This window comes from Arenimonas malthae CC-JY-1, from assembly GCF_000747075.1.
Classification (GTDB): Bacteria; Pseudomonadota; Gammaproteobacteria; order Xanthomonadales; family Xanthomonadaceae; genus Arenimonas; species Arenimonas malthae.
Genome location: NZ_AVCH01000161.1, coordinates 1 through 55,222 on the forward strand (window position 1 = coordinate 1; position 55,222 = coordinate 55,222).

The 55,222-nt window shown below is 71.2% G+C and carries 56 protein-coding genes (1 of these 56 cut by a window edge); 30 read left to right on the plus strand and 26 right to left on the minus strand.

The window, feature by feature from the left end; genetic code table 11:
* On the minus strand, positions 1–460 hold a 460-nt coding region (locus tag N790_RS08565), incomplete at its 3' end, for a hypothetical protein (RefSeq protein ID WP_043803261.1).
* A 118-nt stretch (positions 461–578) separates the two neighbouring features.
* Between N790_RS08565 and N790_RS08570 the strand changes: the two genes are divergently transcribed.
* The 13 genes from N790_RS08570 (at position 579) to N790_RS08630 (ending at position 11,166) form a co-directional block, all read left to right on the plus strand.
* A complete protein-coding gene (locus N790_RS08570; protein ID WP_043803263.1) occupies positions 579–1,094 on the plus strand; it encodes a YceD family protein in 516 nt (171 codons plus the stop codon).
* Positions 1,095–1,107: 13 nt separating this feature from the next.
* Positions 1,108–1,302: a 50S ribosomal protein L32 gene (rpmF, locus tag N790_RS08575; protein WP_043803267.1), complete on the plus strand. Its 195-nt coding sequence runs from the start codon at positions 1,108–1,110 to the stop codon at positions 1,300–1,302.
* A 127-nt stretch (positions 1,303–1,429) separates the two neighbouring features.
* Complete coding sequence (locus N790_RS08580; RefSeq protein ID WP_425388030.1) at positions 1,430–2,404, plus strand: beta-ketoacyl-ACP synthase III; 975 nt, start codon at positions 1,430–1,432, stop codon at positions 2,402–2,404.
* 97 nt (positions 2,405–2,501) lie between these two features.
* Positions 2,502–3,443 (plus strand): ACP S-malonyltransferase, encoded by a 942-nt coding sequence (gene fabD, locus N790_RS08585; protein ID WP_043803273.1) that lies wholly within the window; start codon positions 2,502–2,504, stop codon positions 3,441–3,443.
* Positions 3,444–3,466: 23 nt separating this feature from the next.
* Positions 3,467–4,210, plus strand: a complete 744-nt coding sequence (gene fabG, locus N790_RS08590) for a 3-oxoacyl-ACP reductase FabG (protein WP_043803276.1) — start codon at positions 3,467–3,469, stop codon at positions 4,208–4,210.
* A gap of 130 nt (positions 4,211–4,340) precedes the next feature.
* Positions 4,341–4,580, plus strand: coding sequence for an acyl carrier protein (gene acpP / locus N790_RS08595; RefSeq protein WP_034210536.1), 240 nt, complete (start codon positions 4,341–4,343; stop codon positions 4,578–4,580).
* A gap of 135 nt (positions 4,581–4,715) precedes the next feature.
* Positions 4,716–5,954 carry a beta-ketoacyl-ACP synthase II gene (gene fabF / locus N790_RS08600; protein ID WP_084062791.1) on the plus strand — a complete coding sequence of 413 codons (1,239 nt, stop codon included), beginning with the start codon at positions 4,716–4,718 and terminating at the stop codon, positions 5,952–5,954.
* 23 nt (positions 5,955–5,977) lie between these two features.
* On the plus strand, positions 5,978–7,330 hold the full coding sequence (locus tag N790_RS08605; RefSeq protein ID WP_043803282.1) for an aminodeoxychorismate synthase component I: 1,353 nt from the start codon (positions 5,978–5,980) through the stop codon (positions 7,328–7,330).
* On the plus strand, positions 7,327–8,142 hold the full coding sequence (gene pabC / locus N790_RS08610) for an aminodeoxychorismate lyase (protein WP_043803285.1): 816 nt from the start codon (positions 7,327–7,329) through the stop codon (positions 8,140–8,142). The genes N790_RS08605 and pabC overlap by 4 nt, the downstream gene beginning before the upstream one ends.
* 12 nt (positions 8,143–8,154) lie before the next feature.
* On the plus strand, positions 8,155–9,186 hold the full coding sequence (mltG, locus tag N790_RS08615; RefSeq protein WP_052385812.1) for an endolytic transglycosylase MltG: 1,032 nt from the start codon (positions 8,155–8,157) through the stop codon (positions 9,184–9,186).
* Positions 9,183–9,815, plus strand: coding sequence for a dTMP kinase (gene tmk, locus N790_RS08620; RefSeq protein ID WP_043803398.1), 633 nt, complete (start codon positions 9,183–9,185; stop codon positions 9,813–9,815). Before mltG ends, tmk begins: the two co-directional genes overlap by 4 nt.
* On the plus strand, positions 9,812–10,810 hold the full coding sequence (locus tag N790_RS08625; RefSeq protein WP_043803286.1) for a DNA polymerase III subunit delta': 999 nt from the start codon (positions 9,812–9,814) through the stop codon (positions 10,808–10,810). The genes tmk and N790_RS08625 overlap by 4 nt, the downstream gene beginning before the upstream one ends.
* Positions 10,807–11,166: a PilZ domain-containing protein gene (locus tag N790_RS08630; protein ID WP_043803289.1), complete on the plus strand. Its 360-nt coding sequence runs from the start codon at positions 10,807–10,809 to the stop codon at positions 11,164–11,166. The genes N790_RS08625 and N790_RS08630 overlap by 4 nt, the downstream gene beginning before the upstream one ends.
* 67 nt (positions 11,167–11,233) lie before the next feature.
* Here the strand turns inward: N790_RS08630 and N790_RS08635 are convergent, their stop codons facing one another.
* The 6 genes from N790_RS08635 to N790_RS08660 all read right to left on the minus strand — a co-directional run bounded on the left by N790_RS08635 (position 11,234) and on the right by N790_RS08660 (position 15,732).
* Positions 11,234–12,376: a sigma-70 family RNA polymerase sigma factor gene (locus N790_RS08635; RefSeq protein WP_043803291.1), complete on the minus strand. Its 1,143-nt coding sequence runs from the start codon at positions 12,374–12,376 to the stop codon at positions 11,234–11,236.
* A gap of 59 nt (positions 12,377–12,435) precedes the next feature.
* Positions 12,436–13,146 carry a hypothetical protein gene (locus tag N790_RS08640; protein WP_043803293.1) on the minus strand — a complete coding sequence of 237 codons (711 nt, stop codon included), beginning with the start codon at positions 13,144–13,146 and terminating at the stop codon, positions 12,436–12,438.
* Entirely contained in the window at positions 13,143–13,733 is a 591-nt protein-coding gene (locus N790_RS08645; protein ID WP_043803296.1) for a hypothetical protein, read from the minus strand. The genes N790_RS08640 and N790_RS08645 overlap by 4 nt, the downstream gene beginning before the upstream one ends.
* A gap of 90 nt (positions 13,734–13,823) precedes the next feature.
* Positions 13,824–14,219 (minus strand): hypothetical protein, encoded by a 396-nt coding sequence (locus tag N790_RS16045; RefSeq protein ID WP_052385813.1) that lies wholly within the window; start codon positions 14,217–14,219, stop codon positions 13,824–13,826.
* On the minus strand, positions 14,219–15,100 hold the full coding sequence (gene tesB, locus N790_RS08655) for an acyl-CoA thioesterase II (RefSeq protein ID WP_043803299.1): 882 nt from the start codon (positions 15,098–15,100) through the stop codon (positions 14,219–14,221). The genes N790_RS16045 and tesB overlap by 1 nt, the downstream gene beginning before the upstream one ends.
* 56 nt (positions 15,101–15,156) lie before the next feature.
* The gene (locus tag N790_RS08660; protein WP_043803303.1) at positions 15,157–15,732 is read right to left on the minus strand and encodes an N-acetylmuramoyl-L-alanine amidase; all 576 of its coding nucleotides are present in this window, start codon (positions 15,730–15,732) and stop codon (positions 15,157–15,159) included.
* A gap of 38 nt (positions 15,733–15,770) precedes the next feature.
* Here N790_RS08660 and N790_RS08665 point away from each other — a divergent pair, with 38 nt between their 5' ends.
* The 3 genes from N790_RS08665 to rlmKL are packed head-to-tail and all read left to right on the plus strand — an operon-like array spanning position 15,771 to position 18,921.
* Positions 15,771–16,271, plus strand: coding sequence for an MOSC domain-containing protein (locus N790_RS08665; RefSeq protein WP_043803306.1), 501 nt, complete (start codon positions 15,771–15,773; stop codon positions 16,269–16,271).
* Positions 16,268–16,789: an alpha/beta hydrolase gene (locus tag N790_RS08670; protein WP_043803308.1), complete on the plus strand. Its 522-nt coding sequence runs from the start codon at positions 16,268–16,270 to the stop codon at positions 16,787–16,789. The genes N790_RS08665 and N790_RS08670 overlap by 4 nt, the downstream gene beginning before the upstream one ends.
* Positions 16,786–18,921 (plus strand): bifunctional 23S rRNA (guanine(2069)-N(7))-methyltransferase RlmK/23S rRNA (guanine(2445)-N(2))-methyltransferase RlmL, encoded by a 2,136-nt coding sequence (rlmKL, locus tag N790_RS08675; RefSeq protein ID WP_043803311.1) that lies wholly within the window; start codon positions 16,786–16,788, stop codon positions 18,919–18,921. The genes N790_RS08670 and rlmKL overlap by 4 nt, the downstream gene beginning before the upstream one ends.
* 9 nt (positions 18,922–18,930) lie before the next feature.
* On the opposite strand, the gene N790_RS08680 is transcribed toward rlmKL, so the two are convergent.
* Positions 18,931–19,371, minus strand: coding sequence for a DUF6491 family protein (locus tag N790_RS08680; RefSeq protein WP_043803313.1), 441 nt, complete (start codon positions 19,369–19,371; stop codon positions 18,931–18,933).
* 89 nt (positions 19,372–19,460) lie between these two features.
* Between N790_RS08680 and N790_RS08685 the strand changes: the two genes are divergently transcribed.
* The gene (locus N790_RS08685) at positions 19,461–20,090 is read left to right on the plus strand and encodes a class I SAM-dependent methyltransferase (RefSeq protein WP_043803316.1); all 630 of its coding nucleotides are present in this window, start codon (positions 19,461–19,463) and stop codon (positions 20,088–20,090) included.
* A gap of 42 nt (positions 20,091–20,132) precedes the next feature.
* Here N790_RS08685 and N790_RS08690 read toward each other — a convergent pair whose 3' ends face one another.
* Together N790_RS08690 and N790_RS08695 are read right to left on the minus strand one after the other, a co-directional pair.
* Positions 20,133–21,275, minus strand: coding sequence for a polyamine ABC transporter substrate-binding protein (locus N790_RS08690; RefSeq protein ID WP_043803318.1), 1,143 nt, complete (start codon positions 21,273–21,275; stop codon positions 20,133–20,135).
* An 83-nt stretch (positions 21,276–21,358) separates the two neighbouring features.
* On the minus strand, positions 21,359–21,976 hold the full coding sequence (locus N790_RS08695; protein WP_084062794.1) for a GNAT family N-acetyltransferase: 618 nt from the start codon (positions 21,974–21,976) through the stop codon (positions 21,359–21,361).
* A gap of 167 nt (positions 21,977–22,143) precedes the next feature.
* Here N790_RS08695 and N790_RS08700 point away from each other — a divergent pair, with 167 nt between their 5' ends.
* Positions 22,144–22,992, plus strand: a complete 849-nt coding sequence (locus N790_RS08700) for a pirin family protein (RefSeq protein WP_043803321.1) — start codon at positions 22,144–22,146, stop codon at positions 22,990–22,992.
* 7 nt (positions 22,993–22,999) lie between these two features.
* Here N790_RS08700 and N790_RS08705 read toward each other — a convergent pair whose 3' ends face one another.
* The 4 genes from N790_RS08705 to N790_RS08720 all read right to left on the minus strand — a co-directional run bounded on the left by N790_RS08705 (position 23,000) and on the right by N790_RS08720 (position 28,556).
* A complete protein-coding gene (locus tag N790_RS08705; protein WP_043803324.1) occupies positions 23,000–23,863 on the minus strand; it encodes a pirin family protein in 864 nt (287 codons plus the stop codon).
* An 11-nt stretch (positions 23,864–23,874) separates the two neighbouring features.
* A complete protein-coding gene (locus N790_RS08710) occupies positions 23,875–24,393 on the minus strand; it encodes a SixA phosphatase family protein (protein ID WP_043803328.1) in 519 nt (172 codons plus the stop codon).
* Between the two features lie 65 nt (positions 24,394–24,458).
* Positions 24,459–27,923, minus strand: a complete 3,465-nt coding sequence (mfd, locus tag N790_RS08715; protein WP_043803330.1) for a transcription-repair coupling factor — start codon at positions 27,921–27,923, stop codon at positions 24,459–24,461.
* Positions 27,924–27,962: 39 nt separating this feature from the next.
* The gene (locus N790_RS08720) at positions 27,963–28,556 is read right to left on the minus strand and encodes a GNAT family N-acetyltransferase (protein WP_043803333.1); all 594 of its coding nucleotides are present in this window, start codon (positions 28,554–28,556) and stop codon (positions 27,963–27,965) included.
* A gap of 132 nt (positions 28,557–28,688) precedes the next feature.
* On the opposite strand from N790_RS08720, the gene N790_RS15250 reads away from it, so the two are divergent.
* A complete protein-coding gene (locus N790_RS15250) occupies positions 28,689–31,262 on the plus strand; it encodes a diguanylate cyclase domain-containing protein (RefSeq protein ID WP_052385814.1) in 2,574 nt (857 codons plus the stop codon).
* 9 nt (positions 31,263–31,271) lie between these two features.
* On the opposite strand, the gene N790_RS08730 is transcribed toward N790_RS15250, so the two are convergent.
* Entirely contained in the window at positions 31,272–31,667 is a 396-nt protein-coding gene (locus N790_RS08730; protein WP_043803334.1) for a VOC family protein, read from the minus strand.
* A gap of 97 nt (positions 31,668–31,764) precedes the next feature.
* Between N790_RS08730 and N790_RS08735 the strand changes: the two genes are divergently transcribed.
* The 9 genes from N790_RS08735 to N790_RS08775 all read left to right on the plus strand — a co-directional run bounded on the left by N790_RS08735 (position 31,765) and on the right by N790_RS08775 (position 40,575).
* Positions 31,765–33,423: an isovaleryl-CoA dehydrogenase gene (locus N790_RS08735; RefSeq protein ID WP_043803336.1), complete on the plus strand. Its 1,659-nt coding sequence runs from the start codon at positions 31,765–31,767 to the stop codon at positions 33,421–33,423.
* A gap of 102 nt (positions 33,424–33,525) precedes the next feature.
* A complete protein-coding gene (locus N790_RS08740; RefSeq protein WP_043803338.1) occupies positions 33,526–34,314 on the plus strand; it encodes a sterol desaturase family protein in 789 nt (262 codons plus the stop codon).
* 37 nt (positions 34,315–34,351) lie between these two features.
* Positions 34,352–35,053 (plus strand): DUF481 domain-containing protein, encoded by a 702-nt coding sequence (locus tag N790_RS08745; RefSeq protein WP_043803340.1) that lies wholly within the window; start codon positions 34,352–34,354, stop codon positions 35,051–35,053.
* Between the two features lie 87 nt (positions 35,054–35,140).
* A complete protein-coding gene (locus N790_RS08750; RefSeq protein WP_052385815.1) occupies positions 35,141–35,680 on the plus strand; it encodes a MarR family winged helix-turn-helix transcriptional regulator in 540 nt (179 codons plus the stop codon).
* Between the two features lie 35 nt (positions 35,681–35,715).
* Complete coding sequence (locus N790_RS08755; RefSeq protein WP_043803341.1) at positions 35,716–36,258, plus strand: arsinothricin resistance N-acetyltransferase ArsN1 family A; 543 nt, start codon at positions 35,716–35,718, stop codon at positions 36,256–36,258.
* Complete coding sequence (locus tag N790_RS08760) at positions 36,258–37,718, plus strand: NAD(P)-binding domain-containing protein (protein ID WP_043803343.1); 1,461 nt, start codon at positions 36,258–36,260, stop codon at positions 37,716–37,718. Before N790_RS08755 ends, N790_RS08760 begins: the two co-directional genes overlap by 1 nt.
* A 4-nt stretch (positions 37,719–37,722) precedes the next feature.
* On the plus strand, positions 37,723–38,889 hold the full coding sequence (locus tag N790_RS08765) for an MFS transporter (protein ID WP_156970013.1): 1,167 nt from the start codon (positions 37,723–37,725) through the stop codon (positions 38,887–38,889).
* A gap of 45 nt (positions 38,890–38,934) precedes the next feature.
* Entirely contained in the window at positions 38,935–40,215 is a 1,281-nt protein-coding gene (locus N790_RS08770; protein ID WP_043803347.1) for a tetratricopeptide repeat protein, read from the plus strand.
* Between the two features lie 114 nt (positions 40,216–40,329).
* Positions 40,330–40,575, plus strand: coding sequence for a hypothetical protein (locus N790_RS08775; protein ID WP_043803349.1), 246 nt, complete (start codon positions 40,330–40,332; stop codon positions 40,573–40,575).
* Between the two features lie 3 nt (positions 40,576–40,578).
* Here the strand turns inward: N790_RS08775 and N790_RS08780 are convergent, their stop codons facing one another.
* From N790_RS08780 to N790_RS08795, 4 genes are all read right to left on the minus strand, one after another.
* Positions 40,579–41,241, minus strand: coding sequence for a phosphoribosyltransferase (locus N790_RS08780; RefSeq protein ID WP_245593763.1), 663 nt, complete (start codon positions 41,239–41,241; stop codon positions 40,579–40,581).
* Positions 41,242–41,308: 67 nt separating this feature from the next.
* Positions 41,309–44,485, minus strand: coding sequence for an efflux RND transporter permease subunit (locus N790_RS08785; RefSeq protein WP_043803351.1), 3,177 nt, complete (start codon positions 44,483–44,485; stop codon positions 41,309–41,311).
* A 47-nt stretch (positions 44,486–44,532) separates the two neighbouring features.
* Complete coding sequence (locus tag N790_RS08790; RefSeq protein WP_043803352.1) at positions 44,533–45,708, minus strand: efflux RND transporter periplasmic adaptor subunit; 1,176 nt, start codon at positions 45,706–45,708, stop codon at positions 44,533–44,535.
* A gap of 31 nt (positions 45,709–45,739) precedes the next feature.
* Positions 45,740–46,411: an SDR family oxidoreductase gene (locus N790_RS08795; protein ID WP_052385816.1), complete on the minus strand. Its 672-nt coding sequence runs from the start codon at positions 46,409–46,411 to the stop codon at positions 45,740–45,742.
* Positions 46,412–46,659: 248 nt separating this feature from the next.
* Between N790_RS08795 and N790_RS08800 the strand changes: the two genes are divergently transcribed.
* Positions 46,660–47,667, plus strand: coding sequence for a LysR family transcriptional regulator (locus tag N790_RS08800; protein WP_043803355.1), 1,008 nt, complete (start codon positions 46,660–46,662; stop codon positions 47,665–47,667).
* Positions 47,668–47,911: 244 nt separating this feature from the next.
* Here the strand turns inward: N790_RS08800 and N790_RS08805 are convergent, their stop codons facing one another.
* Positions 47,912–48,502 carry a tetratricopeptide repeat protein gene (locus tag N790_RS08805; protein WP_052385817.1) on the minus strand — a complete coding sequence of 197 codons (591 nt, stop codon included), beginning with the start codon at positions 48,500–48,502 and terminating at the stop codon, positions 47,912–47,914.
* A gap of 327 nt (positions 48,503–48,829) precedes the next feature.
* Here N790_RS08805 and N790_RS08810 point away from each other — a divergent pair, with 327 nt between their 5' ends.
* Positions 48,830–49,444, plus strand: coding sequence for a Crp/Fnr family transcriptional regulator (locus N790_RS08810; RefSeq protein ID WP_043803356.1), 615 nt, complete (start codon positions 48,830–48,832; stop codon positions 49,442–49,444).
* A 269-nt stretch (positions 49,445–49,713) separates the two neighbouring features.
* On the opposite strand, the gene N790_RS16050 is transcribed toward N790_RS08810, so the two are convergent.
* The 6 genes from N790_RS16050 to N790_RS08835 all read right to left on the minus strand — a co-directional run.
* Positions 49,714–50,145, minus strand: a complete 432-nt coding sequence (locus N790_RS16050; protein WP_156970014.1) for a hypothetical protein — start codon at positions 50,143–50,145, stop codon at positions 49,714–49,716.
* Entirely contained in the window at positions 50,142–51,791 is a 1,650-nt protein-coding gene (locus N790_RS16055; RefSeq protein ID WP_169742166.1) for a hypothetical protein, read from the minus strand. Before N790_RS16055 ends, N790_RS16050 begins: the two co-directional genes overlap by 4 nt.
* 186 nt (positions 51,792–51,977) lie before the next feature.
* Positions 51,978–52,442 (minus strand): LysM peptidoglycan-binding domain-containing protein, encoded by a 465-nt coding sequence (locus tag N790_RS15255; RefSeq protein ID WP_245593764.1) that lies wholly within the window; start codon positions 52,440–52,442, stop codon positions 51,978–51,980.
* A 152-nt stretch (positions 52,443–52,594) separates the two neighbouring features.
* Positions 52,595–54,175, minus strand: coding sequence for a serine hydrolase (locus N790_RS08825; RefSeq protein WP_043803361.1), 1,581 nt, complete (start codon positions 54,173–54,175; stop codon positions 52,595–52,597).
* Between the two features lie 56 nt (positions 54,176–54,231).
* Entirely contained in the window at positions 54,232–54,939 is a 708-nt protein-coding gene (locus tag N790_RS08830; RefSeq protein ID WP_043803363.1) for a pirin family protein, read from the minus strand.
* Positions 54,936–55,222 carry the 3' portion of a DoxX family protein gene (locus N790_RS08835; protein ID WP_043803366.1) on the minus strand. The gene runs 124 nt beyond the window's last position, so only the last 287 of its 411 coding nucleotides appear in the window; its start codon lies beyond the right edge, outside the window — the gene reads right to left on this strand; it ends in the stop codon at positions 54,936–54,938. Before N790_RS08835 ends, N790_RS08830 begins: the two co-directional genes overlap by 4 nt.

The window sequence follows — 55,222 nt, forward strand, 5'->3', positions numbered from 1 at the left end:
GGCCGGGCGGTTCGCGCAGGGCGGCCTGCTCGCTGGCCTCGGTGGCCTCGGCCAGTTCGGCCCCGGCGCGCTCGAGGTCGGCCAGTTCGGCGGCCAGGCGGTCGCGGGCCCGGGCCAGGGCGGCGCAGGCGGCATCAAGCTCGGACTGCCGGGCGGCCTGGCCGTGGTGCTTGATCCAGAGGCGGTGCTGGAGCAGGTCGCGCTTGGCCTCGCGCACGGGCAGGGCGCCGTCCAGTGAAGCCTGGGCCACGGCGCCGATGTCGGCCGGGACCCGGCCCACCACGGCCTGCAGGGCCTGCATGCGCTCCTGGCTGCGGTCGAGCAGGCGCTCCATCTCGTCGGCCAGGTCCAGCAGGCGGGCAAGGCTGCGGTCGCGGCGCCGGCCGCGCAGGATCCACCGCAGCAGGGGGGCGGCCAGGGCCAGGCTGGCCAGGCCAAGGATGAGTATCGCGGTGGGCATGCGGGCTTCCGGGCGTCAGCGGGCAGTCTGCACCAGCCCCGGCGGGGGCGGCAAACCCTTGCGGGCGCAACGGCTTAGGTTTGACATGCGGCCGCCACGGTCCTATCATTTCGCGCTTATGTCCGCTCCCTTGCCCCCTGTGCTCGACGCCTGGCGCATGGTTGCGGCCAAGCGGTTGTTCGAAGGCCGCCTGCCGCTGTCCGGGATGACCCGGCTGTTGCCGGCCCTGGCGGACGCCGATGGAGAATGCCGGTTCGAGATGGAGTTCGGCCGTGACGCGATGGACCTGCGTTACGTCGAATTGCGCATCGAGGCCAAACTGCCGCTGCAGTGCCAGCGGACGCTGGAACGGTTCCTGTACCCGGTGCGCGTCACGCAGCGCCTGGGCCTGATCACCGACGAAGCGGATGAGGCGGCGCTGCCGGAGGGAATCGAACCCCTCCTGCTGGACGCCAGCGGCGAGCTGGACCCCGCCGGGCTGGTCGAGGACGAACTGATCCTCGCCGTCCCGGTGGTACCGATCGACCCCAACTCGACGGAGGTGACGGCCAATTGGCCCGCCGACGCCGGGGAGGAAGAAGAAAAACCGAATCCTTTCGCCGCGCTTGCCGCGTTGAAGGCACACAAGAAGTAGTTGGAGACAAGCCATGGCCGTCCAGAAGTCCCGAGTTTCCCCGTCCCGCCGCGGCCAGCGCCGTGCGCACGACGCCCTCACTGCCAAGCAGCTGGCCACCGACCCGACCACGGGCGAGACCCACCTGCGCCACCACGTCACCAAGGACGGCTACTACCGTGGCCGCAAGGTCGTGGACGTGAAGTCCGCGGTCGTCGCGGAAGACTGAGGCCGCGTTCCGTCCCCCGGGGCGGAGCCATAGCAAGCCGAGCGCGGCGGGCCTTGTCCCGCCGCGCGCGTTTTCGACGGTGGGTGGCCGCGCGCCGGCCGGCCGCCAGCGTACAGAGGAAGTGACGATGGCCGTGTTCTCGCGTATCGCCGGTACCGGCAGCGCCTTGCCGCAGAAGGTGCTGACCAACAAGGACCTCGAGCAGTTCGTCGAAACCAGCGACGAATGGATCGCGAGCCGCACCGGCATCCGCCAGCGCCACGTCGTTTCCGAAGGCGAAACCACGGCCGACCTGGCCGAGCGCGCCGCCCGCGCCGCCATGGAAGCGGCCGGCGTGCAGGCGTCCGAGCTCGACATGATCGTGCTCGGCACCACCACCCCGAACCTGATCTTCCCGTCCACCGCCTGCCTCGTGCAGCACCGGCTGGGCGCCAACGGCTGCGCGGCGTTCGACGTCAACGCGGCCTGCTCGGGCTTCATCTTCGCGCTCAGCATCGCTGACCAGTTCATCCGCGCCGGCACCTGCAAGACCATCCTGGTGATCGGCGCCGAGACGCTGACGCGCATGCTCGACTGGTCCGACCGCAACACCTGCGTGCTGTTCGGCGACGGCGCCGGCGCGGTGGTGCTCAAGGCCGACGCCGAGGCCGGCATCCTGTCCACGCACCTGCACGCGGACGGCGGCAAGAAGGAACTGCTCTACAACCCGGTGGGCGTGTCCGAAGGCTTCAAGCCCGAGGAAAAGAACGCCGGCGTGCGCGTGCTGATGACCGGCAACGAAGTCTTCAAGCATGCGGTCAAGGCGCTCGACGCCGTGGTGGACGAAACCCTGGCCGCGAACGGCCTGGACAAGTCCGCGCTCGACTGGCTGATCCCGCACCAGGCCAACCTGCGCATCATCGAAGCCACCGCCAAGCGCCTCGAGATGCCGATGGACCGCGTCATCATCACCGTGGACAAGCACGGCAACACCTCGGCCGGTTCGGTGCCGCTGGCGCTGGACGAAGCGGTGCGCTCGGGCAAGGTGCAGCGCGGCCAGTTGCTGCTGCTCGAGGCCTTCGGCGGCGGCTTCACCTGGGGCTCGGCGCTCATCCGCTACTGAGGCGGGCGAGGGGTCGCGGGGCGACCCTACGCGCCGGTACAGACGGAACGGCAGGTCCCTCGCTTATGATTCGCGGATTGAGTCGCGCGGATCATCCATGAGCCAGTCCATCGCCTTCGTTTTCCCCGGCCAGGGTTCCCAGTCCCTGGGCATGCTGGCCGAGCTCGCCGCGGCGCACCCGCAGGTGCAGGCCACCTTCGACGAAGCGTCCGAAGGCGCCGGCGTCGACCTGTGGGCCTTGTCCCAGCAGGGGCCGGAGGAACAGCTCAACCAGACCGAATTCACCCAGCCGGCGCTGCTGGCCGCGGGCGTCGCCGTGTGGCGCGCCTGGCAGGCCCGGGGCGGCGCGGTGCCGTCGCTGCTGGCGGGCCACAGCCTGGGCGAATATGCGGCGCTGGTGGCCGCCGGCGCGATCACGCTGGCCGACGGCGCCCGCCTGGTGCGCGAACGCGGCCGCCTGATGCAGCTCGCCGTGCCCGCCGGCACCGGCGCCATGGCCGCCGTGCTGGGCACCGAGGATGCGCTGGTGGCCGAGGTTTGCGAGGCCGTTTCGGGCGACGACGTGGTGGTGCCCGCGAACTACAACTCGCCGGGCCAGGTCGTCATCGGCGGCAGCGCCGCCGCGGTGGATCGTGCGCTCGCCGAACTCGCGGCGCGCGGCGTGCGCAAGGCCGTCAAGCTCGCGGTGTCGGTGCCATCGCACACGCCGCTCATGCGCGAAGCCGCCAACCGCCTTTCCGAAGTCATGGCCGGCCTGTCCTGGAACGAGCCCGCGATCCCGGTGGTGCAGAATGTCGACGGCGAAGTGCACGCCGGCGTGCAGGCCATCCGCGACGCCCTGGTGCGCCAGCTCTACCTGCCGGTGCGCTGGACCGACTGCGTGCAGGCCCTGGCCGCGCGCGGCGCCACCCACGTCGTCGAATGCGGCCCGGGCAAGGTCCTCACGGGCCTGGTGAAGCGCATCGACAAGTCCCTCGACGCCCGCGCCATCGGCACCCCCGCCGACTTCGACGCCGCGCTGGCCGAGTGGAAAAGCTGAAACCTGAGTCTGGAGAATCGAGAATGTCTGGTGTGCTGAAGGGTGAAGTGGCGCTGGTGACGGGCGCGAGCCGTGGCATCGGCGCGGCGATCGCCGCCGAGCTGGCCGCGATGGGTGCGACGGTGATCGGCACCGCCACCACCGAGGCCGGCGCCGCCGCCATCGGCGAGCGGCTGGCCGCCAGCGGTGGCGCGGGCCGCAAGCTCGACGTGGCCAGCAGCGAGGAGGTCGAGGCGGTCATCGAGGAAATCGGCAAGACCTTCGGCCCCGTCTCCATCCTGGTCAACAACGCCGGCATCACCCGCGACAACCTGCTGATGCGCATGAAGGACGAGGACTGGCAGGCCATCCTCGACACCAACCTCAGCTCCGTCTTCCGCACCTGCAAGGCCGTGATGCGCGGCATGATGAAGGCGCGCAAGGGCCGCATCATCAACATCGCCTCGGTCATCGGCGTCACCGGCAACGCGGGCCAGGCGAACTACGCCGCCGCCAAGGCCGGCATCATCGCCTTCAGCAAGTCGCTGGCGAAGGAAATCGGCAGCCGCGGCGTCACCGTGAACGTGGTCGCGCCGGGTTTCATCCAGACCGACATGACCAAGGACCTGCCGGAGGCCTCGCGCGAGGCACTGGTAGGCCAGATCGCCCTCGGCCGCCTCGGCGAGCCGGCCGACATCGCCCATGCCGTGGCCTTCCTGGCCAGCCCGGCGGCGGCTTACGTCACCGGCGAAACCCTGCACGTCAACGGCGGCATGTACATGCCCTAAGTCCTTGCCTGGGCAGGATTTGCGATAGAATCCCCCGCCCGAACCCAGGCCGCGGCGCGTCCGGCGCCCGCCGCGGCCGGCATTTGATTACAATGCGCCCGAAAACACCCCTCCGGGAGGAGACCGATCCATGAGCAGCATCGAAGAACGCGTCAAGAAAATCGTCATCGAGCAGTTGGGCGTCAAGGAAGAGGAAGTCACCGTGAACGCCTCGTTCGTGGACGACCTCGGCGCCGACTCCCTGGACACCGTCGAGCTGGTCATGGCCCTCGAGGAAGAGTTCGAGTGCGAGATCCCGGACGAAGAGGCCGAGAAGATCACCTCGGTCCAGCAGGCCATCGACTACATCAAGGCCCACGTCAAGGCCTGATCGCCTGGCGGTTCCAACGGCGGGGCCGCGCTTGCGCGGCCCTGCGCGTTTGCGGCACCCGGCCCAAGCCCTGGCTAGTGCGCCGGCGCATGCGTGGCTTTGCCACGCACCCTGAATCCATAGCGGAGTTTCGCCATGAGTCATCGTCGCGTCGTCGTCACCGGCATGGGCATCGTCTCGCCCATCGGCAACACCCTCGCCGCCGCCTGGGACAGCATCCAGGCCGGCCGCAGCGGCATCGGCCCGATCACCCATTTCGACCCCGCCGCGTATGCCACCCGCATCGCCGGCGAGGTGCGTGACTTCGACGCCAAGTCCTTCCTGCCGCCGAAGGACGTGAAGAAGATGGACACCTTCATCCACTACGGCCTCGCCGCCTGCTTCCAGGCGATCGACGACGCCGGGCTGGAGATCACCGAGGCCAACGCCGAGCGCATCGGCGCGCTGGTCGGCTCGGGCATCGGCGGCGTGCGCGGCATCGAGGACACCGCCATCGCGCTGCATGAAGGCGGCCCGCGCAAGGTGTCGCCGTTCTACGTGCCCAGCACCATCATCAACATGCTGCCGGGCCAGCTGACGATCATGAAGGGCATCAAGGGCCCGAACTTCTCGGCGGTCTCGGCCTGCGCCACCTCGAACCACTCGATCGGCATGGCCATGCGCATGATCCAGTACGGCGACGCCGACATCATGGTCGCGGGCGGCGCCGAACACGGCTGCACGCCCACCTCGGTCGGCGGCTTCTGCTCGATGAAGGCCATGTCCACCCGCAACGACGAGCCCACCCGCGCCTCCCGCCCCTGGGACAAGGACCGCGACGGCTTCGTGCTGGGCGATGGCGCCGGCATCCTGATCCTCGAGGAATACGAACACGCCAAGGCGCGCGGCGCGCGGATCTACTGCGAGCTGGCCGGCTTCGGCGCCAGTTCCGACGCCTTCCACATGACCGCGCCGAGCGAAAACGGCGAGGGCGCCGCGCGCTGCATGCGCATGGCCATGAAGGACGCCGGCATCAACGCCGAGCAGGTCGGCTACCTCAATGCGCACGGCACCTCCACGCCGCTGGGCGACGTGGGCGAGACGATGGCGATCAAGGCCGCGTTCGGCGACCACGCCCGCGACCTGATGGTCAGCTCCACCAAGTCCATGACCGGCCACCTGCTGGGCGCCGCCGGCGGCGTCGAGGCGGTGTTCTCGGTGATGGCCCTGCACACCGGCGTCATCCCGCCGACCATCAACCTCGAGAACCCGGGCGAGGGCTGCGACCTCGACTACGTGCCGAACGTGGCGCGCCAGGCCAAGGTGGAGGTCGCCGTCTCGAACGGCTTCGGCTTTGGCGGCACCAACGGCACGCTGGTGTTCCGGAAGCTCTGAGCCCGGCCCGCCCGGCCAACGCGATGCTGACGCGCGCGCTGCCGCCGGGCACCGACCTGCTGCGACTGCAGTCGGCCGACCCCGCGCGTTTCCCGCTGCTGCTCGAAAGCGTCGCCGGGGGCAACGCGCTTTCGCGCTGGGACCTGCTGCTGGCCACCGACGGCACCGGCCTGCGCTTCGATGCCGGCGATCGCGTTCGGCGCCTGCCCGACGGCGCCGATGCCGGTGCGGATTTCCTGGCGGCGCTGGATGCCGACTGGAAAGCCGCGCAGCTGCCGCAGGGTGACCCAAGCTTGCCCTTCCGCGGCGGCTGGGCCCTGTTCCTGGCCTACGAACTGGCGGCGCAGGTGGAACCCAGCCTCGAACTCCCCGCGGCGCCCGGCCCGCTGCCCGTGGCGCTGGCGATGCGTTGCCCGGCGGCCGTGTTGCGCGACCGCGCCAGCGGCGAATGCCTGGCCGTCGCCGAGCCCGGTGCCGACGCCTGGCTCGACGCCTGGCTCGACGCGCTCGCCGCTGCGCCCATGGCCCCCGCGCCGCCGCCGTTCGCGCCGCCCGTGCTGGCCGAAGACGCGCCGGCGCGTTTCACCGACGGCGTGCAACGCATCCACGACTACCTGCGCGCCGGCGACGTGTTCCAGGTGAACCTCTCGCGCGCCTGGCGCGCGCGTTTCGCGCAGGCGCCCGATCCCGCGGCGGTGTACGCCCGCCTGCGCGAGGCCAACCCGGCGCCCTTCGCCGGCCTGCTGCGGGTGGGCGACGCGGCGCTGCTGAGCTCGTCGCCCGAACGCCTGGTGTCCGTGCGCGGTCGCCGCGCCGAAACGCGGCCCATCGCCGGCACCCGTCCGCGCTTCCCGGGCGACGACGATGCCGCCCGCATCCGCGACCTGGTGGGAAACCCCAAGGAGCGCGCCGAACACGTGATGCTGATCGACCTCGAGCGCAACGACCTGGGCCGCGTCTGCGCGCCGGGCAGCGTGAAGGTGGACGAGCTGATGGTGGTGGAAAGCTACGCGCACGTGCACCACATCGTCTCGAACGTGTCCGGCCAGCTGCGCGCCGATGCCACGCCGGGCGAGGTCATCCGCGCCGTGTTTCCCGGCGGCACCATCACCGGCGCGCCGAAGGTGCGCTGCATGCAGATCATCGCCGAGCTCGAGGGCGAAGGCCGCGGCCCCTACACCGGCGCCTTCGGCTACCTGGGCCGCGACGGCGACCTCGACCTCAACATCCTGATCCGCAGCGCATGGCTCGCCGGCGACGAACTGCAGTTCCGCACCGGCGCCGGCATCGTGGTGGACTCCGACGCCGGCCGCGAACTCGACGAAACCCGCGCCAAGGCCCGCGGCCTGCTGCGCGCGCTGGGAGCCGCCGGATGAGCGCGCTGGCCACGGCCATCTACCGCGGCCAGGAGCGCATGCCGGCGCCGGACCCGGCCGACCGCGGCCTGGCCTACGGCGACGGCCTGTTCGAAACGATGCGCGTGTCGGGCGCCGTCGTGCCCTGGTGGGATGCGCACCTCGCGCGGCTGGCGAACGGCGCGCGGCGGCTCGGAATTCCCGCGCCGGACGCCGACTGGCTCGCCGGCGAAGCCGCGGCCCTGTTGGCCGCGGCGCCGGCCGAGGCGGTGCTGAAGCTGGTGCTCACGCGGGGTGCCGGCGGCCGCGGATATTCGCCGCCCGAAGTGACGGTGCCCACCGTGGTGCTGTCCGTGCACCCGCTGCCGGCTCCCTTCGACGGTCCGCTCACGCTCCGCTGGTGCGAGGTACGGCTCGCGCTGCAGCCGCGGCTCGCCGGCCTCAAGCACCTCAACCGGCTCGAGCAGGTGCTGGCGCGCGCCGAGTGGAACGACCCCGCCATCCACGAGGGCCTGATGCTCGACGCCGCCGGCCGCGTCACCTGCGCGACCGCGGCGAACGTGTTCGCGCTCGTCGGCGGCCGCTGGCTCACGCCCGCGCTGCAGGAGGCCGGCGTGGCCGGCATCGCCCGCGGCTGGGTTCTGGCGAACGCGCCCGGCGCGCAGGAGGCCGAGCTGCGGCCTGCCGACATCGAATCGGCGGAGGCGCTTTTCCTGTGCAACGCCGTGCGGGGTATCCTGCCGGTCGGCCGCCTGGGGCAACGTGCCTGGGCGCCGCATCCGGCGCTTGACGAGCTGCGCCGGCGGTTGCGCCGCGACGTGCCGGCGTTCTGACGGGAGTTGATTTTGGCGAAGAAGTCCTCGCACAAGCTGCTCAAGGCGACGCTCGCGCTGTTGCTGCTGCTGGCGGTCGCCGTCGGCGGCTGGCTCTGGCAGCGTTACGACGCCTTCGCCACCACCCCGCTTGCCGTCGCCGGCACCGAACGCATCCTCACGGTCGAACGCGGCGACGGCTTCCAGGACATCCTGGACAAGCTGCGCGGCCTGGGCGTAAGCGAGGGCCACGACCTGGAGTGGAAGGCGCTGGCGCACGAGATGCAGGTGATGTCGCGCCTGCAGGTCGGCGACTACACCATCCGCCACGGCATCACCCCGGCCCAGCTGCTGCGCAAGCTCGAGAGCGGGCAGGTGATCCAGCACCGCTTCACCCTGGTCGAAGGCTGGAACCTGCGCGACCTGCGCGCCGCCATGGCCAAGGACGAGGTGCTGGTGCAGACGCTGCCCGGGCTCGACGACGCCGCGCTGATGAAGGCGCTGGGCCGCGAGGGCGTGCATCCCGAGGGCCGCTTCCTGCCCGAGACCTACCACTTCACCCGCGGCATGAGCGACGTGGACCTGCTGCGCCGCGCCGCGCTGGCCATGGACAAGGCCCTGGCCGACGCCTGGGCCATGCGCGACCCCGGCTTGCCGCTGGAAACGCCCGACGAGCTGCTCACCCTGGCCTCGATCGTCGAGAAGGAGACCGGCAAGCCCGCCGAGCGCCCCGAGATCGCCGGCGTGTTCGTGCGGCGCCTGAAGCTGGGCATGCGCCTGCAGACCGACCCGACGGTCATCTACGGCATGGGCAGCGCCTACGACGGCAACATCCGCAAGCGCGACCTCACCACCGACACGCCCTACAACACCTACACCCGCGGTGGCCTGCCGCCCACGCCCATCGCCATGCCCGGCCGCGCCGCGCTGGTGGCCGCGGCCAAGCCGCAGCCGGGCGACACGCTGTACTTCGTGTCGCGCGGCGACGGCAGCCACGTGTTCTCGTCCTCGCTGGCCGAACATAACCGCGCCGTCGCCTGCCACCAGCTGGGGCGATGCCGATGAGCGCGCGCGGGGTGTTCGTCAGCATCGAAGGCGGCGAGGGCGCCGGCAAGTCCACCGTGATCGCCGCGCTGCACGCGGTGCTCGCCGAGGGCGGGCGCGAGGTGGTGGCCACGCGCGAACCGGGCGGCACGCCCGAAGGCGAGGCCATCCGCGAACTGCTGCTCAGCCCCGGCCAGCACCTGGTGCCCGAGGCCGAGCTGCTGCTGATGTTCGCCGCGCGCGCGCAGCTGGTGCGGCAGGTGATCCGCCCCGCGCTGGCGCGCGGCGCCGCGGTGCTGGCCGACCGGTTCACCGACGCCAGCTTCGCCTACCAGGGCGGCGGCCGCGGCCTGGACACCGGCCACATCGCCGAACTCGAGCGCTGGGCCGCGGGGCTGCGCCCGGACCTGACTTTCCTGCTCGACGTGGGCGTGGCCCAGGGCCTGGCGCGCGCGCGTTCGCGCGGTGGCGAGCCCGACCGCATCGAACGCGAGCGCGAGGACTTCTTCGAACGCGTGCGCGCGGCTTACCTGGCCCGCGCGAAGGCCGAACCCGGGCGCTTCCGCGTCATCGACGCCAGCCAGCCGGCCGACGCGGTGCGCGAGGCGGCCGTGGCGGCGCTGCGCGACTGGCTCCGGCAGCACCCATGAGTCCGCTGGCGCCCTGGCAGCAGCGCGTGCTCGACAAGGCCCTGGCCAGCCTGGCCGAAGGCCGCCTGGGCCACGCCCTGCTGCTGGTGGGCCCCGAGCGCCTGGGCAAGCAGGCCGTGGCCGAACTGCTCTCGAAGCGCCTGCTCTGCGCCAGTCCCGGCGCCGACGGCCTGGCCTGCGGTCGCTGCCGCGGCTGCCAGCTGTTCGCCGCCGGCACCCACCCCGATTTCCGCGGCGTGAGCTTCATCCCCAACGAGAAGGGCGACAAGCTGCGCAGCGAGATCGTCGTCGACCAGATGCGTGAGCTCGGCCAATGGTTCGCGCTGACGCCGCAGCTCGGCGGCGCGCAGGTGGCCCTGATCCACCCGGCGCACGCGCTCAATACCGCCGCCGCGAATGCCTTGCTCAAGACGCTGGAGGAACCCGCGCCGGGCCGCTACCTGCTGCTGGTGAGCGACCGCGCGGGCGTCCTGCCGGCCACCATCCGCAGCCGCTGCCAGCGCCTGGAGTTCCGGCTGCCGGCGCGCGGGGAATCGGAAGCCTGGCTGCGTTCGCAGGGCCACGGCCCGCAGGCCCTGGCGAAGGCCCTGGACGCCGCGCGCGGCCACCCGGGCCTGGCCGCCCACTGGCTCGAGGGCGGCTCCCTGGCCCTGCGCAACGAGGTGCAGGCCGACCTCAACGCCCTGGCCGACGGCCGCAAGCCGCCGGTGGAACTGGCCCAGGCCTGGCTGGGCGACGACCATGCGGCCCTGCGCCTGCGCTTCGCCGCCGAACTGGCGCTCGACGGCATCTCGGCCCGGCTGGCCGGCACGCCGGCGCCCGGCTTGACCCTGCCGGGCGATTTCCAGAAGCTTTCCGCGTGGTTCGACGGCATCAACCGCGCCCGCGACCAGCTGCGGGTACCGGCCCTGCGCCATGACCTGGCGCTGGCCGCACTGCTGCTCGAATGGCGTAGCATGTTCAAGGACACGGAAGCGGCGAGGGCAGGGCGATGATCGGAGGCGGCGCGGGCGCAAGGCAGGGCATCCTGTCCCTGGCCATCAAGGACAAGGCGTCGCTGTACAACGCCTACATGCCCTTCGTGAAGGGCGGCGGCATCTTCGTGCCCACCACCAAGCGTTACGCGCTCGGCGACGAGGTCTTCATCCTGCTGTCGCTCATGGAAGAGAAGGACCGCCTGCCGGTGGCCGGCAAGGTCGTCTGGATCACCCCGGCCGGCGCCCAGGGCAACCGCACCGCGGGCATCGGCGTGCAGTTCGCCGACAGCGCCGAGGCCGAAACCGTGAAGGGCAAGATCGAAACCTTCCTGGCCGGCACGCTCGAGGCCGACAAGCCCACCCACACCATGTGACGCACGCGCCCCGGGCGCGACGCGAACGAAGGCCCCGGCGAACCCGGGGCCTTCGCGTTTGCGGGCCTCAGCCCATGCGCCCGCTCAGCCACAGGCCGAGCAGCAGCCCCGCGCTGCCGAGCACGATGCCGGCGATGGCGCCCCAGCGGCCATTGCGGCGCTCGCGGGCCTGGCGGGCGGTGGCGCCCACCGGGTCGAGTTCGCGCTCGCGCGCGCGGCGGGGTTCCAGGATGTTGGGCAGCCACGCGCCGCAGCTCACCGAGATGCCCACCATGAAACCCACCGAGAGCGCGAAGTGCGGGATCCAGCCGGGGATCTTCGCCAGCGCCACGATGCCCAGGCTGAAGCCGACCACCAGGCCCGACATGACCAGGGCATAGGCCAGCAAGCCGCGGCGCTCCCGCTCGTCGAAGGGTGCGCGCAGGTAGCGGCGGACGCCCATCCAGATGCCCAGCAGGCCGCCGCCGATGCCGATCGCCGCGCCACCCAGCGCGCCCACGCCGACCTTGGCCAGGCCCTTGGCCCCGCCCAGCGCGCCGAGGCCGAGCGCGGTGGCTGCCGCGGCCGGCGGGGCCGCGGTAGCCAGCGCGATCGCCACCGCCGTGGTGAAGGCGGCGCCCGGCGCGGTGGACTTCGCGAAGTCGCCCAGCCGCTGGAGCAGTTCCTCGCGCACGCGTTCGCGGGCGCGGGAGAGGCGCTTGCGCACCGCCGCGTCCTGCAGCCCCAGCAGGCCGGCCACCTGGCGCGAACTCTGGCCCTCGCGGTAGTAGAGCAGCAGCACCTCGCGCGATTCTTCCGGCAGGCTGTCGATCACCGCGGCGGCCACGGCCTGCTGCTCCAGTTCGGCGGCATGTTCGCCCGGCTCCGGGCGTGGGTCGGCCACCTGGGCCAGCAGCCGTTCGACGTCGCCGGCCGGCTCGCGGCGGCGGCCCTGGGCGCGCAGGTGGTCGCGGGCGAGGTTGCGGGTGATCTGGCGCAGCCAGGGCAGGAAGCTGTCCGGGTTCTTGAGCCGGCGCAGGTTCTGCCAGGCCGACAGGAAGGCTTCCTGGGCCACGTCTTCGCTCGCCGGCACGTCGCGCACGATGGCCAGCGCGATGGAGGTGACCGTGCCCTGGCAGGCGGCGACGATGCGGCCGTAGGCGTCCCGGTCGCCGCGGGCGGCGGCCGGGAGGTGGGCATGGACCAGGCTGTCGAGGACGTCGGTGCTCATTGGGCGCTCCGTGGGATGGTAAACCCAGGGACGCCCCGGCGCGCCGGATGTGACCGGGATTATTCCGGCGCCGTGCCGTACTTCGCGCGCATGAAGTTCACGTACAGCCAGCCGTAGCGCTGGTACCAGTCGCGGTTGCCGAAATGCTCGGCCTCGCACTGGCCCAGCTTCTTCATCGAGCGGTCGATCTCGAACAGGTAGTCGTTGGCCTTGCGGGTATAGGTGCGCTTGAGGTCGGCCACCGCCTTCTCGATCTGCGGCTTGCCGCCCAGCGACCACGACAGCCCGGCCACGCCATGCACGCCCGAACTGCTGTCGCCGAAGGCCATGGCCGAGTTGGCCATGCGCACGTTGGCGGCGGTGATGCAGCGGGCGCGTTCGATGTAGAAGCGGTTGAAGTCGATGGCGCGCACGGCGTCGCCGTAACACTGCATGCACTCGCGCGAGTCGGCGCACTGCGAGGGCACCATCGGGCCGGCGTCGGCGGTGTAGTTCGAGCCGCAGTCGGCCTCGCGGTCGTCCAGCGACTGCCAGTCGTCCCAGGCCTGGGTGGCGTCGTCGTAGATCTCGAGCGCGTCGTTGACGGCGTCGATGGCCTCGTCCACGTCCTCGCGCGGATCCTCGTCTTCGCCGTCGTCGTCCTCGCCGCCGTCGTCTTCCTCCTCGCCGGTGTCGCCGAAGCCGGCCAGGCCGGTGCCGGTGGGGCTGGCAAGCGCGGCGGGGACCAGGCCCAGCATCAGCAGGGCCAACAACCAGGGGCGCAGGTTCATGACGGCTTCCTCCGCAGCACGAGGAGGGCGAGCAACACGACGCCGATGCCCAGCAGGCCGGCGATCACCCAAAGCACCATCGACCCGAGGCCGCCGCCCTCGCCGGCGCCCTCGAATTCGCTGGCCTTCACCACCACCGGGCGCATCTCGGGCTTCACCTCGTCGCCCACCCACACCAGCAGGCGGTAGGCGGTGCCGGCCTCCGGGGCGCTCACGGTGGCCTGGAACTCGCCCTCGGTGCGGATCTTGAACTTGAGGATCTCGCCCCCGGTTTCGCCTTCACGCAAGGGCTGGTTCCAGGCGTACTTCGACAGCTGAAGGCGCACGTCGTCGCCCTTGCGCACGGGGCGCAGCAGCACGGTCACCGGCATCATCGCGGTCAGGCCGTCGACCAGGAAGCGGTGGCCGTCTGGCCCGGCCTTGCCCTTCACCACCACGGCGCGGCCGGCGCGCAGGCCCTCCATGGGCTTGGGCTCGAGCCGGATGATGTTGGGCGGGGGCGGATCCGCGGCGGCGGCCACGGCGGGGGCCAGCAGGGCGCAGGCCAGCAGGCCGGCGAACGGGGCTCGGAACAGCGCGTGGACCATGGGCGTCTCCGGGGGCGACCGACCAGGCGAACCCGCCCCGGGGGCGGGCGGTGGCCCGAGTCTACGCCCGTCCCGGCGCCGGTGCGCGGCTCAGCCGGCGAGCTGGCGGATGACCAGCAGCGCGGCACCGGCGGCGGCCGCGCCCAGCAGGGCCAGGCGGATCTTGTTCATGCGTGCCCGCGGGTTCACCGCCGGCTTCTCGCGGAACTGCAGGTTCTCCGGCAGGTAGGACGGCTCGCGGGTGGCCTCGAGCAGGCCGGCCTCGTGCAGGATCTCGCGCGCCCGCTTGAAGTCGTCCGGGCGCAGCACCCACAGCGCGGGCTGCTGGCTGGGGTCGTGGTCCTTGGCCGAATAGCTGAACTCGCGGCGGCTGGTGCCCTTCCAGCTGCGGCCCTGGGTGATCTTGGTGGCGATGCCGGCCTCGTTGAGCAGGCGCTCGACGCCTTCGACGTTTTCCAGCCGCGTGGACGTGAATACCTGGCGCATCAGCGGGCCACCCAGGCTTCGGGCAGGACGCGGATCAGGCCTTCCTGCGCGGTGGAGGCCACCAGCCGGCCGTCGCGGGCGTAGATCTGGCCGCGGGCCAGGCCACGCGCGCCCTGGGCGCTGGGGCTGTCGAGCGAATAAAGCAGCCAGTCGTCGGCGCGGAACGGGCGGTGGAACCACATGGCGTGGTCGAGCGAGGCCATCTGCACGTTCGGCTGGTAGTAGCTGATGCCGTGCGGGAAGGTGGCGGTGCCGAGAAGGTGGAAGTCGGACGCGTACGCCAGCAGCGCCTGGTGCAGGATGGGGGAATCGCCGACTTCGCCGGTGAGGCGGAACCAGACCTGCTGGTAGGGCGGGCGCTTGGGCGGCTTCACTTCGTCGCGCGGGTAGACCGGGCGGATCTCGAACGGGCCCATGCGCGACAGCCAGCGCTGCGCCTTGGGCGGCAGCTGGGCCAGCTGCGCGGCGGTGGGCGCCGGCACCGGCTCGATGTCTTCCGGCGCCGGCACTTCGGGCATGCCGAGCTGGTGCTCGTTGCCGGGTTCGCTTTCCTGGAAGGAGGCGGCGAACACGAAGATGGGCTTGCCGTGCTGGATGGCGGTGACGCGGCGCACCGAGAAGCTGTTGCCGTCGCGGGTGCGGTCGACGTCGTAGACGATCGGGTGCTCGACGTCGCCGGCGCGCAGGAAGTAGGCGTGGATCGAGTGCACGTGGCGGTCGTCGGCCAGGGTCTGCTGGGCGGCCGACAGGGCCTGGCCCAGCACCTGGCCGCCGAAGACGTACTTGGTGCCGATGTCGCGGCTCTGGCCGCGGAACAGGTTGTCTTCGAGGCGCTCGAGGCGCAGCAGGTCGACCAGTTCGGCGGCGACGGATGCGGTCATGGGGACTCCGGGGTTCAGCCGCGGATTATACCCGCGGCGGGCCGCCGGGCCGGGGCTCAGGGGCGGATGCGCTCGAGCTTCACGGCGTCGAGCACCTTCGACCAGGGGAAACGCGGCCCCGGGTCGCGCTTGCGGAACACCATCTGGTGCAGGTTGTCGCTGGCCGGCACCTGGGCCAGGTCGAGGTCCTCGTGGCCGGCGATGAATTCCAGCGCCGGCAGCTCGCGCTCGAGCTTGCCCAGCAGCGCCAGCAGCGACGCCACCTGCGCGTCGGTGTAGGGCTCGTCCATGGTCTGGCGGCGGGAATCGAGCCAGTCCGGGTAACGGCCGCGGTTGACCAGCTCGATGCCGACCGAGCGCTCGTTGTAGCTGCGGGTGTGGTGCGCGACGCGGTCGGGCTTCACGAACACATGGATGCTGCCGTCGCGGTCGATGTAGTAGTGGCCGCTGTTGCCGGTGCCGCTGTCGTAGATCTCGCGCTCGCCGTACTGGCGCGCGGTGTCGAGGTCGGGCAGCTCGGTGCAATGGATGACCACCAGGTCCACCTGGGCCAGCGGACGGGACTCCAGGCGGTGCTCGTACGGAAGCGGCCAGTCGTGCAGGACGGGCTCGGGAGGCAGGTCGGGGGTCATGCCGCATGTTAACATCGCGGCCGTTTCCGGAGCCCCCCATGACCCTTCCCGCCGACACCGCGCTGGGCGCCCTGATGGCCACGCTGCCACGCCCCGGCCGGGTGCAGTGGCTGGGCCTGCGCACCGCCCGCGACGTGCCCATGCGCGAAGTCGGGGCCGCCGAGGCCGTGGCCGGCAAGGGCCTGCTGGGCGACCGCTACGCCAGCGCCAGCGGCAAGCGCGGCATCACCCTCATCCAGGCCGAACACCTGCCGGCCATCGCCGCGCTGGCGGGGCTGGAATCGGTCGCGCCGGCCACCCTGCGCCGCAACCTGGTCGTGTCCGGCCTGCCGCTGGTGGCGCTGAAGGGGCGTCGCTTCCGCATCGGCGAGGCCGTGTTCGAAGGCACCGGCGACTGCGACCCGTGCTCGCGCATGGAAGCGGCGCTGGGCCCGGGTGGCTACAACGCCATGCGCGGCCACGGCGGGCTGTGCGCACGCATCGTCAGCGGCGGCCGTATCGCCGTCGGCGACCTGGTGGTGCCGGAGGATGCCGCGTGAGCGGCCACGTCATCATCTCGCACGGCCTGGAAAGCGGCCCCGACGCCAGCAAGGCCACGGCCCTGGCCCGCGTCGCCGGCGCCCTGGGCTGGACCCATGAACGCCCCGATTACCGCGACCTCGACGTGCTCGGCCCGCTGGGCGACGTGAAGGCCCGCATCCGCCGCCTGGCCGAACGCGCCCACCTGGCCACGCGCAAGCCGCTGGTGCTGGCCGGTTCGAGCATGGGCGCCTATGTTTCGGCGCATGTCTCGCGCGAGGTGCCGGTGGCCGGCCTGTTCCTGATGGCGCCGCCGATCGCGCTGGAAGTGGAGCCGCGTTACCTGCGCGCCGCCATGGTGCCCACGCGCATCGTGCACGGCTGGGAGGACGAGCTGATCCCGGCCCAGGACGTGGTGCGCTGGGCGCAGCGGCGCCAGGACCACCTGGTGATGGTGCCCGACAGCCACCGGCTGGCGGCGCACGTCGAATTCTGCGCCGAGGAATTCGGCCGCTTCCTGCAGATGCTGTCGGCGTGAAGTTCTTCGTCGCCTGCGCCAAGGGCCTGGAGTACCTGCTCGCCGACGAACTGGTGGCGCTGGGCGCGGCGAAGGCCAGCGCCGCGCTGGCCGGCGCCAACGCCGAGGGCGAGCCGGAAGCGGCCTACCGCGCCGTCATGTTCTCGCGCCTGGCCAGCCGCGTGCTGTGGCCGCTGGCGGAGTTCGAATGCGCCAACGAGCACGACCTCTACCAGGGCGTGCACGCCATCGACTGGACCCGCCACCTCGACCCCGAGGGCACGCTGGCGGTGGACGCGCACGTCTCCGGCCCCGGCCTCACGCACGAGCGCTACGCCGCGCAGCGGGTGAAGGACGCCGTGGTCGACCGCATGCGCGCCGCGCACGGCGTGCGCCCCTCGGTGGACACCGAAGCGCCCGACCTGCGCCTGAGCCTGGTGGTGCGCAAGGGCCGCGCCATCGTCTCGGTGGACATCGGCGGCGGGCCGCTGCACCGCCGTGGCTGGCGCCAGTCGCAGGGCGAGGCGCCGCTGAAGGAAAACCTCGCCGCCGGCATGCTCCTCCGCGGCGGCTGGCCGAAGCTTTATGCCGAGGGCGGGGCGCTGCTCGACCCGATGTGCGGCAGCGGCACCCTGCTGGTGGAAGGCGCGCTGATGGCCGCTGACGAAGCCCCGGGCTTGCGCCGCCTGGCCGGCACCTTGCCCACGCGCTGGCGCCAGTTCGACGAGGCGCTGTGGTCGCGCATCGAACTGGAAGCCCGCCAGCGCGCCGAAGCCGGCCGCGCCGCGCTGCGCCCGGTGTTCTTCGGTGCCGACCTCGACCCGAAGGCCCTGCAGGCGGCGGTGGCCAACGCCGACCGCGCCGGCGTGGCCGAGTTCATCCGGCTCGACCGCGGCGACATCCGCGCGCTGAAGGCGCCGCCGGTGGCGCTCGGCCTGGTCGCCTGCAACCCGCCCTACGACGCCCGCCTGGCCGCCGACCCGGCGCTCTACCGCGCGCTCGGCGACGCCCTGCGCGCCGCGGTGCCGGACTGGCGCGCGGTGCTGCTGTGCGGCTCCGACGAACTTGCGCACGCCACCGGCCTGCGCGCCGCCAAGCGTTATGCCTTCTTCAACGGCGCGCTCGAATGCAGCCTGGTGGTGTGCGACCCGGTGCAGCCGCCGGCGCGCGCCCCGCGCGAAGCGCGGCCGCTGGGCGAGGGCGCGCAGATGGTGGCCAACCGCCTGCGCAAGAACCTCAGGCATTCGCGCTCCTGGCGCGAGCGCGAGGGCGTCACCTGCTTCCGCGCCTATGACGCCGACCTGCCGGAATATTCGGCGGCCGTGGACGTGTACGCCGAGGACGGCGGCGAGGCCCGCACCTTCGTGCACGTGCAGGAATACGAAGCGCCCGCCAGCATCCCCGAAGCCGACACCAAGCGCCGCTTCGGCGAGTTGCTCGACGCGGTGCGCGACGTGTTCGCGGTGCCACCGGGCCAGGTGGCCATCAAGACGCGTGCGCGCGGCAAGGGCGGCAGCAAGTACGGGCGCATGGACCAGCGCGGCGAGTTCGTGGCCGTGCGCGAGGGCGCCGCGCGCCTGTGGGTGAACCTGTTCGATTACCTCGACACCGGCCTGTTCCTCGACCACCGCCCGGTGCGCCTGCGCATCGGCTGCGAATCGGCCGGCAAGCGTTTCCTCAACCTGTTCGGCTACACCGGCGCGGCCAGCGTGCACGCGGCGGTGGGCGGCGCGGCGGAAACCACCAGCGTGGACCTGTCCGGCACCTACCTGGAATGGGCCGGCCGCAACCTCGCGCTCAACGGCGCCACCGGCCGCCAGCACCGCCTGGTGCAGGCCGACGCCATGGCCTGGCTGGAAGCCGACCGCGGCCAGTACGAGCTGATCTTCTGCGACCCGCCGACCTTCTCGAACTCCGCCCGCGCCGAGGACTTCGACACCCAGCGCGACCACGTGCGCCTGCTGCGCGCGGCCGTGGCCCGGCTGGCGCCGGGCGGCCTGCTGCTGTTTTCGAACAACTACCGCCGCTTCAAGCTCGACGAAGCGGCGGTGGCGGAATTCGCCGACGCCCGCGAAATCAGCCGCGACACCATCGCGCCCGACTTCGAGCGCAACCCGCGCATCCACCGCTGCTGGGAAGTGCGGCGGCGCTGATCCCGCCGGTCACTCGCCCTGGGTGGCGGTTTCGGCCTTGATGCGGCCCTTGGGTTCGTTGCGGCCGGTGGCCTCGAAATACTCGGCGTCGTCGATGCGCTCCACGCGCTGGATGCGGCAGCGCTCGCGCCCGACCACGACATATTCGCCGACGTGCCCGCAGATGCGATTGCTGACATGGTCGCCGACGAAATGCAGGTCCGGCGAGGTGCCCAGCGACAGGCACAGCTCCGACAGGCGGATGCGGTACTTGCGGCGGCCGGCGTCCACCAGCAGCTCGTCGTCGTCCACGTAGTCCCAGCCGCGCGCGAAGGCCGGGTCGAAACATTCGCTGGGATGCACGACGGCGCGCTTGCCCGGGCTGTCGGGCGTGGCAGGGCCGGGCAGGCTGGCGCAGGCGGCCAGCGAGAGGGAGGCAAACGCAGTCAGGACGAGCGGGGCGTGACGCATGGCAGTGGCCTCGGGCGGGGATGCAATCCAGTCTCGGACCGGGACGATTAACCTGTCCGAAACGCTTTCCGGAGCATTATGCTGTGGACATGAACCGAAGTGCCCCCACCGCCCTGGCGCACACCTGGACCTTCTTCCGCCAATGGCTGAAGAACCCGCTGGGCATGGCGGCCATTTCGCCCTCGAGCCGCCAGCTGGCCCGGCAGATGATGTCCGAGCTGCCGCGCGGGGCGCGCCGGGTGGTCGAACTCGGCGGCGGCACCGGCGTGTTCACCCGGGCCCTGCTCGACAGCGGCATCGCGCCGGCCGACCTGCTGGTGCTCGAGCTCAACGAAGAACTGCACCAGCACCTGCAGCGCCATTTCCCGAACGTGCAGGTGGCCTGCGCCGACGCCCGCGACCTGGCCGAGGTGGCCTCGGCGCGCGGCTTCGGTCCGGACGCGCCGGTGGATGCGGTGGTGTCCGGCCTGGGCCTGCTGTCCATGCCCAAGGCGACGCAGCAGGCCATCCTGACGGCGGCCTTCGACTGCCTGCAGCCGCAGGGGCGCTTCGTGCAGTTCACCTACGGCCCGGCCAACCCGGTGGCCCGGGAAGTGCTCGAGGCCCTCGACCTCAACGCCCGGCGCGGCAGCTTCACCTGGTGGAACGTGCCGCCTGCCACGGTGTACGTGTATTCGCGGCGCGTCTCGCGCGCCATCACCCCGCGCTCGATGCGCTGAGGGAAGTCCGGCGCGCCCCGAAGGGCGCGCCGGCCCGCGGCCTTACTGGCCGGTCTTGATGGTGGTCCAGGCGCGCACGCGCTCGCGGGTGGTTTCCGGCGGCAGCGTCACCGGGTCCACCAGCTTGGCCAGCACCTCGGCGGGCGGGTACACGCCCGGGTCGCCGGAGATTTCCGGGTCCACCAGCGGCGTGGCCGCGGTGTTCGGGCTGGCGTAGGCCACGTAGTTGGTGATACCCGCGGCCACTTCCGGCTTGAGCAGGTAGTCCATCAGCGCATGGGCGTTGTCGGCGTGCGGCGCGTCCTTCGGGATGGCCATCAGGTCCACCCAGCGCACGGCGCCTTCCTTCGGGATGATGTACTGGATCTCGACGCCGTTGCCCGATTCCTCGGCGCGGTCGCCGGCCAGGAACACGTCGCCCGAATAGCCCATGGCCAGGCAGAGGTCGCCGTTGGCCAGGTCGTCGATGTACTTGGACGAATTGAAGTAGCGCACATGCGGCCGGATGGCCGCGAAGGCGTCGGTGACGGCCTGGGTCTCGGCGCCGGTGAGGGCGTTGGCGTCCATGCCCTTCCAGATCAGCGCGGCGGCGAAGGCTTCCTGTTCGTCGTCGAGCACCGAGATGCCGCAGGCGGCGAGCTTCTCGGCATTGGCGGGGTCGAACAGCAGCGACCAGGAATCGAGCGGCGCGTCCTCGCCCAGCACTTCCTTCACCTTGGCCACGTTGATGCCCAGGCCCGTGGTGCCCCACATGTAGGGCAGGGCGTGGACATTGCCCGGATCCACGTCCTGCAGGCCCTGCAGCAGGCCGGCGTCGAGGTTGCCCAGGTTCGAAAGCTTGGACTTGTCGAGCGGCGCGTACACGCCGGCCTGGATGTGCCGCTGCGCGAACGGGCGCGCCGAGGGGAACACCAGGTCGTAACCCGAGGCGCCGGCCATCAGCTTGGCTTCGAGCATCTCGTTGTTGTCGTAGACGTCGTACACCACCTTGATGCCGGTCTCGGCCTCGAAGTTGGCGATGGTGTCCTCGGCGATGTAGTCGGACCAGTTGTAGACGTAGACGACCTTCTCGCCCTGGGCAGGCGCATCGGCGGCGGGAGCCGCGGTGGTGGCGGGCGGCTCCGGCGACTGGCTGCAGGCGGCCAGCAGGAGGGCGGAAGCGATCAGGCTGTAGCGCAGGATCATGGTCGGCTCCGTAGGTTCGGGCCTGCCATGGTCGGCGCGGGGGAGGGGGCTGTCAACGCACGCCAGGCGCGCGCGGGCGCGGCTCAGCGGGCCGAAGGCCACTCGCTGGCCAGCAGGCCCATGAGCACGCTGTCCTGCAGCTCGCCGGCCACTTGCCAGCGCTGGCGAAGGTAACCCTCGCGGCGGAAGCCGAGGGCTTCGAGCGTGTTGAGCGAGCCCTGGTTGCGCGGGTCCACGTCGGCTTCGAGGCGGCGCAGGCCGAGCTGGCCGAAGGCGTGGTCGAGCAGCACGGTGAGCGCCTCGCGGGCGTAGCGGCGGCCCCAGTGCTCGCGCGCAAGGGCGAAGCCCAGCTCGGCGCGGCCCTGGGCGTGGTCGATGGCGTAGAGCGTGGCGGTGCCGATCACCTGGTCGTCGCCGCGCAGCGCGATGCCCCACTGGAACAGGTCGCCCTGTTCGAACCCGCGGTGGATGGCTTCGAGGTAGATGCTGGCCTCGTCGCGGTGCGGCCAGGCCACGTGGCTCCAGAAGCGCATCACTTCCGGGTCCGAAAACACAGCGTAGAGGTCTTCGAGGTCCGCCGGCTCGATCCAGCGCAGCTGCAGGCGCGGGGCCACGAGCGTGGGAAGCCGGTCGGGCCCGGCCGGGGGCGGGCTGTGGGCGGTTCGGCTGCGGCGGGCAGTGGGCATGTCGCGCAGGGCCATGGGACATCGGGGGGCTGGGTTACCCGTTAGAACGCATGACGGGCCCCGGACCGGCCGCGCTTGCACCCGCCGGGGCGCCCTGCAACCCTGCGTTGCGGGCTGCCGGCCTGATCCCGGCGCCCGGCCGCCCCCATCATTCCTGCTATCCACCCGACCGGAGTCGCCCCATGAGCCCCACCGTCCGCCCCGTCCTGCGCACCCTGCGCGGCATGGCCGCCTCCGATGGCGCCGGCGTGAAGCTGACCCGCGTCATCGGCACGCCCCAGTTGCCGGACCTGGACCCGTTCCTGATGCTCGACGAATTCGGCACCGACCGGCCCGAGGACTACCTGGCTGGCTTCCCGGCGCACCCGCACCGCGGCTTCGAGACCGTGACCTACATGCTCGACGGCCGCATGCGCCATAAGGACAACCACGGCAACGAGGGCGTGCTGGTGCCCGGCAGCGTGCAGTGGATGACCGCCGGCCGCGGCATCGTGCACTCGGAGATGCCCGAGCAGGAAGAAGGCCGCATGCGCGGCTTCCAGCTCTGGATCAACCTGCCGGCCGCGCAGAAGATGACCGCGCCGCGTTACCAGGAATACGGACCGGAGCGTTTCCCGGAGGTCGAGCTCGGCCCCGGCGCGCGCGCCAAGGTGATCGCCGGTGACGCCGGCGGCGCCACGGGCCCGATCGCGCAGCCAGCCACCGATCCCATCTACCTCGACCTGTCGCTGCAGCCCGGCGCGCGCGTGGAGCAGTCGGTGCCCGTGGGGCACAGCGCTTTCGCCTACGTGTTCGAAGGGTCGGTGCGCATCGGCGAGGGCGAATCGGCGCGCAGCGTGCCGGCGCGCGAGCTGGCCGTGCTCGGCCCGGGTGATCGCGTGGTGCTCGAAGGCATGTCGCCCGATTCGCGGGTGATCCTGGTGGCCGGCCGCCCGCTGCGCGAGCCGGTGGCGCGTTACGGCCCGTTCGTGATGAACACCGAGGCCGAGCTGCGCCAGGCCTTCGCGGACTACCAGGCCGGGCGCTTCTGAGCGGCGCTCAGCGCTCCGGGAGCGGGATCGATTCGGTCTCGCCGGGCACCTGGCCCAGCCGGCCCTCGCGCCAGTCGGCCTTGGCCTGCTCGATGCGCTCGCGCGAGCTGGACACGAAGTTCCACCAGACGTGGCGCGGGCCGTCCAGCGGCTCGCCGCCCAGCAGCATCACGCGCGCGTCGCAGGCGGCGCGCAGCAGCGGTTCGGTGCCGGGCTCCAGCACCAGCAGGTGTTCGAGCGGCAGCGCTTCGCCGTCGAGCGTGAGTTCGCCTTCCACGGCGTAGAGCGCGCGTTCGGCGTGTTCGGCCGGGATCGACAGCGCCGCGCCGGCCGTGAGTTCGACCGACACGTACAGCGTGCGCGCCAGCACCTGCACCGGCGAGCGTTCGCCGAAGGCGTCGCCGGCCACCACGTGCAGGCGCACGCCCGGCAGCTCGACCACCGGCAGCGTGGCGGCGGGGTGGTGGGCGAACGCTGGCGCCGCTTCTTCGTGCTCCTTCGGCAGCGCCACCCAGGTCTGCAGGCCGTGCATGCGCTGAGGCTTGCCGAGCAGGCGTTCCGGCGTGCGCTCGGAGTGCACGATGCCGCGGCCGGCGGTCATCCAGTTGACGTCGCCGGGCAGGATCTCCTGCGCGTAGCCCAGGCTGTCGCGGTGCATGATCGCGCCCTCCCACAGGTAGGTCACCGTGGCCAGGCCGATGTGCGGGTGCGGGCGCACCGCCATCGGGTGCGCCGGGTCGAGTTCGGCCGGGCCGATGTGGTCGAAGAACACGAAGGGGCCGACGCTGCGGCGGCCGGCCTGCGGCAGCAGGCGCTTCACCGTGAAGCCGCCGCCGAGGTCGTGGCTGCGCGGGGAAAGGAGCTGCGGCATGGGAGGCCTCCTCAGTAGCGGCTGGTGACGACGCGGGCGGCGCCGTCCGCGTCGAGCAGCACCACGGTGTAGCGGTCGTACTCGGTTTCCGGCATCTCCGCGGCCGGTTGGCCCGAGAGCTCGGCCACGATGCCGGGCACGGTGTTGCTGTGGCCCACCACCAATACGGCGCTGCCGGCCGGCAGCGCGCGCAGGTCGCGGGCGAGGTCGGTGGCGTAGGTGGCGGCGTTCGAGGCGTCCACGGGGCGCACCTGCACCTCCAGGCCCGCGGCCTGCGCCGCGGGCGCCGCGGTGTCGCGGGTGCGGCGGAACTGCGTGCTCACCACGAGGTCGAGGCCGGCGCCGGACAGCGTCGCCGCCAGCGCCTGCGCGCGGGCGCGGCCGGCGTCGGTGAGCGACGGGTCGCGCGGGTCGTCGCTGGCCTTCTCGGCATGGCGCACCACCACGACCACGGTGGTGTCGCGGGCGTGGGCGGGCAGGGCGGCGGCAAGCGTAAGCATGAACAGGGCGGCGGGCAGCAGGCGGGACATGGGCGGGATCCGCGTGGGTTTCGCCCAGCATAACGGCCCCGGGGCGAAGCGCGCGTGCCGTTGGTTCAGCCCCGCGCGAGCAGCGCCAGCAGGCCGCGCGCCGTGCGCAGGCGCGAGGCGGCGTCGGGCAGCTCCATCTTCAGGCGCAGCTTGTCCGGCCCGTCCATGGCATAGACCCTGGGCTGCGACTGGATCAGGCGGATCACCGACATGGGGTCGATGGTGGGCTGCGGCAGGAAGGTGCAGCGCCCGCCCGTGGGGCCGAGCTCCAGCTTGCGGATGCCCAGCGGCGTGGCGGCCAGCTTCAGCTCGGCCACGGCGAAGAGCTGCTTGGCCGGCTCGGGCAGCACGCCGAAGCGGTCCACCATCTCCACCTGCAGCTCCTTGAGCACATCCTCGTCGCGGGCCGAGGCGATGCGCTTGTAGAGCGTCAGGCGCGCGTGCACGTCGGGAAGGTAGTCCTCGGGGATCAGGGCCGGGATGTGCAGCTCCACTTCGGCGCCGTGGCGCGTGGCCGGGTCGAAGTCGGGGATCTTGCCCGACTTGATCGACTTCACCGCGCGCTCGAGCAGCTCGGTGTACAGGCTGAAGCCGATCTCGGCCATCTGGCCGCTCTGGTCCTCGCCCAGCAGCTCGCCGGCGCCGCGGATCTCCAGGTCGTGCGTGGCCAGGGTGAAGCCCGCGCCCAGTTCCTCCAGCGAGGCCAGCGCCTCCAGGCGCTTCTCGGCGTCGGGCGTGAGCGTCTTCCGGTTCGGCACCACCAGGTAGGCGTAGGCGCGGTGGTGCGAGCGGCCGACGCGGCCGCGCAGCTGGTGCAGCTGCGCCAGGCCGAAGCGGTCGGCGCGATGGATGATGATGGTGTTGGCGCTGGGAATGTCGATGCCCGATTCGATGATGGTGGTGCACACCAGCACGTTGAAGCGCTGGCGGTGGAAATCGAGCATCACCTGCTCGAGCTCGCGCTCCGGCATCTGGCCGTGGGCGATGCGGATGCGCGCCCCGGGCACCAGTTCGCCCAGCTCGCGCGCCATCTTCTCGATGCTGTCGACTTCGTTGTGCAGGAAATACACCTGGCCGCCGCGCGCCAGCTCGCGCTGGAAGGCTTCGCGCAGCAGGTTGCCGTCCCAGGGCGTCACCACCGTCTGCACCGCCAGCCGGTGCGCCGGCGGGGTGGCGATGATGCTCAGCTCGCGCAGGCCGCTCATGGCCATGTTCAGCGTGCGCGGGATGGGCGTGGCGGTGAGCGTGAGCAGGTGCACCTCGGCGCGCAGCGCCTTCAGCGCCTCCTTCTGGCGCACGCCGAAACGCTGCTCCTCGTCCACGATCACCAGGCCCAGGTCGTGGAACTTCACGTCGGGCTGCAGCAGGCGGTGGGTGCCGACGATGACGTCGATCTTGCCCTCGGCCAGCTGCGCCAGCGCCGCCTTGATTTCCTTGGGCGACTTGAAGCGGCTCAGCACCTCGACCCGGATCGGCCAGTCGGCATAGCGGTCCCGGAAATTGCGGTAGTGCTGCTCGGCCAGCAGGGTGGTTGGCACCAGCACCGCCACCTGCTTGCCGGCCACGGCGGCGACGAAGGCGGCGCGCACGGCCACTTCGGTCTTGCCGAAGCCGACGTCGCCGCAGACCACGCGGTCCATCGGCTGGGCCTGGCCGAGGTCGGCGATGACGGCGTCGATGGCCGCCAGCTGGTCGGGCGTTTCCTCGAACGGGAAGGTGGCCGCGAACGGTTCGTACATGGCCCGGTCCAGCGGCAGCGCCAGGCCCTTGCGGGCGTGCCGGCGCGCCTGGATCTCGAGCAGCTCGGCGGCCACGTCGCGCACCTTCTCGGCGGCCTTGCGCTTGGCCTTCTCCCAGGCCTCGCCGCCCAGCGAATGCAGCGGCGCGTGTTCCGGCGACGCGCCCGAGTAGCGGCTCACCAGCTGCAGCTGCGACACCGGCACGTACAGCTTGTCGCCCTTGGCGTATTCGATCTGCAGGAACTCGCCGCGGATGCCGCCGCTGTCGAGCGCCACCAGGCCCTGGTAGCGGCCGACGCCGTGGTCCTCGTGCACGATCGGCGAGCCGATGGAGATCTCGCTCAGGTCGCGCAGCACCGCGTCGGGGTCGCGCACGGCGCGCTTGCGGCGGCGGCTTTGCTCGGCGCGCTCGGGGAAGAGCTGGCGCTCGGTGAGCACGGCCAGCGCGGGCTCGGACAGCGCGAAGCCGTCCTCCAGCCCCGCCACGGTGATGGCGAAGCGGTCCTCGCCGGTGAGGAAGGCATCCCAGCCGGACAGCACCGCGGGCCGGAGGTCGGCCGAGGCCAGCAGCTCCAGCAGCGCCTCGCGCCGGCCGGCCGAATCGGCGGCCAGCAGCGTGCGGCCCGGATAGGCGCGCAGGAAACCCAGCAGCGCGCTGCCCGGGTCGCCGCCCTTCTGGCTCCAGGGCAGCGAGGGCGCCGGCTGCTCCGGCAGGGCGATGGCCTTGTCGGCCTGCGCGTGCTGCGGCCCGCAGACTTCGATGCGCGCGGTCTTGTTCAGGCGCGCGCGCAGCTCTTCCGGCGGCAGGTAGATTTCGGCCGGCGCCAGGATGGGTCGCTCGATGTCGTGGCGGCGCTGCTCCCAGCGGTCGCTGGTCTGGGCCCAGAAGGCCTCGGCCGATTCCGCCGCGCCGTCGCCCAGCACCACCAGGGTGTCGCCGGCGAGGTGGTCGAACAGGCTGGCGGTCTGCGCAAAGAACAGCGGCAGGTAGTACTCGATGCCGGCCGGCGCGCCGCCTTCCTTCAGGTCCTGGTACAGCGGGCAGCGGCGCGGGTCGAATTCGAAGCGCTCGCGCAGCAGCTCGCGCACGCGCTTCGCGCTCTCGGCGTCGAGCGGGAACTCGCGCGCGGGCAGCAGGCGCACGCTGTCCACCGGGTGGTCGGAGCGCTGGGTCTCGGGGTCGAAGGTGCGCAGCGAATCGATTTCGTCGTCGAACAACTCCACCCGGTAGGGCAGGTCCGAGCCCATGGGGAACAGGTCGAGCAGGGCGCCGCGCACGGCGAAGTCGCCCGGGTCGAGCACCTGCGGCACGTTGCGGTAGCCGGCGCCCTCGAGGCGGCGCTTCTCGGCGTCGAGGTCGAGCTTCTGGCCCTTGCGCAGGTCGAGCGTGTTGCCGGCGATCCAGGACGGCGGCGGCAGCCGCTGCATCAGCGAGGCCACCGGCACCACCAGCACGCCGCGGCGCGTGGTGGGCAGCCGGTACAGGGCCGCCACGCGCTGCGAAACGATGTCGGGGTGCGGGCTGAACAGGTCGTAGGGCAGCGTTTCCCAATCGGCGAAGTGCAGCACCGGCAGGGCGTCGGCGCCTTCGCCGGCGAATACGCGCAGGTCGTGTTCCAGCGCCTGGGCGCCGTGGCTGTCGCGGGTGACGGCCAGCACCAGGCCGTCGTGCCGGCGCGCGGTTTCGGCCAGGGCCAGGGCGAAGGCGCTGGCGCTGGAAGGGGCGCGCCAGAGGGCGCGCTGCTGGCCCGCCCGGGGACGGGGCGCGCTGGGAAGGAGGGGGCGGGTCATGAGGCCGCGGATTTTACCGCAGCCGGCGTGACGGGGTTTTCAGCGCCGGCGGCGCGGCGCGGGGGCGTCGTCGAGGTCCAGGGTCACCCGCACCTCGCCGAACGCGCCGGGGATGTGCTCGCGGCGGAAGCCCACGGCCTGGGCCAGCGCAATCATCGCCGTGTTGTCGTCGAGTACGTCGCCCCAGATGTGGCGGATGCCGTTCGCCTGCGCCCATTCCACCAGGCGCCGCATCAGGGCCAGGCCCAGGCCCTGGCCGGCCAGGAAGTGCGAGACCAGGATGGCGAATTCGGCGCTGTCGCTGCCGGGGTCGCGGTCCAGGCGCGCCAGCGCGCCGACCAGCGCTTCGCCGGGCGGCAGGGGCTCGGCGGCCACCACGGCGAAGTGTTCGCCGGGGACCGGGTTCACCAGCGCGTGCAGGTATTCCGGCGACAAGGCCTTGACCGGGTGCAGGTAGCGGCGCCGCACCTCGTCTTCGTTGAGCAACTGGAAGGCGCCGTCGATGGGGCCGGCGTCGAGCGGGTTGACCGGGCGGATCCACATCTCGCGGCCATCCGGCAGGCGCAGCACGTCGGTCCGCTCGGGGCGGCGGGACGGGCGGCGGCTGGCGGGGCGAGGGGTTCCGGGGGTCATCGCGCGAAGCATCCCAGCAACAGGTTGCAGGCGTGCTCTATTCCGTGCCCGTTCCGTTCATGGGCGCGGCGGCGAGCATTGTGACCCATCGGGCAGGTTGTTACGCTCGGGCCGACGGGAAGGGGGGCCGCGATGCAACGGCAAGGCCAGGCTTGGCGCAATGCGGCGGTCTTCGCCGGGCTGCTGCTCTGCCCGTGGCTTCCGGCCCAGGCCCATGTCGCACCGGCCCCGGTCGCCGCGCCGGTGGCCGACGCCGCCGACTTGGCCGGGGTGGAGCGCGACCCGCTGGAGCTGCGCGCGCTGCGCGAACCCGACGTCGTGCTCAGGGAACTGGGCCCAGCGCTCAACGAGGCGCGCATGCGTGGCGACGAGCGCCGCATCGCCCTGCTCCAGCTCGCCCGCGCCAACGCCTGCCGGGTGGTGGCCGACTGGGACTGCCAGCGCAATGCCGGCGCCGCGGCCGCCGAAGCCGCGCTGGCCGCGGGCGCCCCGCTGCTGCAGGTGCGCGGCCTGATCGCCGAGGCGCGCGGACGCATCGCCGAACAGGACTACGGCCACGGCGAACGCCTGCTGGCCGAGGCGCAGCGCGTGCTGGCGGCGAACCCGCAGCCCGAACTGTTCGCCGACATCATGCTGGCCTATTCGTCGATGAGCTTTTCGCTCGGCAAGAGCGCGCTCTCGGCCGACTACGCCAGGCGCGGCCTGGCGGCGCTGCCGGCCGGCGTGGCCACGGCCATGCAGGCGCGCCTGCTGCGCAACCTCGCGCGGGCCCAGGCCCAGCGCGGCGAAGTCGGCGGGGCCGCCGAATCGCTGCGCGAGGCCACCAGCCTGGCCCGGGAGGAGCGCGACCCCAAGCTCGAGGCCGAGCTCTACCTCGAGGCCGCGCGCCTGGCCCGCATCGGCGGCGACCAGGCCGGCCAGCGCCGCAACGGCGAGCGCGTGCTGGCGCTGGCCGAACGGCTCAAGAACAGCCAGGTCGGCGGCCTGGGCCACGAGGTGATGGGGCTGGCCGCGCAGGATGCGCGCGACTTCGCCCGCGCCGAGGCCGAACTGCGCCTCGCGCTCGACGCCTTCGCCAGCCTCGGCCTGGACCAGGACGAACTGCGGGTGCTGCGCGAGCTGATCCAGGTGCTGCTGGCCGCCGGCCGCGACGATGGCCGGATGGCGCCGCTGGTGGGCCGCTACCTGGCGCTGGACGCCGCCATCGAGCAGGCCACGCGGGGCCAGGCCTACGACGATTTCGCGGCGCGCCTGCGCTACGCCGAGCAGGAATTCGAGCTGCGCCGGCTGCAGGCCGAAACGGCGCTGGAGCGCGAGCGCAACGAGGCGCTGGTGCGCAGCAACCAGTTGTCCAATGCCCTGGGCGGCCTTGGCGTGGGCATGCTGGTGGTGCTGGCGGCGTTCTTCTTCGCGCAGCGCCGCGGCCAGCGCCAGCAGCGGGAACTGCTGGCCCGGCTGCGCGCCAGCGAAACCGGCTACCGCATGCTCGCCGACAACGCCAGCGACCTGGTGCTGCGCTTCGGCGTGGACGGCACCGTGCACTACGTCTCGCCCTCGTGCCGCGAACTGCTGGGCATGGCGCCCGAGGCCTTCGCCGCGTCGCCGCGGGCCGGCATCCCCGAGGCCGACCTGCCGCAGCTGCATGCGGCGTTCGAGCGCATCGCCGCCGGTGGCGAGGCCGAGACCGTGCTCTACCGCCAGTCCCACGCCAACGGCGTGACGATCTGGCTCGAGGGCCTGATGCGCCGCGTGGACGGCGCCGAGGGCCAGCCGGAGGTGATGGTGGCCGCGCGCGACGTCAGCGTGCGCGTGCGCGCCGAGCAGGCGCTGGCGGCCACCCAGTACCGTTTGCGCGCCATCACCGACAACATTCCCGCGCTCATCGCCCACATCGACACCAGCGAGCGGTTTTCCTTCATGAACGCCTATGCCCGCCAGGTGATGGGCGTGGAGCCGGAAACCCTCGTCGGCCGCACCGTGCGCGAAGTGCGCGGCGACGCACTCTACGCCCACCTCAAGCCCTACCTCGACCGCGCCCTGGCCGGCGAGACCACCGAGGTCGAGGGCAGCACGCAGATCAACGGCAAGGACTACGACTTCCACACCACCTACGTGCCCGACCGCGACGCGCAGGGCAGGGTGGTGGGCGTCTTCTCCTTCACCTACGACATCACCGCGCTCAAGCAGGCCGAACGCCAGCTCGACCACCTGGCGCGCGTGGACGCGATGACCGACCTGGCGAACCGGCGCCAGTTCGACGAGCGCCTCGCGGCGGCCTGCGCGCGCGCCGGGCGGCAGGGCGCGCCGCTGGCCCTGCTGTTCCTGGACATCGACCACTTCAAGGCCATCAACGACAGCCGCGGCCACGCCGCCGGCGACGCGGTCATCCGCGAATTCGCCCGCCGGCTGCGCCGCTGCGTGCGCATCGGCGACCTGGTGGCGCGCCTGGGCGGCGACGAATTCGCCGTGCTGGTGGAGGGCGCCGTGGACCGCGCGGCGGCCGAATCCATCGCCGCCAAGCTGCTCGAGCGCATGCGCGAGCCGGTGGCGCTGCCGGGCGGCCCGCTGCAGGTAGGCGCCAGCATCGGCATCGCCATGGCCACGTCGGGCGCGGCGCCCGAGCCGCTGCTGGCCGCGGCCGACCACGCCCTCTACGCCGCCAAGGCCGCGGGCCGCGGCGCCTGGCGCTCGGTGGACGTGGACTGAGCGGGCGGCTTATTCGCCCGGCGGGAACTGCGCGAAGGTGACGTAATGCCCGCCCGGCTCGCGGTAGCCCACCTCGGTGGCGCCGTAGAAGGTGGTGCGGCGCGCGAAGGCCTGCTCCCGGCCCGCCAGGGCACGTTCGATGGCGTCGATGTTGTCCACTTCGATGAACAGGAACGTCGGCCCCTGGCGCGAGGCCTCGGCCAGGCTGGGCATGTCCTCGGCGATCGAAGCGTGCGTCTGAAGCATCACCTCCAGGTCGCGGCCGGCGAGGATGACGAAGCCGAGGGCGTCGCCGTGCGGCACTTCCACGGTGCGCGTCAGGCCCACCGCCTCCCAGAAGGGCAGCGAGGGTTCGATCGCGGCGACGGGCAGGACGGCGGTGATCTTGCGCAGGCTCGGCTTCATGCGGTTTCTCCCGGGGCGAGGGGGGATGATAGGCGCCGCCGCGGCGCGTTGGCGATGCCGACGCCGGACGGCAGAATGACCGGACACGGAGGCGGCCATGGACACGCGCGAACGCTTCAGCACCCACGTCGTCGAGAACCAGCCGCCGGCGCTGGCCCCCTACGACGCCTGGACCACCGACCTGCCGCTGCGCGAGGCCCTGGCGCGCGAAGGCGGCGGCTGGGCCGAAGCCGGGGTCGCCGCCTACGGCGCGCTGGCCGGCGGCGAACTGATGGAATGGGGACGGCTGGCGAACGAATGCCGCCCGCGCCTGCAAAGCTTCGACCGCCGGGGCCGGCGCATCGACCAGGTGGAGTTCCACCCGGCCTACCACCAGCTCATGGCCACGGCGGTGGCGCACGGCGTGCCGAACTTCGCCTGGCGCCACGCGGGCCGGCCGGGTGCGCACGTGGCGCGCGCCGCGCTGATGTTCCTGCACAACCAGGCCGACCAGGGCAGCAGTTGCCCGCTCACCATGACCTACGCCTGCGTGCCGGCGCTGCGGCACCAGCCCGAGCTCGCCGACGCCTGGCTGCCGCGCGTCTTCGATGGCCGTTACGACCCGCGCCACGTTCCGGCCTGGGAAAAGCCCGGCAACACGCTCGGCATGGGCATGACCGAAAAGCAGGGCGGCTCCGACGTGCGTTCCAACAGCACGCGCGCCACGCCCGTGGCCGCGCCCGGGCCGGGCCGGCTGTACGAGCTGGTCGGCCACAAGTGGTTCTTCTCGGCGCCGATGTGCGACGGCTTCCTGGTGCTGGCCCAGGCCGCGGGCGGGCTCAGCTGCTTCCTGCTGCCGCGTTTCGCGCCCGACGGCGGCCTCAACGCGGTGCGCATCCAGCGGCTGAAGGACAAGCTGGGCGACTGGAGCAACGCCAGCGCCGAAGTCGAGTTCCAGGGCGCGCTGGCCTGGCTGGTGGGGGAGGAGGGGCGCGGCGTGGCCACGATCCTGCAGATGGTGGCGCTCACGAGGCTCGACTGCCTGCTCGGTTCGGCCAGCCTGCAGCGGCAGGCGCTGGTGCAGGCGCTGCACCACGCGCGCCATCGCCGGGCCTTCGGCAAGGTGCTGTCCGCGCAGCTGCTGATGCGCAACGTGCTGGCCGACCTGGCCCTGGAATCCGAGGCCGCCACCGCGCTGGCCTTCCGCGTGGCGCGCGCGGTGGACGCCGGCGAGCGCGGCGATGCCGGCGAAGCGGCGTTCGCGCGCCTGACCACGGCGCTGGGCAAGTATTGGGTGTGCAAGCGCACGCCGGCCTTCGTGGGCGAGGCGATGGAGTGCCTGGGCGGCGTGGGCTACGTGGAGGAAACGGGTTTGCCGCGGCTGTACCGGCAGGCGCCGCTGAATTCGATCTGGGAAGGCAGCGGCAACATCCAGTGCCTGGACGTACTGCGCGCGCTGGCCCGCGAACCCGCCAGCGCCGAGGCCTTCTTCGCCGAACTCGACGCCGCCCGCGGCGGCCATGCCGCGCTCGACGCCGAAACCACGAGGCTGCGCGAGCGCCTGCGCGCGCCGGCGGAGACGCTGGAACCCCAGGCCCGCCACCTGGCCGAGCGCATGGCCCTGGCGTTGCAGGCCTCGCTGCTGCTGCGCGGTGCCCCGGCGCCGGTGGCCGAAGCGTTCTGCGAATCCCGCCTGCGGGGCGCCGGTGGCCTCGCCTTCGGCACCTTGCCGGCGGGCGCGGCGTGGGACCTGCTGCTGGAGCGCGCCTTGCCCTGAACGGGCGCGTCCCGATCGGCCCGCACTGCTTCCGAAATCGCCATGGAGCCGACTCCGGGCGCTGGCTAGCCTGCGTTTCCCCCAACGCAAGCCATCACTGCCATGCCCACGCCGCTCGACCTGCTGCTGTCCCCCGTCTCGCTCGCCATCCTCGCCGCCTACGCCGCCCTGATGCTCTGGGAGGCGCTCGCGCCGGCCCGCCCGCTGCCCGCGTCGCCGGCCTGGCGGCTGCGCGCCAGCGCCAGTTTCGCCCTGTATTTCCTCGGCTCGTCCTACCTGCCGTTGCTGTGGGGCGCCACGCTCGTGCAGTGGCAGCTGTTCGACCTTCGCCACCTTCCCACCTGGGCGGGCGTGGCGGTCGGCGTGCTGGCCTACCAGCTGCTGGCCTACGGCTGGCACCGTGCCATGCACGCCAGCCCGCGGCTGTGGCGTGCCTTCCACCAGATGCACCACAGCGCCGAACGGCTCGACACCTGGGGCGCGTTCTGGTTCTCGCCGCTGGACGTGCTGGGTTTCACCGCGGTCGCGAGCCTCGCGCTGGTGGTCGTCGTGGGCCTGGCCCCCGAAGCCACGGCCATCTCGCTGTGGCTGCTGACGGTGATGGCGGTGTTCACCCATGCCAACGTGCGCACGCCGCGCTGGCTGGGTTACCTGGTGCAGCGGCCGGAAAGCCATTCCTGGCACCACGCGCGCGGCCGGCACCGCGACAACTACTGCGAGCTGCCGGTGGTCGACCTGGTCTTCGGCACCCTGAACAACCCGCGTGACTTCGCCCCCGAGGCGGGCTTCCACGACGGCGCTTCGCTGCGCGTTGGCGAGATGCTGCGCATGCGCGACGTCTCCGCGCAGCGCGTCGCAGGCTCCGCGCCTGTTCATGCGGCGGACGGTTAAATAGGGCCTCCCCACGACAAAGAGGCGCTTAACGCCCATGTTCCGACGCATCCTGTGCCTGGCCGTGATGGCCGCCTCGCCCGCCTTCGCCCAGTGGCAGCCCAGCGCCGAGCTGGGCGCCGTCAGCACATCCGGCAACTCCGACACCACCAGCATCAACGGGCGCCTCGGCCTCAAGGCCGAGGACGCGCTGTGGACCCACGAGTACCACCTGGCCGCGCTGCGCGCCGAACAATCCGACGAGCTCACCGCCAGCCGCTACGAAACCGCCGCCAAGCTGGCGCGCAAGTTCGGCGAGCGCACCTACCTCGGCGCCGCCGCGCGCTACGAGGACGACGACTTCGCCGCCTACGACTACCAGGCCACGATGGCGGTGAACTACGGCGGCTGGCTGGTGCGCGAGGAGGGCCGCAGCTTCCAGCTCGAAGGCGGCCCCGGCGCCCGCCGCGCCCGCCTGGCCGAGACCGGCGACGTGGAGGAAAGCGCGCTGCTGCGCGGCTTCGCCGACTACCAGCACCGGCTCACCGACTCGACCCAGTTCTTCAACACGCTGCTGGTCGAAGCCACGGGCGACAACACCTTCGTGCAGAACGACATCGGCCTGGCCGTCAGCATCAACCGCTCGCTGGCGCTGAAGGCGGCCTACCAGGCCCGCCGCAACTCCGACGTGCCCGACGGCACCCGCCGCACCGACACCCTGACCTCGGTGAACATCGTCTGGAGCCCCAAGGCGAAGTAAGCGCCGCGCCCCTCCCGCCACCGGGAGGGGCTTGACGACGGCCCCGCGGCGGGAATATGGTTGGCACACGCAACCAAATGAGCCGACATGGCCCGCAGCCCCGCCAAGCCCCGCCCCGATGACGCCCGCCTGCGCGAAGACGCGCAGGCGCTGCACGTGGCGCTCTCGGCGCTGGTGCGGCTCTACCAGTTCCGGGACCGCGACCGGATCTGCTGCCACGACATCTCCGTAACCCAGTGCCACGCGCTGGAAGTGCTGGTGGAGCAGGGCGCCCAGCGCAGCCAGGTGCTGTCCGCGGCCCTGCGCCTCGACAAGAGCACCACCACGCGCGTGGTCGACGCCCTGGTGCGCAAGGGTTACGTCGAGCGCACGCCCGACACCGAAGACCGCCGCGCCGTCAGCCTGCGCGCCACCGCCGCGGGCAGGCGCCTCTACCACCGCATCAACGACGACCTGGTCGAAGGCCAGCAGGCGCTGATCGCCGACCTGCCGGCGGAAACGCGCCGCGCCAGCATCGAACTCATCCATCGGCTGGCGCGCAGCGCCGAGGCGCGTTTCGTCGCCGGGGCGGCCTGTGCCCCCGAGGCCTGTGCGCCGGACGACGGCACCCCGTCGCGCTGCGGCTAAAAAAATTTGCCCCTACAGTTGCAACTACCAACCATATGAATCCATCGACGCCCCGCATCCGCACCGCCCGCGCCGAAGACGCCGCGGCCATCGCCGACATCTACAACCACGGCATCCTCGGCCGGCAGGCCACCTTCGAAACACGGCTGCGTTCCGCCGCGGACGTCGGCGCGGGCATCGCCGCGGCCGCCGAGTGGCCGCTGCTGGTGGCCGAAGCGGGCGATGGCCAGCTGCTGGGCTGGGCCGGCGTTTCCGCCTATCGCCCGCGCGAGTGTTACGCCGGCATCGGCGACTTCTCGATCTACCTCGCGCCGGCGGCGCGTGGCCGGGGCCTGGGCACGGTGCTGCTGCAGGCGCTGGTGGACGCCGCGCGCGAACGCGGCCTCTGGAAGCTGGTGTCGCGCATCTTCCCGGAGAACGCCGCCAGCCGCGCGCTGTGCCGCCGCTGCGGCTTCCGCGAAGTCGGCACCTACGAAAAACACGGCCGCCTCGACGGCCGCTGGCGCGACGTCGTCATCGTCGAGCGCCTGGTCCCCGAAAACCTGCAGACGGCCGCACCGGCCGCAAGGAGTGCGTGATGCAAAAGCAACTTCCCGTCATCGTCATCGGCGCCGGCCCGGTCGGGCTGGCCGCCGCGGCCCACCTGCTCGAGCGCGGCGAGGAGCCGCTGGTGCTGGAGGCCGGCGAGCGCGTCGGCGCCAACCTGCGGCGCTGGTCGCACGTGCGCATGTTCTCGCCCTGGGAGTTCAACGTGGACACCGCCTCGGTGCGCCTGCTCGCGCCCACCGGCTGGACCGTGCCCGACCCGGCCGGTTTTCCCACCGGCGGCGAACTCGCGCGGGATTACCTGGAGCCGCTGGCCGCCACGCCGGCGATCGCGCCGCGCCTGCGCCTGGGGGCGCGCGTCACCGCCGTCAGCCGGCACCAGCGCGACCGCATGAAGGACGCCGGCCGCGCGCAGTCGCCCTTCGTGGTGCGCTACGAAGACGCCCGCGGTGAACACGAACTGCAGGCGCGCGCGGTCATCGACGCCTCGGGCACCTACCTCACGCCCAACCCGCTGGGCGCTTCCGGCCTGCCGGCCCTGGGCGAGGCCGCGCTGGCGGCGAACATCCATTACGGCATTCCCGACGTGCTGGGCGCCGACCGCGCACGTTACGCCGGCCGCCGCGTGCTCGTGCTGGGCAGCGGCCATTCGGCCTTCAACGTGCTGGCCGACCTGGCCACGCTGGCACGGACGGAGCCGGGCATGCAGATCGTCTGGGGCCTGCGCCGCGGTTCGATCCAGCGCGTGCTCGGTGGTGGCGACCACGACCAGCTCAGGGAGCGCGGGCGGCTCGGCAAGCTCATCGGCGGCCTGGTGGAGCAGGGCGCGCTGGTGGTGGCGACGGGTTTCCTGCTCGACCGCCTCGAGCGCACGGCGGAAGGCATCGTCGGCCGCGCGGGCGAGGTGGCGCTGCCGCCGGTGGATGAAATCGTGGCCACCACCGGTTTCCGCCCGGACCTGCGCCCCTACGCCGAGATCCGCCTCGACCTCGATCCCGGCACGCAGGCGCCGCGCGCGCTGGCGCCGCTGATCGACCCCAACCAGCACAGCTGCGGCAGCGTGCGTCCGCACGGCGCCGTGGAGCTCAGCCACCCCGAACCCGACCTCTACCTGGTCGGCATGAAGAGTTACGGCCGCGCGCCGACCTTCCTGCTCGCCACCGGCTACGAGCAGGTGCGTTCGGTGGCCGCCGCGATCGCCGGCGACTGGGAAGCCGCGCGCCGCGTCGAACTGGTGCTGCCGGAAACGGGTGTGTGCATCACCCAGTTCGCCGACGAAGAGGCGCCCGCGGCGGCGTCGTGCTGCGGCCCGAAGCCGGCGCAGGTCGTGCCGGCGGCCAAGGACGGCTGCTGTGGCGGACCGCCGAAGGCCGACGACGCTGCCTGCTGCGTGCGCGACGAAATCGCACGGAACGCCGGTGCCGGTGGCTGCGGCTGCAGCGCCCCGGCGCCTGCGCCGGCGCGCGCGCCGGTGGCCGCCTGCTGCGGCTGAGCGCATGCACGCCGCAAGGCGCCGCGCGGTGTGGTGGCTGGGCGCGTCGCAGTGCGTTTACTGGGGACTGCTTTATTACGGATTCCCGGTGTTGCTGTTGCCGATGCAGGCCGGCCTGGGCCTGCATCGCACGGCGGTGGCCGGGGCCTTTTCCTTCGGCCTGCTGCTGGCGGCACTGTCCGCACCGCGCATCGGCCGCTGGCTCGATGCGGGGCACGCCGCCGCGGTGTTCCGCGCCGGCGCCGCGCTGGCCGTCGCGGGCCTGGCGTCGCTGGCGATGGCGCGCGGTGCGTTCGGCCTGGTCCTGGGCTGGTCGCTGGTGGGGCTGGCGATGGCGGGCCTGCTGTACGAAGCCGCGTTCGCCCTGGTCGGCCGTGCATTCGACGACGCCGGGGAGCGATTGCGCGCACTGGCCGCCGTGACCGTGTCTGGCGGCCTCGCCAGCACCGTGTTCCTGCCGCTGCTGGCGTGGGTGGTCGACACCGTCGGCTGGCGCGGCGCGCTGCTGCTGTTCGCGGCGTCGGTCGTCGCCATGGCCGTATTGCTCGAACGCCAGGTGCTGCCGGTGCTGTCGCGACCCATCGCCTTGCCGAAGGAGGCGCCCGCAGGCGTGGCGCACCGGAAGGTTCCGCTGGCCGCGCGGGTCGTGTTCCCGCTCGCCACCTTCGCCGCCGCCGGGCTGACGACGTTGCTGGTGCCGCTGCTGGTGCAGCGCGGGCAGGCGCCGGTCGCCGCGGCCAGCGCGCTGGCGGGCTTCGGGTTGGCGCAGTTGCCCGGGCGCCTCTGGCTGCTCGGTGGCCGCCGCCGGGTGTCCGTGGCGCTGCTGGTGTGGTGGCCGCTGGTGCTGCAGTCGGCGGGGCTGCTGGTCGTGGCCATGTCCGGCGGATTGGTCGCGGCGGCGCTGGGCGTGGGCGTGTTCGGACTGGGCGCGGGGCTGCACACGCTGGCGCGCCCTTGGCTGCTGCAGGGCCTGGCGGGCCCTGCGCTCGCGGGTCGCTGGAACGGCGAGGTGGCCCGCGTGCAGGGCATCGCGCGCGCGGTCGGGCCGGTGCTGGTGGTCGCCGCGTCCGCAACGCTGGGCATGCCGGCGGTGCTGGTCATTGTGGCGCTGGTGCTGCTGGCGTCGGTGCCGGCGGCGCGTTCGCTGGCCAGTGGCGCCCGCAGGCCCTAGCCTTGCGTGGAGTCCGGACCCGGGCTGCGCACAAGGAGAACCCTGATGACCGACCCGCGTCGCCCCGAACCGCTGCTGCCGCGCCTGCCGTCGCTGCTGGCTTATCCCGCCGGCGGGCAGATGCTGGCCTTCCTGGCGGCGCTGTCGCTGCTGCGGCTGCTGGCCAACTTGCCGAACGTGCTGGGCCTGCTGTTCGAAGCGGCGTTCTGGGTGATGGGCTTCAAGCTGGCGGTGGAAGCGCTCACCAACACCGCGCACGGCCGCTATGAACCGCTGCAGGGCGAGGACGTGCTGGCCACCGACGGCGACGCCATCGAGCAGCTGCTGCTGATGCTGGTCGTCTACCTGCCCATCGTCGTGGTCGCGGCCTGGGTGGGGCCGGTGCCGGCGCTGGTGATGCTGGGGCTGGCCGTGCTGTTCATGCCCGCGGCCATCATGCTGCTGGCCATCAACCACAGCCATGCGAACGCGCTCAACCCGCTGGCGTGGTTCGAACTGATCGGCCGGCTGGGCGGGGCCTATGTGTCGGCGGTGGCGGTGTTCACCGCGCTGGGCGTGCTGTCGGCGCTGGTGCAGGCGCTGTTCGCGGCGACGCTGCCCTACGGCATGGGCGTACTGCCGGGCAGCTTCGTGGCGCTGTACTCGCTGGTGGCCAGCTACCACCTGCTGGGCGACCTGCTGCACCGGCACCACCGCGAACTGGGCCTGGACATCACGCCGGCGGTGGCGCGCAGCGTCCATGCCAATCCGATCGAAGACGAGACGATGGCGCAGGCCGACGCATTGGCGCAGCAGGGCCAGCCCGCGGCGGCGGCCGAGCGGCTGGCGGGGCTGTTCCGCGGCCGCGGCGCGTCCGACGCCGTGCACGACCGTTACCGCGAGCTGCTCATCGCCGCCGGCGACCTGCCGGCGTTGGCCGCGCACGACCGCGAATACGCCAGCAGCCTGCTGGTGACCGGCAAGGACAAGCGCGCGCTGGCCGTGGTGGCCGACACCCGCGCGCGTGTTTCCGGCTTCGAACTGGCGTTGCCCGAACACATCGCGCGGCTGGTGGCGCAGGCCGCGCGCACCGGGCAGTCGCAGCTGGCGGTGGCGCTGGCGGAAGGCTTCGAACAGCGCTTTCCGGACAGCCCCGACCTGCCGCAGGTGGTGCTCACCGCCGTCACCCTGCAGAGCGAGCGCCTGGGCCAGGACGAGCCCGCGCGCAAGCGCTTGCAGGCCCTGCTGGACCGCCACCCTGGCCATGCCCTGGCGGGCGAGGCGCGCACCCTGTTGGCCGCCCTGGACCGGGTCCGAGCCACGGCCAGCGGTTCCCGGGGCGGCTGAGCGCCGGGAAAAATGAACCAAGGATCAATTATTTGCAGGACATGACTTCCGGCCCATGGCGCTTCTGGTTAGGTGTTGTAGATTACCAACACACCAACTCACGAGGCTCCGGCCATGAATGCCCTGAACTCCTTCTACCGCCTGTTCCCGACCCGCCCGGTCGCGTCCGTGCCGGTGGCCCGGGCGGCCGTCCCCGCCACCCCGGCGCCGGTCGTCGAGCTCGCCGAGGCACTGCCGGCCCGTCGCCCCGACCGCTACCGCGCCCGTGACTTCGGCACCGGCTACGGCCGCAGCAGCGGCTACGCCCAGGACCGTTCCTACACCGCGATGCCGGGCTACCGCCTGGTGCGCGTCGGCTGACCCTCAGGCGGGCGGTGCCCCTGGCGCCGCCCGCCGCAGGCAGGCGCGGACCTCGTCGTCCGTGACCTGCGGGAAGTTTTCGTACCACGCGCCCACGGCCATGAAATCGGCCGGGGCCTGCAGGCAGACCACCTCGTCCGCCGCCCGCGACAGCACCGCCAGCGTATCCGCGGCGGCCACCGGCACCGCCACCACCAGCTTTCCGGGCGCCTGCGCGCGCAGCGTGGCCAGTGCCGCGAACATCGTCGCGCCGGTGGCCACGCCGTCGTCCACCACGATCACCGTGCGCCCGGCGATGCGCGGCGGCGGCCTGTCGCCGCGGTAGGCGCGTTCGCGCCGCGCCAGCTCGCGCCGTTCGGGCGCGGCCAGGGCTTCGAATTCCGCGTCGTCCACGCCCATCGCCTCGATCACCGCCTCGTTGCGCGCCACCGCGCCGCCGGTGGCAATGGCGGCCAGTGCGAGTTCGGGGTTGGCCGGGTGGGCCACCTTGCGCACGCCCAGCACGTCGAGTTCGGCGCCGAGGGCTTCGGCGATTTCCGCAGCCACCGGCACGCCGCCGCGGGGCAGGGCCAGCACCAGCGGATCGGCCAGGCCGCGGTGGCGGGCGAGCGACGCGGCCAGGGCCTGGCCGGCGTCGCGACGGTCGAGGAAACGGGGGCGCATCATCGGGCTGCTCCGTGTCACGGTGCCACGGCCCGATGATGCACCCGGAGGAACCGGGCTGTCGCGCGGCTCAGGCCCGCGCGTGCGCTTCGCCCGCGGTCGCCGCGCTGGCGGCGGCCGGTGCGCGCCGCGCCACCAGCGTGCGCAGCGCCACGTAGAACACCGGCGTCAGGAACAGGCCGAACAGCGTCACGCCCAGCATGCCGGCGAACACCGTGATGCCCGTGGCCGAGCGCACTTCGGCGCCGGCGCCGGTCGCGAACACCAGCGGCACGGTGCCGGCGATGAAGGCGATGGAGGTCATGATGATCGGCCGCAGGCGCAGGCGGCAGGCTTCCAGCGCCGCGTCCACGATGCCGCGGCCCTGCATTTCCAGCTCGCGGGCGAATTCGACGATCAGGATCGCGTTCTTGCACGCCAGGCCCATCAGCACCACCAGCCCCACCTGCACGAACACGTTGTTGTCGCCGCCCGCCAGCCACACGCCGGCCAGGGCCGAGAGCAGGGTCATGGGCACGATCAGGATCACCGCCAGCGGCAGCGTCCAGCTTTCGTACAGCGCCGCCAGCACCAGGAAGGCCAGCAGCACCGCCAGCGGGAAGACCACCAGCGCCGCCTTGCCCTGGGTGGCCTGCTGGAAGCTCAGGTCGCTCCAGTCGAAGCCCATGCCCGGCGGCAGCGCCTGCGCGGCCAGCGCTTCCACCTTGGCCATGGCTTCGGCGGACGACAGCAGGCGCGGGTCGGCTTCGCCCAGGATGTCGGCGGCCGGGTAGCCGTTGAAGCGGATCACCGGGTCGGGGCCGTAGGTGCGGCGGATCTGCACCACGCTGCCGATCGGCACCATTTCGCCTCGGTCGTTGCGGGTGCGCAGGTTGGCGATGTCCTCGACCTCGTCGCGGAAGGGCGCGTCGGCCTGGGCGATCACCTGCCAGGTGCGGCCGAACAGGTTGAAGTCGTTGACGTAGGCCGAACCCAGGTAGGTCTGCAGGGTTTCGAACAGTTCGGTCAGCGGCACGCCCTGGGCCTTGGCCTTCACGCGGTCCACCTCGGCGTCGAGCTGGGGCACGTTGGCCTGGTAGCTGCTGATCGGGAAACCCATGCCCGGCGTCTGCGAGGCCGCGCCCTGGAAGGCATTCACGGCCTGCTGCAGCGCGCCGTAGCCCAGGTTGGCGCGGTCCTCGATGAACAGCGAATAGCCCGAGCCGTTGCCCAGCCCCTGGATCGGCGGCGGCATCAGCGCGAAGGCGAAGCCTTCCTCGATGCCGGCGATGCGGCGGTTGAGCTCGGCGGTGATCTGCTCGGCGCTCAGCGAACGCGCCTTCGACGGCGTGAGGCCGAAGAAGATCACGCCGCTGTTGGGCGTGTTGGTGAACTGCAGCGGGTTCAGGCCCGGGAAGGCGACTTCGCTTTCCACGCCCTCGATCTGGAAGGCCTGCTCGGCGATCTTGCGCATCGCGCGGTCGGTGCGTTCGATCGACGCGCCCTCGGGCATCTTCACGCCCGCGATCAGGTACAGCTTGTCCTGCACCGGGATGAAGCCGCCCGGCACCGCCGAAAACACCGCCATCGTGGCCACCAGCAGCGCCGCGTAGACGGCGAACACCGTGCCGCGGCGGCCCAGCGTGCGCGACACCGTGCGCTCGTAGCCTTCGGCGCTGCGCCCGAAGAAGCGGTTGAAGGGGCGGAACACCCAGCCGAACAGGCGGTCGATCAGGCGCGTGGCCGCGTCGGGCGCGGCGCCGTGCGGCTTGAGCAGCAGGGCGGCCAGCGCCGGCGACAGGGTGAGCGAGTTGATGGCCGAGATCACCGTCGAGATGGCGATGGTGACCGCGAACTGCTTGTAGAACTGGCCGGTGACGCCGTCCAGGAAGGCCATCGGCACGAACACCGCGCACAGCACCAGGGCGATGGCGATGATCGGGCCCGAGACTTCCTTCATGGCCTGGTGCGCGGCGGCGAGCGGCGTGAGGCCTTCGCCGATGTTGCGCTCGACGTTCTCCACCACCACGATCGCGTCGTCCACCACGATGCCGATGGCCAGCACCAGCCCGAACAGGGTGAGCGTGTTGATCGAGAAGCCCAGCACGTACAGCACCGCGAACGTGCCCACCACCGACACCGGCACCGCGATCAGCGGGATGACCGAAGCGCGCCAGGTCTGCAGGAACAGGATCACCACCAGCACCACCAGCAGGGTGGCCTCGAGCAGGGTGGCCACCACCGCGTTGATGGAATCGCGCACGAAGGCGGTGGTGTCGTACACCGACAGGATTTCCACGCCGGGCGGCAGCCGCGGCCGGATCTCGTCCATCTTGGCCATCACCGCGTCGCGGATCTGCAGCGCGTTCGCGCCCGGGGCCTGGAAGATGCCGATGGCCGAGGCGTTCATGCCGTTCAGGCGCGAACGCAGGGTGTAGTCGCCGGCCGCCAGCTCGATGCGCGCCACGTCGGCCAGGCGCACCACGCCGCCGTCGGCGCTGGCCTCGAGCACGATGTCGCCGAATTCCTCGGGCGTCTGCAGCCGGCCCTTGGCGTTGATGGGCAGCAGGAAGTCGGAACCGTTGGGCATGGGCTCGGCGCCGAGCTGGCCGGCCGACACCTGCAGGTTCTGCTCGCGCACGGCGCGCAGCACGTCGCCGGCGGTGAGGCCGCGCGCGGCGATCTTGTCCGGGTCCAGCCACAGGCGCATGGCGTAGTCGCCGCCGCCGAAGGCCTGGGCGTCGCCCACGCCGGGGATGCGCGCCAGCTCGTCCTTCACGTGCAGGCGCATGTAGTTGCGCAGGTACAGCGAGTCGTACTTGCCGTCGCGCGACACCAGGTGCACCACCATCAGGAACACCGGCGACTGCTTCTGGGTGGTCACGCCCTGGCGGCGAACGTCCTCGGGCAGGCGCGCCAGCGCCTGGCTGACGCGGTTTTGCACGCGCACCGCGGCGTCGTCGGCGTCCACGCCGGGGCGGAAGGTGACCGTCATGGCCAGCACGCCGTCGGAGCCAGCGACCGACTTCACGTACATCATGTCCTCGACGCCGTTGATCGCTTCCTCCAGCGGCGTGGCCACGGTTTCGGCGATGACCTTGGGGTTGGCGCCGGGGTAGACGGCGCGCACCACCACCGAAGGCGGCACCACTTCCGGGTACTCGCCGATGGGCAGCATGGGCAGCGAGATCAGCCCCGCCGCGAAGATGACGATCGACAGCACCGCGGCGAAGATCGGCCGGTCGATGAAAAATCGGGAAAAATCCATGGAGAACTCCGTGCGGCCGGCGGGCCGCGGGAAACGGGGTGGGCGGCTCAGCGCGAGCCCGCGACGGTGGCGGCGACGGTGGCGTCGTCGAAGGGCTTGGTCTCGAGCGGCATGCCCGGGAAGAAGATCTTCTGCACGCCGCTGACCACCACCTGGTCGCCGGCGGCGACGCCCGACTCGACCACGCGCTGGCCGTCGACGATGCGGCCCAGGGTCACGTCGCGGCGCTCGGCGGTGCCGTTGGCGCCGACGATGTAGACGTAGCGGCGGTCCTGGTCGGTGAGGATGGCCTTGTCGTCCACCAGCAGCGCCTCGCGTTCGCGCGTGTCCACCAGCTGCACGCGGGCGAACAGGCCGGGCGTGAAGCGGCGGTCGGCGTTGTCGAGCACGGCGCGGGCGCGGATGGTGCCGGTGCGCGGGTCGACGTGGTTGTCGAGGAAATCGAGCACGCCTTCGTGCGGGTAACCTTCCTCGCCGGCCAGGCCGACGCGCACCGGGTTGCGCGCGGCGCGGGCGCCGGGGCCGCCGGCTTCGCGCGCGGATTCGGCGTAGCGCAGGTAGGTCTGCTCGTCGCCTTCGAAATACACGTGCACCGGGTCGAGCGAGACCACGGTGGTCAGCACGGTGGCGTCGGGCGTGGCCAGGTTGCCGGTGGTGACCAGGGCGCGGCCGGCCAGGCCGTCGATGGGCGCGCGCACCTGGGTGAACTCCAGGTCCAGCCGGGCCGAGGCCACGCGTGCCTCGGCGGCGCGCACGCCGGATTCGGCCTGGGCGGTGGCGGCGCGGCGCTGTTCGAGCAACTCGGCCGAAATGAGCTTTTCCGCCGCCAGTTTGCGGGCGCGCGCCAGTTCGCTGCCGGCCAGCGCGGCCTCGCTGCGGGCGCGGCTGAGCTCGGCCTGGGCGCGGTCGAGCTCGGCGCGGTAGCTGCGGGCGTCGAGCACGAACAGCACGTCGCCCTTCTTCACTTCCTGGCCTTCGCGGAAGTTCACGCTTTCGATGTAGCCGGACACGCGCGGGCGCAGCTCCACGGTTTCCACCGCGGCGATGCGGCCGGTGAATTCGTCCCAGTGCGCGACCGGGCGCGAGACCACGGGCGCCACCGACACCTGGGCCGGCGCGAGGCTGCCGTGTTCCTGGGCTTCGCTGCCGCAGGCGGCCAGCACGGCCAGGGTGAGCGCGAAGGTGGCGGCGCGGGCGAGGCGGGTGAGGGGATGGCGGTTCATGGGGGACCTCGGGGGGAAATGAAGGAAGGGATCAGGCCGGCCGGCGGCGGTCGAAACGCACCACCGCTTCGTAGCCGGGGGTGGCCAGCAGGTTCACCACCTGCTGGCCCAGTTCGGCCGGTTCCGGCCAGTCGGGACAGGCGTGTTCGCCCTGTTCGCGCGTGCGCAGCGGCGCGCACACCGACAGCTGCTGCACGCGCACGGCCGTCTGCAGGGTTTCTTCGCGCAGCGCGCGGCTGAACATGCGCAGCGCGGCCGACGCCACCGAGGCCTGGCCGTAGCCCGACCACGGCGTTTCGGCGGCCGGCCCGCCGACCACGACGTAGTGCGCGGGTCCGCCGTTGCCTGCCAGCAGCGGCACCAGGTGGCGTGCGGCGACCACGTGCGGGAACAGTTCGTCGTCGAGCAGTCCGCGCAGGCGTTCGGCGGGATGGTCGAGCAGGCGGCCGCGCCGGAGCGCGCCGCCGACCATGGCCACCACGGCGCCCGGCGGGCGGCGCAGCAGGCGCACGGCATTGGCCAGCGCGGCGCCGGCGGTTTCAGTGCGGGTGTGGCCGGCCAGGCGAACGAGCTCCGGTCCGCCGGCGACGACGAGGCGGGGCGAGGCGCCGTCGGCGGAGGCGGCGATGACCGGGTGGCCGGCCGCCAGCAGGGCCGCCACCACGGCGCCTGCGGCCTCGCCCGAGGCCTCGAGCACCAGCACGGGTCTGCGGATTGTCCCGCTGGTGGGACGGACTAGCCCATTATCGGAGTAAATCGGGACAATGCCCATGGCGCTGCCTTGAAGGGAAGAAGCCCGGGCTTCCCTGCGGGGGAGGGTATGTAACGGGGAAGCCCGGGCGGGGAGCGCCAATCTAGGCCGACGGCCGGCACTTGATAAGCCGGCAATTCAGGGAATAATTGTCCCGCCAACGGGCCAATCGGCCTTCACGCCCCCCAAGGAGCCGCCCCGTGACCCGAGACCTCAACGACACCCTGATCTTCGCCAAGGTGGTGGAGCAGGGCAGTTTCACGGCCGCCGCGCGCACGCTCGGCCTGCCCAAGACCACCGTCAGCCGCAAGGTGCAGGAGCTGGAGGAGCGCCTGGGCGCGCAGCTGCTCAACCGCACCACGCGCAAGCTCGGCCTCACCGAAGCCGGCGCGGTCTACCACGACCACAGCGTGCGCATCGCCCGCGAGCTGGAAGAGGCCGAAAGCGCCGTCGGCCAGCTGCAGGGCGGGCCGCGCGGCTGGCTGCGGGTCACGGCGCCGTATTCGATCGGCATCCTGTGGATCTCGCCGCTGCTGGGCGAATTCCACCAGCGCCATCCCGAGGTGCGCATCGACCTGCACCTGGCCAACGACACCGTCGACCTGATCGCCACCGAAACCGACGTGGCCCTTCGCATTGGCAACCTGCCGGATTCCTCGCTGGTGGCGCGCCGGCTCGACAGCTTCCGCACCCAGGTCTATGCCAGCCCCGAATACATCGCCCGCCATGGCGAGCCGCTGCATCCCGACGACCTGCAGCACCACCGCGTGCTGGCCTTCGCCAAGCACCGGCACGGCAACCGCTACTACTGGCCGCTGAAGGCCGGCGTGGCCGGTGACATGGTGGATTTCGCGGTGAGCCCCGTCTTCGTCGCCAACGACCCGGCCCCGCTGCAGGGCGCCATGCTCTGCGGCGAGGGGCTGCTGATGCTGAGCGACGTGAGCATCAAGCCCTTCGTGGAAAGCGGTCGCGCGGTGCGCGTGCTGGCCGGCTGGAGCGGCCCGACCGTGGATTTCAGCGCGGTCTTCACCCGCGGCCGCGTGCCGTCGCCGAAGGTGCGGGCTTTCGTGGATTTCCTGGTCGAACGCCTGAGCTACGACGCCTCCTACATGCTCAAGACCTGCCCGCTGCAGGCCGAGCAGGCGCGGCCGGTGGAGGCGGTGCCGGCCAAGTTGGCGGAGATCGCGGAGCGCTTCGTCGCGGCCTGACTTCGCCACGCTGGCGGCGCCGCAGTCCACTCATAACGGGTGACAAGAGGGCGCCTGCGTTATTGCCGCTAGGCGCGGGATGATCAATCAATTGATCGGGGCTGGCCGCCGGTTGCCGATATCGGCTGATGGACATAGGCCGGCTCCGCAGCGCGCCGTGACTGACCGGACTTGGCGGTTGCGCTTGCGCGCACCGCTGCGATGAGCGCCGAAGTGGAGGTCAGGCGATCAACGGCCATGGCGGCTAGCCCTGCCTGTTGTAGCCGGAGAGGAAGAGCGGCACGGTCGGGCCGGGACCGTCGCCCTCGGCCAAGGCTTCGAACCAGGCCTGACGGAGCTTGCGCATGTCTGCTGTCAGCGCGGGGAACATCTGCGGGCCAGCCACACCACGATCTACCTCGCGGATCGCAGCTTCCAGCTGCCCTTGTACTGCCTGCAACCATGCACCGGCATAGGCGCCGAGCACATCGGCATCTGGCGACTGCTGCGCGGTCAAAGCCATGGGCTCAAGCACTTGTACGGCGGCGTCCACGTCGCCTTTGACGATCAACAGCTGGCCCAGCTGGAACCGGGCCACCGAAAGCGCGGGATCAAGCGCCAGTGCGGCCCGGAACTCCGCCTCCGCGGCCTCCAGGTCACCCCTCTGGGCATGAATGGCCGCCGCCAACTGGTGGGCTCCGGCCAATTCAGGGGCGTCGCGCAGTACGGCCTGCAGCGCTGCGAGAGCGCTGTCGTCGTCCATGGCACCGAGGCCGTTGATGACGGCCATCAGGCGCTCCTCCGCCATGGAGGAAGAAGTTTGCACGTAGTCGATCCCCTGGTCCTGCGCACCCATCGCGATGACTCCGACTCCGGAGTCCCGATGGACCTCAAGCGAGGCCCGGAGTTTACACAGGCACTTTGTCCGCGAAACCGACCCCGCCCAATGTGAGAAAATCTCCCGAATGTAAATTTTTCACTTGCCGACTTCGGCCTGAAAAGGCGCCGAGCGCAGGGCAACCCGCCCGCCACTCTCCAGTGACGAACCAAGGATTGGTGGCGACGGAAGTGTCTTGGCACAGCAGCGAAGTTGGCCCAGCCAAGACAGTTTTAGCGGCGTCCTGACGCCAGAGACACAGTCATGCCACGCGGACCACGTAATCCGAATCGATTGCCAGAGGCGATGATTGCCCGCCTCATGCACTTGGGCACCACCCACAGATATGACGCAGGCAGAATCCTCATAGAGGAGGGCGCGAGAGCTGATTGCGCTTATGTCCTACTCTTGGGGCGAGCAAGGGTTTTCACCGCCGATGCAGACGAACGAAAGCTCATCTACAACAAGATCACCCCGGGCGAGATCTTCGGTGAAATGGCCCTCGACGGCGGCACGCGCTCCGCCTCCGTCATTGCCGAAACCGAAGCTGAATGCCTGCGCATCCGGAGCACCGATCTCCAGTCCTTCGCCCTGGAGAATCCGGATTTCGCCTACTACCTCATGCTGGCGCTAATGGGCAGACTCCGAACCGCGACCACGCAGTTGAAGCGGCTCGGGCTTCAGAACGTCAGCGAACGTGTGATCAGCGTACTAATGGCTGAGGTTGAGAAAGTGGACGGGAAGCTCCTGCTACCGAGTTCGCTGACCCAGCAGGAAATTTCTGACCGGATCGGCGCGACGCGCGAAATGGTCAACCAAGTTATTCGAAAGCTCATGCGCAGCGGGCACTTGATCCGCCTACCAGGCCGGCGCCTCCAGATACTCAAGACTCTGCCGGATACCAACTCATGCCGTCAGTAAGCATGCGCAACCCGCTTCGCATAACCCCATGGACTGCGCCTCTTTCGCGTCAATTGAATACTTGAGCACCCGTCCTTCAATATAGGCGTTGGTTACGTCAGGTCCGTGCTTGAAGAGCGGGTGCGTTGGCTCGCTTAGTCTGCCGTCAGAACGAAGCGCTCGGCTTCCTTCTGTGGCACGGAGTTCTCCAGCTTGAGATAGCCTGGTGAACGCTGCTTGGCTGTCTGCAACGTAAAAAGGCCTCGCTAGTTCGGGGCCGGCTCTGCGCATTAGGTGAAAGCGTAGTTCTGCAGCTCGCCGGTCAATTGATCCCAACGCCCACTTTCAAAGGCCGTAACTGCTCTCTGCGCTTCGTCACCATCGTGAAAGCCCGTCATAGTGACGCCTAGCTTGAGCAGGATGATGAAGCCCAATAACTCCTTGGGATTGCCGTCTAACCTGCAAAGCTCTCGAAAAGCCTTAGGGTCGTTGAACACATCAATGCCCAATATAGACACATACGCTTCTGGCAGGAAGTACACCTCCACCAGTCCGCGCGATGAAATTGAAGCCCCCATTCCGTCATACCGGACGATGACTTCCCCAAGTCGGCTCTTCTCCTCCGATCGTGGCTCCCCCAAAGCTGATACGACATCGTCATAAGTTGCGCCGAATTTGAGACCGCCCGCCGATACGTATGGCTCTATCACAGTCATTTTCATGGACCCTTCTTCAAATATCCCCTTCCATAAGCATAATCGAGCATCTCTCGTATTGCCGCATTGTACTTTGTCGTGGTTCCGGCACTTTGGACAGAGACACGACGTACGTCCCGGATTTCCATTGCCATCGCACCACGCATATTGCCGGCATCAATCAACTGCTTGACCTCGGATCGATACATCACACCCGCCAGGCCCTGAGAGCCGTGGCTTGAGGTCAAAAAATGGTCCGCATAGTCCATCTGAATGGCTGGACCGCTGTGAGTTGTGTGCGGACTCACACTACCCGCTGGAGCGTGGTGACGCTCTATGACCCCGCGCTGAGCAGAAAGCCGACCATAGGCCCCGCCGCTGTATGTTCTTCCGGCTGCCGCTACTTCAACTGAAGGGACGTTTGCAACAGTCTGCGATGACAGCTCGCCCGTCGCACCAATCTGCCCACCGAATCGCGGGCCTCCACGGGACATGGCCGGCAGGATCCCTGCCCTATCTGCAGCCTTGGTCACACTTACAAGTCCGCGACCACCCGCGCGGACGGCGCCATAGCCGCCAGTGGCAGTTGTCACCAGCATCGCCGACCCATCCGCCATGCGCATGCCGTACTCGAAGTTGCGGCCGCTGTTCAGGGCCTCAAGGCTGTTGTCTGCCCAGTTCGAAAGGCCCGCACTGATGGCAGCCGCAGGATCGGAGGCGAACGCTCGGAATCCGGCTTGCATTTCCAGGTGTTCTTGATGGGCCTCTTGCCCCAGCCATCCACCGGTCAGCTGGTACAGGGCCTCACCCTGACCGACGCGCTGAAGATGTGCTGCCCCCACAACACCATCCACTGCCATCTTTGCCAACGCGTAGGGCGTACCGACTACAACACCCGACGTGATTGCGCCCCACTTCATTACCTCAGACATCAAGCTTGCCTTGCCGGACCCTTCTCCGGAGACGACTGGCCCGATATGCATCGTCCCAGCCTCGTCATACCAATAGAGCGGCTCTCGAGCAGAGGACAGGCTGCCGTATTGCGGTACGCCACCTCCGCCACCACCTTCGCCATTGCCGTACGGGTACGTGCCGATGTGCGACGCGGCGCCAGTGGCAGCGTCTGAAGCCAGGTCAACTGCGGCCCCTCCCGCTCGGGCTCCATCCCAAAGGAGATGGCTCGCCTTGTCCGCGGTACCCCCCGACTTTATGGTGTCTGTGAGCGTTACGCCGGAAGACTTAGTGGGGTTTGCCGAAGTGCGACCCTCCAGGCTTTGATCGGCATCGTTTCCTAGCGCATTTCCGAGGGCCATCAACTGCTCGTGGGAGAGCAGGTTGGCGTCAGTGCCCGCAGCTCCGCCTGTTGCCATACCACGGGCCGGGCGCTGTGACAGGCCGCCAAGATCCCGCACGGCGGCGTTACCCAGGGCATTACCAAACGCATCTGCCAGGATCTGCCCATAGTTGACCGGGTCATCGAATCCAGCCGCGCGACGGGTGTGCAGGCTTACCACACCACCCATCAGACTGCCCACGATATCCTGGCCAATCTGGCCGGTGCCTCCAAACGCAGCCTCGGCGTTGAGTCCAAGTCCCTGGTTCGCCTTGGCGGTCAACACGCTGCTCACCGCACTGGCGGCTATGGCTCGCCAGCTAAACGACGTGTCTTTCACGCCCGCGATCTTTCCGCCGACATAGCTACCTGCGGCGTTGCCCAAGACCGACCGAGCAATCTGGGTGGTGCTCGCCTTGTCCGCCAGAAGCTTCGCTGTCGAGCCGCCGTAAGCGCCCGCCAGTCCGCCCGAGATGCCACCACCGATGCCCGAGGAGACCGCATCACGCAGGCTGAAACTATCGACTCAACCCGCGGCCTTGCCCACCAACTGGGACGCAACGCTGCCCGCGAAGCCGCCGATGGCGCCGGCCGTCAGACCAACCGCCGCGCCGCCTGCACCGCCCAGCGTAGCCAGGCCCGCCCCGAAGAAGCTGCCCGTGACGCCGGGCGTCGCCAAACCAGCCGTGTAGACCGTTACCGCAATCGCCACGACCGCCATGACGATCGTGGCGATGGGGTCGCACGCCGCCGCCGCAGGCGGAATGTACGGCAAGCTCGGTGTCGTCGGCCCGGTCACGTCGGCCGGGTTGTAGGGCTTGAAGGTGTTGGCGTCGTTGAGGCTGGTCCGCACCTCCGGCACGGTCAGCGTGCTGCCCGCCACCAGCGCCGAGCCCTCGTCCAGGCCGTTGGCGTCGGCCAGCACGTACCAGTAGGCCTCGTTGCCGTACACCCGGCGCGCCAGCGACTTGAGCGTGTCGCCCGCCTGCACCTGCACCCCGCCCCGGCCGGACGCGCTGTTGCTGAACGCCGTCAGGCCGCCGACCGCGTCAAGCCGGCCGGCTTCGTCCTGCAGGGCGATTTGTTGGCCGTTGACGTAGGTGTAGCGGAGGTTGTCGCGGGCGGGTTAGAGGCTCCGCGGCCTCAATGCGTGTCTTCTGAATGCGGCGCCAGCCGCAGGTGGTGGAAATCGAAGCTGAAGTCGGTCAGCGAGGACACGGCTTCCATCCGCAGCTCGCGCACCTTGCCGTCGGGCGTGAGGTCGAAGCTGGCGAAGGCGTCGGCGTTGAGCGCGCGGTCGTGCCAGCGCACCAGGAAGGTGTCGTGCTGCCAGTGCTCGAGCGTGCCCACGAGCGCCGCCGTCTTCGCGAAGCGCATCACCAGCGCCTTGCCCTCCAGCGCCACGGTGACGTCGCCGTACCACGGGTCAACGTAGGTCGCGGCGTAGTCCGCCAGCGGCAGCGAAGGCTGGCTGCGCTTGGCGCGCGCGGCCTGGTGCGCCGTCCATTTTTCATCGGCGCCCGAGCGGGCCTTGGCCACGGCCGCGGCGTAGGCCGCCACCCAGTCGGTGTCCGGCGCCTGCAGGTAATGGTCGAGCGCCTCCATGGTGACGGCGTTGAAGGCGGCGCCGACTTCCTGGTTGGTGAGCACCACGATGCCCAGGTCCAGCTGCGGCACCAGCGTGACGCGCGACACCATGCCGGGCCAGCCACCGGTGTGCCACACCAGCTTCCTGCCGCGGTATTCGCTCACCGACCAGCCTTCGCCGTAACCGGCGAATTGCGGCAGCGCCGGGGCCAGCGCCGGCACGGCGGGTTCGGCGGGAATGCGGATGGGCGTCACCAGTTCCCACATGGCGCGGTGGCGTTCGGCGCTGAACAGGCGGCGCTCCTTGCCGGCTTCGTCCTTGCCCAGCACGCCGCCGTCCAGCTGCACGCGCATCCACTTGGCCAGGTCGTTGACGCTGGCGTAGATGCCGCCCGCGGCCTGGTTGTTGCTCCAGGTCATCGGCGGCACCGTCACCAGCGGGCCGCGGAAGCCGGGCTGGGCGTGGCCGACCGCGGCATTGGCGCCGGCGGGCAGGTGGTCGCTGTTGACCACGGTGTCGCGCATGCCCACGGGCGCGAAGATGCGTTCGCGCAGGAAATCGCCGTAGGCCTGGCCCGAGACCTCCTCGATCACCAGCTGCGCCACGGCGTAGAGCACGTTGTCGTAGGCGTACTCGGCGCGGAAACTGGTGGCCAGCGGCACGTGCCGCAGGCGCTGCACGATTTCGCGGGTGGAGTACTGCGTGGTGGGCCAGAACAGCAGGTCGCCGGCGCCCAGGGCCAGGCCGCTGCGGTGGCTGAGCAGGTCGCGCAGGCGCATTTCGCGCGTCACGAACGGGTCGCTCATCTGGAACCAGGGCAGGTGGTCGATGACGCGGTCGTCGAGCGAGAGCTTGCCTTCGTCGGCCAGGATCGACAGCGCCGCCGAGGTGAAGGCCTTGGTCTGCGAGGCGATGGCGAAGCGCGTGTCGGCGTCCACCGGCGCCGGCTGGCCCTGTTCGCGCACGCCGAAGCCTTGTGCGTAAACCAGCTCGCCGTCCTTGACGATGCCGATGGCGATGCCCGGCACCTCGAAGGTCCTGCGCGTGGCCTCCGCCACCGGCGCCAGGTCGGGGGCGGTGGCGAAGGCCGGCAGCGCGGCCAGCAGCAGGGGCAGGGCGAGGGCGGGGGTGCGCAAGGAGCGGCTCCGGTGAAAAGGTCCGCCCGATTATGCCCAAGCCCCGCCCGCGGGTTTCAGTCCAGCGGCGGCAGGTCGAACACCAGCACCTCGGCGTCGCGGCCGGCACGCAGGGTGATGCGGGGTTCGTCGCGCAGCTTGAGCGCGTCGCCCGCGCCCAGCGGCTGGCCGTTCACTTCCACCGCGCCGCGCACCACGTGCACGTAGCCCAGGCGGCCCGGGGCCAGCGCCAGTTCGGCGCTTTCCCCGCCGTCGAAGAGGCCGGCGTACATCCGCGCGTCCTGGTGGATGTCCACCGAACCCTCGGCGCCGTCGGGGCTGACCACCAGGCGCAGGCGGCCGCGCTTTTCGGCGTCGGTGAAGGTCTTCTGGGCGTAGCCGGGCTTCACGCCCAGGAACTTCGGGATGATCCAGATCTGCAGGAAGTGCGTGGTGCCGGTGGCGCTGTAGTTGAACTCCGAGTGCGTCACGCCGGTGCCGGCGCTCATGCGCTGCACTTCGCCGGGCACGATGCTGGCGGCGTTGCCCATCGAGTCCTTGTGGCCCAGCGCGCCGTCGATGACGTAGCTGATGATCTCCATGTCGCGGTGGCCGTGCGTGCCGAAGCCCTGGCCGGCGGCCACGCGGTCTTCGTTGATCACGCGCAGCGGGCCCCAGTGCACGTGCGCCGGGTCGTGGTAGTCGGCGAACGAGAAGCTGTGCCAGGAATCGAGCCAGCCGTGGTTGGCGTGGCCGCGCTCGGCGGCGGGGCGCAGGGCGATCACCGGGCACCCGCCTTCGCCGCGGCGCGGCGGGAGGCGAGCAGCGCATCCAGGCTCAGGCGGCCGGCGTCGTTCGCCGCCAGCACCAGGAAACCACCGGCCATGGCCAGGTTCTTGGTGAAGTGGATGAACTGGTTCTGGTCGCCCAGGTCGAAGTGGAAGAGCACGGCGCTGGCGACCGAAAACGCGGCCAGGCCCAGCGCGGCCCAGCGCGTCAGCAGGCCGGTGGCGATGGCCAGGCCGCCGCCGATTTCGGCCGCGATGACCAGCGGCAGCAGCGCGCCGG

Coding starts and splice junctions, on each gene's coding strand:
- N790_RS08570 (WP_043803263.1), top strand. CDS start 579: ATGTCCGCTCCCTTGCCCCCTGTGCTCGACGCCTGGCGCATGGTTGCG.
- rpmF (WP_043803267.1), top strand. CDS start 1,108: ATGGCCGTCCAGAAGTCCCGAGTTTCCCCGTCCCGCCGCGGCCAGCGC.
- N790_RS08580 (WP_425388030.1), top strand. CDS start 1,430: ATGGCCGTGTTCTCGCGTATCGCCGGTACCGGCAGCGCCTTGCCGCAG.
- fabD (WP_043803273.1), top strand. CDS start 2,502: ATGAGCCAGTCCATCGCCTTCGTTTTCCCCGGCCAGGGTTCCCAGTCC.
- fabG (WP_043803276.1), top strand. CDS start 3,467: ATGTCTGGTGTGCTGAAGGGTGAAGTGGCGCTGGTGACGGGCGCGAGC.
- acpP (WP_034210536.1), top strand. CDS start 4,341: ATGAGCAGCATCGAAGAACGCGTCAAGAAAATCGTCATCGAGCAGTTG.
- fabF (WP_084062791.1), top strand. CDS start 4,716: ATGAGTCATCGTCGCGTCGTCGTCACCGGCATGGGCATCGTCTCGCCC.
- N790_RS08605 (WP_043803282.1), top strand. CDS start 5,978: ATGCTGACGCGCGCGCTGCCGCCGGGCACCGACCTGCTGCGACTGCAG.
- pabC (WP_043803285.1), top strand. CDS start 7,327: ATGAGCGCGCTGGCCACGGCCATCTACCGCGGCCAGGAGCGCATGCCG.
- tmk (WP_043803398.1), top strand. CDS start 9,183: ATGAGCGCGCGCGGGGTGTTCGTCAGCATCGAAGGCGGCGAGGGCGCC.
- N790_RS08625 (WP_043803286.1), top strand. CDS start 9,812: ATGAGTCCGCTGGCGCCCTGGCAGCAGCGCGTGCTCGACAAGGCCCTG.
- N790_RS08630 (WP_043803289.1), top strand. CDS start 10,807: ATGATCGGAGGCGGCGCGGGCGCAAGGCAGGGCATCCTGTCCCTGGCC.
- N790_RS08635 (WP_043803291.1), bottom strand. CDS start 12,376: ATGAGCACCGACGTCCTCGACAGCCTGGTCCATGCCCACCTCCCGGCC.
- N790_RS08640 (WP_043803293.1), bottom strand. CDS start 13,146: ATGAACCTGCGCCCCTGGTTGTTGGCCCTGCTGATGCTGGGCCTGGTC.
- N790_RS08645 (WP_043803296.1), bottom strand. CDS start 13,733: ATGGTCCACGCGCTGTTCCGAGCCCCGTTCGCCGGCCTGCTGGCCTGC.
- N790_RS16045 (WP_052385813.1), bottom strand. CDS start 14,219: ATGCGCCAGGTATTCACGTCCACGCGGCTGGAAAACGTCGAAGGCGTC.
- tesB (WP_043803299.1), bottom strand. CDS start 15,100: ATGACCGCATCCGTCGCCGCCGAACTGGTCGACCTGCTGCGCCTCGAG.
- N790_RS08660 (WP_043803303.1), bottom strand. CDS start 15,732: ATGACCCCCGACCTGCCTCCCGAGCCCGTCCTGCACGACTGGCCGCTT.
- N790_RS08665 (WP_043803306.1), top strand. CDS start 15,771: ATGACCCTTCCCGCCGACACCGCGCTGGGCGCCCTGATGGCCACGCTG.
- N790_RS08680 (WP_043803313.1), bottom strand. CDS start 19,371: ATGCGTCACGCCCCGCTCGTCCTGACTGCGTTTGCCTCCCTCTCGCTG.
- N790_RS08685 (WP_043803316.1), top strand. CDS start 19,461: ATGAACCGAAGTGCCCCCACCGCCCTGGCGCACACCTGGACCTTCTTC.
- N790_RS08690 (WP_043803318.1), bottom strand. CDS start 21,275: ATGATCCTGCGCTACAGCCTGATCGCTTCCGCCCTCCTGCTGGCCGCC.
- N790_RS08695 (WP_084062794.1), bottom strand. CDS start 21,976: ATGGCCCTGCGCGACATGCCCACTGCCCGCCGCAGCCGAACCGCCCAC.
- N790_RS08700 (WP_043803321.1), top strand. CDS start 22,144: ATGAGCCCCACCGTCCGCCCCGTCCTGCGCACCCTGCGCGGCATGGCC.
- N790_RS08705 (WP_043803324.1), bottom strand. CDS start 23,863: ATGCCGCAGCTCCTTTCCCCGCGCAGCCACGACCTCGGCGGCGGCTTC.
- N790_RS08710 (WP_043803328.1), bottom strand. CDS start 24,393: ATGTCCCGCCTGCTGCCCGCCGCCCTGTTCATGCTTACGCTTGCCGCC.
- mfd (WP_043803330.1), bottom strand. CDS start 27,923: ATGACCCGCCCCCTCCTTCCCAGCGCGCCCCGTCCCCGGGCGGGCCAG.
- N790_RS08720 (WP_043803333.1), bottom strand. CDS start 28,556: ATGACCCCCGGAACCCCTCGCCCCGCCAGCCGCCGCCCGTCCCGCCGC.
- N790_RS15250 (WP_052385814.1), top strand. CDS start 28,689: ATGCAACGGCAAGGCCAGGCTTGGCGCAATGCGGCGGTCTTCGCCGGG.
- N790_RS08730 (WP_043803334.1), bottom strand. CDS start 31,667: ATGAAGCCGAGCCTGCGCAAGATCACCGCCGTCCTGCCCGTCGCCGCG.
- N790_RS08735 (WP_043803336.1), top strand. CDS start 31,765: ATGGACACGCGCGAACGCTTCAGCACCCACGTCGTCGAGAACCAGCCG.
- N790_RS08740 (WP_043803338.1), top strand. CDS start 33,526: ATGCCCACGCCGCTCGACCTGCTGCTGTCCCCCGTCTCGCTCGCCATC.
- N790_RS08745 (WP_043803340.1), top strand. CDS start 34,352: ATGTTCCGACGCATCCTGTGCCTGGCCGTGATGGCCGCCTCGCCCGCC.
- N790_RS08750 (WP_052385815.1), top strand. CDS start 35,141: ATGGCCCGCAGCCCCGCCAAGCCCCGCCCCGATGACGCCCGCCTGCGC.
- N790_RS08755 (WP_043803341.1), top strand. CDS start 35,716: ATGAATCCATCGACGCCCCGCATCCGCACCGCCCGCGCCGAAGACGCC.
- N790_RS08760 (WP_043803343.1), top strand. CDS start 36,258: ATGCAAAAGCAACTTCCCGTCATCGTCATCGGCGCCGGCCCGGTCGGG.
- N790_RS08765 (WP_156970013.1), top strand. CDS start 37,723: ATGCACGCCGCAAGGCGCCGCGCGGTGTGGTGGCTGGGCGCGTCGCAG.
- N790_RS08770 (WP_043803347.1), top strand. CDS start 38,935: ATGACCGACCCGCGTCGCCCCGAACCGCTGCTGCCGCGCCTGCCGTCG.
- N790_RS08775 (WP_043803349.1), top strand. CDS start 40,330: ATGAATGCCCTGAACTCCTTCTACCGCCTGTTCCCGACCCGCCCGGTC.
- N790_RS08780 (WP_245593763.1), bottom strand. CDS start 41,241: ATGATGCGCCCCCGTTTCCTCGACCGTCGCGACGCCGGCCAGGCCCTG.
- N790_RS08785 (WP_043803351.1), bottom strand. CDS start 44,485: ATGGATTTTTCCCGATTTTTCATCGACCGGCCGATCTTCGCCGCGGTG.
- N790_RS08790 (WP_043803352.1), bottom strand. CDS start 45,708: ATGAACCGCCATCCCCTCACCCGCCTCGCCCGCGCCGCCACCTTCGCG.
- N790_RS08805 (WP_052385817.1), bottom strand. CDS start 48,502: ATGGGTGCGCAGGACCAGGGGATCGACTACGTGCAAACTTCTTCCTCC.
- N790_RS08810 (WP_043803356.1), top strand. CDS start 48,830: ATGATTGCCCGCCTCATGCACTTGGGCACCACCCACAGATATGACGCA.
- N790_RS16050 (WP_156970014.1), bottom strand. CDS start 50,145: ATGAAAATGACTGTGATAGAGCCATACGTATCGGCGGGCGGTCTCAAA.